General features: G+C 70.5%; 66 protein-coding genes (1 of these 66 cut by a window edge). 28 read left to right on the top strand and 38 right to left on the bottom strand.

The genetic code is table 11. The features are described 5' to 3' along the window. On the top strand, positions 1-489 hold the final stretch of the coding sequence (locus tag ACTVAJ_RS29940; RefSeq protein WP_470391666.1) for a DUF1173 family protein. Its footprint begins 870 nt before the window's first position; 489 of the gene's 1,359 nt are visible here — the last part of the coding sequence; the start codon falls outside the window, past its left edge; it ends in the stop codon at positions 487-489. Positions 490-554: 65 nt separating this feature from the next. On the opposite strand, the gene ACTVAJ_RS29935 is transcribed toward ACTVAJ_RS29940, so the two are convergent. From ACTVAJ_RS29935 to ACTVAJ_RS29840, 20 genes are all read right to left on the bottom strand, one after another. Then, positions 555-1,076, bottom strand: a complete 522-nt coding sequence (locus ACTVAJ_RS29935; RefSeq protein WP_470391665.1) for a hypothetical protein — start codon at positions 1,074-1,076, stop codon at positions 555-557. 117 nt (positions 1,077-1,193) lie between these two features. Next, positions 1,194-1,745, bottom strand: a complete 552-nt coding sequence (locus tag ACTVAJ_RS29930; RefSeq protein ID WP_470391664.1) for a hypothetical protein — start codon at positions 1,743-1,745, stop codon at positions 1,194-1,196. Positions 1,746-1,836: 91 nt separating this feature from the next. Beyond that, positions 1,837-2,319 (bottom strand): hypothetical protein, encoded by a 483-nt coding sequence (locus ACTVAJ_RS29925; RefSeq protein WP_470391663.1) that lies wholly within the window; start codon positions 2,317-2,319, stop codon positions 1,837-1,839. Between the two features lie 297 nt (positions 2,320-2,616). Continuing rightward, positions 2,617-2,871, bottom strand: a complete 255-nt coding sequence (locus ACTVAJ_RS29920; RefSeq protein WP_470391662.1) for a hypothetical protein — start codon at positions 2,869-2,871, stop codon at positions 2,617-2,619. 299 nt (positions 2,872-3,170) lie between these two features. Further along, positions 3,171-3,815: a hypothetical protein gene (locus ACTVAJ_RS29915; RefSeq protein ID WP_470391661.1), complete on the bottom strand. Its 645-nt coding sequence runs from the start codon at positions 3,813-3,815 to the stop codon at positions 3,171-3,173. 175 nt (positions 3,816-3,990) lie between these two features. Next, a complete protein-coding gene (locus ACTVAJ_RS29910) occupies positions 3,991-4,458 on the bottom strand; it encodes a hypothetical protein (RefSeq protein ID WP_470391660.1) in 468 nt (155 codons plus the stop codon). 238 nt (positions 4,459-4,696) lie between these two features. Next, positions 4,697-4,981 carry a hypothetical protein gene (locus tag ACTVAJ_RS29905; RefSeq protein ID WP_470391659.1) on the bottom strand — a complete coding sequence of 95 codons (285 nt, stop codon included), beginning with the start codon at positions 4,979-4,981 and terminating at the stop codon, positions 4,697-4,699. Positions 4,982-5,509: 528 nt separating this feature from the next. Continuing rightward, on the bottom strand, positions 5,510-6,967 hold the full coding sequence (locus tag ACTVAJ_RS29900; RefSeq protein ID WP_470391658.1) for a hypothetical protein: 1,458 nt from the start codon (positions 6,965-6,967) through the stop codon (positions 5,510-5,512). A gap of 222 nt (positions 6,968-7,189) precedes the next feature. Next, positions 7,190-7,738, bottom strand: a complete 549-nt coding sequence (locus tag ACTVAJ_RS29895) for a hypothetical protein (RefSeq protein WP_470391657.1) — start codon at positions 7,736-7,738, stop codon at positions 7,190-7,192. After that, positions 7,735-8,079 (bottom strand): hypothetical protein, encoded by a 345-nt coding sequence (locus tag ACTVAJ_RS29890; protein ID WP_470391656.1) that lies wholly within the window; start codon positions 8,077-8,079, stop codon positions 7,735-7,737. The genes ACTVAJ_RS29895 and ACTVAJ_RS29890 overlap by 4 nt, the downstream gene beginning before the upstream one ends. Positions 8,080-8,135: 56 nt before the next feature. After that, a complete protein-coding gene (locus tag ACTVAJ_RS29885) occupies positions 8,136-8,891 on the bottom strand; it encodes a hypothetical protein (RefSeq protein ID WP_470391655.1) in 756 nt (251 codons plus the stop codon). A 109-nt stretch (positions 8,892-9,000) separates the two neighbouring features. Next, positions 9,001-9,285 carry a hypothetical protein gene (locus tag ACTVAJ_RS29880; protein WP_470391654.1) on the bottom strand — a complete coding sequence of 95 codons (285 nt, stop codon included), beginning with the start codon at positions 9,283-9,285 and terminating at the stop codon, positions 9,001-9,003. Positions 9,286-9,715: 430 nt separating this feature from the next. Further along, a complete protein-coding gene (locus tag ACTVAJ_RS29875) occupies positions 9,716-10,759 on the bottom strand; it encodes a DUF4192 domain-containing protein (protein WP_470391653.1) in 1,044 nt (347 codons plus the stop codon). 431 nt (positions 10,760-11,190) lie between these two features. Next, complete coding sequence (locus ACTVAJ_RS29870) at positions 11,191-11,349, bottom strand: hypothetical protein (protein WP_470391652.1); 159 nt, start codon at positions 11,347-11,349, stop codon at positions 11,191-11,193. Positions 11,350-11,868: 519 nt separating this feature from the next. Beyond that, complete coding sequence (locus tag ACTVAJ_RS29865) at positions 11,869-12,393, bottom strand: hypothetical protein (protein ID WP_470391651.1); 525 nt, start codon at positions 12,391-12,393, stop codon at positions 11,869-11,871. A 5-nt stretch (positions 12,394-12,398) separates the two neighbouring features. Beyond that, the gene (locus ACTVAJ_RS29860) at positions 12,399-13,142 is read right to left on the bottom strand and encodes a hypothetical protein (RefSeq protein WP_470391650.1); all 744 of its coding nucleotides are present in this window, start codon (positions 13,140-13,142) and stop codon (positions 12,399-12,401) included. Further along, positions 13,139-13,393, bottom strand: coding sequence for a hypothetical protein (locus ACTVAJ_RS29855; RefSeq protein ID WP_470391649.1), 255 nt, complete (start codon positions 13,391-13,393; stop codon positions 13,139-13,141). Before ACTVAJ_RS29855 ends, ACTVAJ_RS29860 begins: the two co-directional genes overlap by 4 nt. A gap of 118 nt (positions 13,394-13,511) precedes the next feature. Then, positions 13,512-14,093 (bottom strand): hypothetical protein, encoded by a 582-nt coding sequence (locus ACTVAJ_RS29850; RefSeq protein ID WP_470391648.1) that lies wholly within the window; start codon positions 14,091-14,093, stop codon positions 13,512-13,514. 61 nt (positions 14,094-14,154) lie between these two features. Next, a complete protein-coding gene (locus tag ACTVAJ_RS29845; RefSeq protein ID WP_470391647.1) occupies positions 14,155-14,511 on the bottom strand; it encodes a hypothetical protein in 357 nt (118 codons plus the stop codon). Positions 14,512-14,539: 28 nt separating this feature from the next. After that, positions 14,540-15,046, bottom strand: a complete 507-nt coding sequence (locus ACTVAJ_RS29840; protein ID WP_470391646.1) for a hypothetical protein — start codon at positions 15,044-15,046, stop codon at positions 14,540-14,542. Positions 15,047-15,333: 287 nt separating this feature from the next. Here ACTVAJ_RS29840 and ACTVAJ_RS29835 point away from each other — a divergent pair, with 287 nt between their 5' ends. The 4 genes from ACTVAJ_RS29835 to ACTVAJ_RS29820 all read left to right on the top strand — a co-directional run bounded on the left by ACTVAJ_RS29835 (position 15,334) and on the right by ACTVAJ_RS29820 (position 18,636). After that, entirely contained in the window at positions 15,334-16,767 is a 1,434-nt protein-coding gene (locus tag ACTVAJ_RS29835) for a serine/threonine-protein kinase (RefSeq protein WP_470391645.1), read from the top strand. 7 nt (positions 16,768-16,774) lie between these two features. Continuing rightward, positions 16,775-17,158, top strand: coding sequence for a hypothetical protein (locus tag ACTVAJ_RS29830; protein WP_470391644.1), 384 nt, complete (start codon positions 16,775-16,777; stop codon positions 17,156-17,158). Positions 17,159-17,311: 153 nt separating this feature from the next. Then, positions 17,312-17,728 (top strand): hypothetical protein, encoded by a 417-nt coding sequence (locus ACTVAJ_RS29825; RefSeq protein WP_470391643.1) that lies wholly within the window; start codon positions 17,312-17,314, stop codon positions 17,726-17,728. Continuing rightward, a complete protein-coding gene (locus ACTVAJ_RS29820; protein ID WP_470391642.1) occupies positions 17,725-18,636 on the top strand; it encodes a hypothetical protein in 912 nt (303 codons plus the stop codon). Before ACTVAJ_RS29825 ends, ACTVAJ_RS29820 begins: the two co-directional genes overlap by 4 nt. 77 nt (positions 18,637-18,713) lie before the next feature. Here the strand turns inward: ACTVAJ_RS29820 and ACTVAJ_RS29815 are convergent, their stop codons facing one another. Beyond that, positions 18,714-19,586 carry a hypothetical protein gene (locus ACTVAJ_RS29815; protein WP_470391641.1) on the bottom strand — a complete coding sequence of 291 codons (873 nt, stop codon included), beginning with the start codon at positions 19,584-19,586 and terminating at the stop codon, positions 18,714-18,716. An 82-nt stretch (positions 19,587-19,668) separates the two neighbouring features. After that, entirely contained in the window at positions 19,669-20,085 is a 417-nt protein-coding gene (locus ACTVAJ_RS29810) for a hypothetical protein (RefSeq protein ID WP_470391640.1), read from the bottom strand. 199 nt (positions 20,086-20,284) lie between these two features. On the opposite strand from ACTVAJ_RS29810, the gene ACTVAJ_RS29805 reads away from it, so the two are divergent. Further along, entirely contained in the window at positions 20,285-21,292 is a 1,008-nt protein-coding gene (locus tag ACTVAJ_RS29805) for a hypothetical protein (protein WP_470391639.1), read from the top strand. A 158-nt stretch (positions 21,293-21,450) separates the two neighbouring features. Here the strand turns inward: ACTVAJ_RS29805 and ACTVAJ_RS29800 are convergent, their stop codons facing one another. The 3 genes from ACTVAJ_RS29800 to ACTVAJ_RS29790 all read right to left on the bottom strand — a co-directional run bounded on the left by ACTVAJ_RS29800 (position 21,451) and on the right by ACTVAJ_RS29790 (position 24,605). Beyond that, positions 21,451-21,831, bottom strand: coding sequence for a hypothetical protein (locus ACTVAJ_RS29800; RefSeq protein ID WP_470391638.1), 381 nt, complete (start codon positions 21,829-21,831; stop codon positions 21,451-21,453). 108 nt (positions 21,832-21,939) lie between these two features. Further along, complete coding sequence (locus ACTVAJ_RS29795; RefSeq protein WP_470391637.1) at positions 21,940-23,184, bottom strand: hypothetical protein; 1,245 nt, start codon at positions 23,182-23,184, stop codon at positions 21,940-21,942. Between the two features lie 356 nt (positions 23,185-23,540). Further along, a complete protein-coding gene (locus tag ACTVAJ_RS29790; protein ID WP_470391636.1) occupies positions 23,541-24,605 on the bottom strand; it encodes a hypothetical protein in 1,065 nt (354 codons plus the stop codon). Positions 24,606-24,870: 265 nt separating this feature from the next. On the opposite strand from ACTVAJ_RS29790, the gene ACTVAJ_RS29785 reads away from it, so the two are divergent. After that, on the top strand, positions 24,871-25,062 hold the full coding sequence (locus ACTVAJ_RS29785) for a hypothetical protein (RefSeq protein WP_470391635.1): 192 nt from the start codon (positions 24,871-24,873) through the stop codon (positions 25,060-25,062). A gap of 284 nt (positions 25,063-25,346) precedes the next feature. On the opposite strand, the gene ACTVAJ_RS29780 is transcribed toward ACTVAJ_RS29785, so the two are convergent. Then, entirely contained in the window at positions 25,347-27,077 is a 1,731-nt protein-coding gene (locus ACTVAJ_RS29780; protein WP_470391634.1) for a hypothetical protein, read from the bottom strand. A gap of 123 nt (positions 27,078-27,200) precedes the next feature. Beyond that, complete coding sequence (locus ACTVAJ_RS29775; protein ID WP_470391633.1) at positions 27,201-28,106, bottom strand: hypothetical protein; 906 nt, start codon at positions 28,104-28,106, stop codon at positions 27,201-27,203. 580 nt (positions 28,107-28,686) lie between these two features. Here ACTVAJ_RS29775 and ACTVAJ_RS29770 point away from each other — a divergent pair. The 3 genes from ACTVAJ_RS29770 (at position 28,687) to ACTVAJ_RS29760 (ending at position 30,363) form a co-directional block, all read left to right on the top strand. Further along, a complete protein-coding gene (locus ACTVAJ_RS29770) occupies positions 28,687-28,989 on the top strand; it encodes a hypothetical protein (RefSeq protein WP_470391632.1) in 303 nt (100 codons plus the stop codon). Between the two features lie 216 nt (positions 28,990-29,205). Then, positions 29,206-29,415: a hypothetical protein gene (locus ACTVAJ_RS29765; protein ID WP_470391631.1), complete on the top strand. Its 210-nt coding sequence runs from the start codon at positions 29,206-29,208 to the stop codon at positions 29,413-29,415. A gap of 372 nt (positions 29,416-29,787) precedes the next feature. Continuing rightward, entirely contained in the window at positions 29,788-30,363 is a 576-nt protein-coding gene (locus ACTVAJ_RS29760) for a DUF6199 family natural product biosynthesis protein (protein ID WP_470391630.1), read from the top strand. Between the two features lie 15 nt (positions 30,364-30,378). Here ACTVAJ_RS29760 and ACTVAJ_RS29755 read toward each other — a convergent pair whose 3' ends face one another. Then, complete coding sequence (locus ACTVAJ_RS29755) at positions 30,379-30,972, bottom strand: hypothetical protein (protein WP_470391629.1); 594 nt, start codon at positions 30,970-30,972, stop codon at positions 30,379-30,381. Positions 30,973-31,125: 153 nt separating this feature from the next. Continuing rightward, positions 31,126-31,425: a hypothetical protein gene (locus ACTVAJ_RS29750; RefSeq protein ID WP_470391628.1), complete on the bottom strand. Its 300-nt coding sequence runs from the start codon at positions 31,423-31,425 to the stop codon at positions 31,126-31,128. 343 nt (positions 31,426-31,768) lie between these two features. Here ACTVAJ_RS29750 and ACTVAJ_RS29745 point away from each other — a divergent pair, with 343 nt between their 5' ends. The 3 genes from ACTVAJ_RS29745 to ACTVAJ_RS29735 all read left to right on the top strand — a co-directional run bounded on the left by ACTVAJ_RS29745 (position 31,769) and on the right by ACTVAJ_RS29735 (position 33,392). Next, positions 31,769-32,290, top strand: a complete 522-nt coding sequence (locus ACTVAJ_RS29745; RefSeq protein WP_470391627.1) for a hypothetical protein — start codon at positions 31,769-31,771, stop codon at positions 32,288-32,290. Positions 32,291-32,475: 185 nt separating this feature from the next. Further along, complete coding sequence (locus tag ACTVAJ_RS29740) at positions 32,476-32,724, top strand: hypothetical protein (protein ID WP_470391626.1); 249 nt, start codon at positions 32,476-32,478, stop codon at positions 32,722-32,724. Positions 32,725-32,849: 125 nt separating this feature from the next. Next, positions 32,850-33,392 (top strand): hypothetical protein, encoded by a 543-nt coding sequence (locus tag ACTVAJ_RS29735; protein ID WP_470391625.1) that lies wholly within the window; start codon positions 32,850-32,852, stop codon positions 33,390-33,392. A 122-nt stretch (positions 33,393-33,514) separates the two neighbouring features. Here ACTVAJ_RS29735 and ACTVAJ_RS29730 read toward each other — a convergent pair whose 3' ends face one another. After that, complete coding sequence (locus tag ACTVAJ_RS29730; protein WP_470391624.1) at positions 33,515-34,906, bottom strand: hypothetical protein; 1,392 nt, start codon at positions 34,904-34,906, stop codon at positions 33,515-33,517. Between the two features lie 188 nt (positions 34,907-35,094). Here ACTVAJ_RS29730 and ACTVAJ_RS29725 point away from each other — a divergent pair, with 188 nt between their 5' ends. The 12 genes from ACTVAJ_RS29725 (at position 35,095) to ACTVAJ_RS29670 (ending at position 44,285) form a co-directional block, all read left to right on the top strand. Continuing rightward, positions 35,095-35,508 (top strand): 6-pyruvoyl trahydropterin synthase family protein, encoded by a 414-nt coding sequence (locus ACTVAJ_RS29725; protein ID WP_470391623.1) that lies wholly within the window; start codon positions 35,095-35,097, stop codon positions 35,506-35,508. Beyond that, positions 35,505-36,224: a 7-carboxy-7-deazaguanine synthase QueE gene (locus tag ACTVAJ_RS29720; protein ID WP_470391622.1), complete on the top strand. Its 720-nt coding sequence runs from the start codon at positions 35,505-35,507 to the stop codon at positions 36,222-36,224. Before ACTVAJ_RS29725 ends, ACTVAJ_RS29720 begins: the two co-directional genes overlap by 4 nt. A 44-nt stretch (positions 36,225-36,268) precedes the next feature. After that, on the top strand, positions 36,269-36,910 hold the full coding sequence (gene folE, locus ACTVAJ_RS29715) for a GTP cyclohydrolase I (RefSeq protein ID WP_470391621.1): 642 nt from the start codon (positions 36,269-36,271) through the stop codon (positions 36,908-36,910). Next, positions 36,907-37,434, top strand: coding sequence for a phosphoribosyltransferase (locus ACTVAJ_RS29710; RefSeq protein ID WP_470391620.1), 528 nt, complete (start codon positions 36,907-36,909; stop codon positions 37,432-37,434). The genes folE and ACTVAJ_RS29710 overlap by 4 nt, the downstream gene beginning before the upstream one ends. Before the next feature lie 66 nt (positions 37,435-37,500). Continuing rightward, positions 37,501-38,214, top strand: a complete 714-nt coding sequence (locus ACTVAJ_RS29705; RefSeq protein WP_470391619.1) for a thymidylate kinase — start codon at positions 37,501-37,503, stop codon at positions 38,212-38,214. Beyond that, on the top strand, positions 38,204-39,238 hold the full coding sequence (locus ACTVAJ_RS29700; RefSeq protein ID WP_470391618.1) for a radical SAM protein: 1,035 nt from the start codon (positions 38,204-38,206) through the stop codon (positions 39,236-39,238). Before ACTVAJ_RS29705 ends, ACTVAJ_RS29700 begins: the two co-directional genes overlap by 11 nt. Then, positions 39,235-40,395: a DegT/DnrJ/EryC1/StrS family aminotransferase gene (locus tag ACTVAJ_RS29695; protein WP_470391617.1), complete on the top strand. Its 1,161-nt coding sequence runs from the start codon at positions 39,235-39,237 to the stop codon at positions 40,393-40,395. Before ACTVAJ_RS29700 ends, ACTVAJ_RS29695 begins: the two co-directional genes overlap by 4 nt. Further along, positions 40,392-41,156 (top strand): nucleoside/nucleotide kinase family protein, encoded by a 765-nt coding sequence (locus ACTVAJ_RS29690; RefSeq protein ID WP_470391616.1) that lies wholly within the window; start codon positions 40,392-40,394, stop codon positions 41,154-41,156. The genes ACTVAJ_RS29695 and ACTVAJ_RS29690 overlap by 4 nt, the downstream gene beginning before the upstream one ends. Beyond that, entirely contained in the window at positions 41,153-41,899 is a 747-nt protein-coding gene (locus tag ACTVAJ_RS29685) for an HAD family hydrolase (protein ID WP_470391615.1), read from the top strand. The genes ACTVAJ_RS29690 and ACTVAJ_RS29685 overlap by 4 nt, the downstream gene beginning before the upstream one ends. 1 nt (position 41,900) lies before the next feature. Continuing rightward, positions 41,901-42,857, top strand: a complete 957-nt coding sequence (locus tag ACTVAJ_RS29680) for a phosphoribosylaminoimidazolesuccinocarboxamide synthase (protein WP_470391614.1) — start codon at positions 41,901-41,903, stop codon at positions 42,855-42,857. Between the two features lie 84 nt (positions 42,858-42,941). Further along, on the top strand, positions 42,942-43,601 hold the full coding sequence (locus ACTVAJ_RS29675; RefSeq protein ID WP_470391613.1) for a 3'-5' exonuclease: 660 nt from the start codon (positions 42,942-42,944) through the stop codon (positions 43,599-43,601). Positions 43,602-43,652: 51 nt separating this feature from the next. After that, on the top strand, positions 43,653-44,285 hold the full coding sequence (locus ACTVAJ_RS29670; RefSeq protein ID WP_470391612.1) for a mycothiol-dependent nitroreductase Rv2466c family protein: 633 nt from the start codon (positions 43,653-43,655) through the stop codon (positions 44,283-44,285). 64 nt (positions 44,286-44,349) lie between these two features. Here ACTVAJ_RS29670 and ACTVAJ_RS29665 read toward each other — a convergent pair whose 3' ends face one another. Next, positions 44,350-44,913, bottom strand: coding sequence for an NUDIX hydrolase (locus ACTVAJ_RS29665; RefSeq protein ID WP_470391611.1), 564 nt, complete (start codon positions 44,911-44,913; stop codon positions 44,350-44,352). A 202-nt stretch (positions 44,914-45,115) separates the two neighbouring features. Here ACTVAJ_RS29665 and ACTVAJ_RS29660 point away from each other — a divergent pair, with 202 nt between their 5' ends. Beyond that, the gene (locus ACTVAJ_RS29660; protein WP_470391610.1) at positions 45,116-45,955 is read left to right on the top strand and encodes a class I SAM-dependent methyltransferase; all 840 of its coding nucleotides are present in this window, start codon (positions 45,116-45,118) and stop codon (positions 45,953-45,955) included. A 174-nt stretch (positions 45,956-46,129) separates the two neighbouring features. Here ACTVAJ_RS29660 and ACTVAJ_RS29655 read toward each other — a convergent pair whose 3' ends face one another. After that, positions 46,130-46,621, bottom strand: coding sequence for a hypothetical protein (locus tag ACTVAJ_RS29655; RefSeq protein WP_470391609.1), 492 nt, complete (start codon positions 46,619-46,621; stop codon positions 46,130-46,132). Positions 46,622-46,866: 245 nt separating this feature from the next. Here ACTVAJ_RS29655 and ACTVAJ_RS29650 point away from each other — a divergent pair, with 245 nt between their 5' ends. Together ACTVAJ_RS29650 and ACTVAJ_RS29645 are read left to right on the top strand one after the other, a co-directional pair. After that, a complete protein-coding gene (locus ACTVAJ_RS29650) occupies positions 46,867-47,079 on the top strand; it encodes a hypothetical protein (protein ID WP_470391608.1) in 213 nt (70 codons plus the stop codon). 187 nt (positions 47,080-47,266) lie between these two features. Continuing rightward, the gene (locus ACTVAJ_RS29645) at positions 47,267-48,385 is read left to right on the top strand and encodes a hypothetical protein (RefSeq protein ID WP_470391607.1); all 1,119 of its coding nucleotides are present in this window, start codon (positions 47,267-47,269) and stop codon (positions 48,383-48,385) included. Between the two features lie 143 nt (positions 48,386-48,528). Here ACTVAJ_RS29645 and ACTVAJ_RS29640 read toward each other — a convergent pair whose 3' ends face one another. The 6 genes from ACTVAJ_RS29640 to ACTVAJ_RS29615 form a co-directional block, all read right to left on the bottom strand. Next, positions 48,529-49,524, bottom strand: a complete 996-nt coding sequence (locus tag ACTVAJ_RS29640) for a hypothetical protein (RefSeq protein WP_470391606.1) — start codon at positions 49,522-49,524, stop codon at positions 48,529-48,531. Between the two features lie 464 nt (positions 49,525-49,988). Further along, a complete protein-coding gene (locus ACTVAJ_RS29635; RefSeq protein WP_470391605.1) occupies positions 49,989-50,471 on the bottom strand; it encodes a hypothetical protein in 483 nt (160 codons plus the stop codon). An 87-nt stretch (positions 50,472-50,558) separates the two neighbouring features. After that, positions 50,559-51,263 (bottom strand): hypothetical protein, encoded by a 705-nt coding sequence (locus ACTVAJ_RS29630; RefSeq protein WP_470391604.1) that lies wholly within the window; start codon positions 51,261-51,263, stop codon positions 50,559-50,561. 105 nt (positions 51,264-51,368) lie between these two features. Further along, a complete protein-coding gene (locus ACTVAJ_RS29625; RefSeq protein WP_470391603.1) occupies positions 51,369-52,331 on the bottom strand; it encodes a hypothetical protein in 963 nt (320 codons plus the stop codon). A gap of 66 nt (positions 52,332-52,397) precedes the next feature. After that, a complete protein-coding gene (locus ACTVAJ_RS29620) occupies positions 52,398-53,132 on the bottom strand; it encodes a DUF2786 domain-containing protein (protein ID WP_470391602.1) in 735 nt (244 codons plus the stop codon). A gap of 85 nt (positions 53,133-53,217) precedes the next feature. Next, positions 53,218-54,075 (bottom strand): hypothetical protein, encoded by an 858-nt coding sequence (locus ACTVAJ_RS29615; protein WP_470391601.1) that lies wholly within the window; start codon positions 54,073-54,075, stop codon positions 53,218-53,220. Positions 54,076-54,166: the final 91 nt, after the last annotated feature.

The raw sequence follows: 54,166 nt of genomic DNA, 5'->3' as shown, positions 1-54,166 counted from the left end.
TTCGGGCAACAGATCCGGTTGCGCCACCTGGCCCGTGGGGTGTTCGTCCGCAACGAGCTGATGGCCCGGGTCCGGCGCTCCTACCGGTCGGCGTTCGCCGCCCCTGAATCGTGGGGGGCGCGGTGCGTGGTGCTGGCCGCAGTGGAGGTCACCCCGAAGGGCTACCTTCAGGCCTTGGATCTGGCTGTGATGTTGACCAACCGTGTCTATCTGCCGACCGACTCCACGCACGAGGTGCGCATGGCGGACGCGTTGGTGGGCGCGGGGCGGTCCTTCCGAAAACCGGTGCGCTACGACACCGCGCAGGGTGTGCTGCCGGATTTCGTGCTAGTCGACACCGATCCGCACACCTGTGTGGAGGTCTTGGGGATGCTCGACAATCCCGACTACGCCGCGCACCAACAGGACAAGATGGCGCACTACCAGGCCACGAACACGCCGGTGATCGGGTGGGACGTGCGGGGCCCTCTTCCTGACCTGCGGTCCTAGGCCTGGAACCGGCGCATGGGCGTGACGGGGCCACCCCTCACGGGGTGGCCCCGTTGGGGTCAAGGTCAGTCGTTGGCGGGGAAGAAGGTCACCCAGCCCCCGGCGCCATGCCAGACGGAGGCACGCACCGTACCAGCGGGCAGCTGAAGCCGACGCAGCTGACGCGGCTGGGGGTAGGTTCCCGCCCACGGCGCGTGGGTGAAGTAGGTGACTCCGAACTCGTTGTCGCTGTCGGTGATCAACACGGCGAACTTGCCGCGCTTCTTGTTGGCCCTACGAACCAAGTGTGCGATCTCCGCTTCGTCTGCGAGACGGTTGCACAGTGCCTCCTCGTCGGGGAATGGCTTGCCGTCGTGACCGCGCGCCTGGTCTCGCAGGGCGTCGAATGCCTTCCGGCCTTCCGGTGAGACCTGGTAGAACCATGCGCCGCCACCGGTTCCGTGATCCTCAACCGTGCCGACGGCCGTGCCGTTGATGTGCACGACCAGGTGGACGGCGGCACCGTCATGGGTGGGCATCGTGTTGAAGTCGCTCAGCCGGACCCGGACCGGGGCGCTCGTGTTGGTGTGGGGCATGACGAACGTCATGTCAGGCATTCCTCCTGCTGGGATGGCCACGCCGTGTTGGGGGCAGGGGCCGAAGAACTGTGGTCGGTGTGCTCTGCCCGGGGCGCGGTTCCGCCCCGGGCAGAGCGTGGTCTGTGATCAGAAGGGCGGTTCGTCGGTGAACGCGCCGGGGGACGGTGTTGGTTTGGCCTCGGAACGGGGGGCCGGTGTGGGCAGTGCCCACTGGCCGTCGGAGAGTTCACGCGCGGCTGCGGTGGGCTCGATGTCGCACGTCAAGTTCAGTGCGTGCAGGACTCCGAGCAGGATCAGGCCGAGTTCCTGGGCGGCGTCGTCGGCATCGCCGGGGGTACTCGGTCCCGTGGTGGTGTCCAACAGGTTCATGGCGTGATCCACGGTGGCCTGGTCGATGTGCACGTCGGTGATCTCTCCGGCCTGGTCCTGGTGGCCGGTGCCGTAGTCGGCGCTGTCCCACAGGTCGCTTGTGGCGTCCTTCCAGGCCTCCATGAGGAGCTCGTCGGGGTTCTCCAGTGCCAGCGGCTTCGCCTGGGCGAGGATCTGCCGTGCCAGGGTGGTGAGCCCGGCGCGGGTGTGTTCGTGGCCGCGCCGGTTCGCCAGTGCCAGGGCGTGGGCCGCTCGGGTGGACATCTCGGGTTCGTAGAAACCATCCATCGGGTTCTCCAGGGTCGTCATGGGGGCGGCGCACGGCAGGGAAGGGGCGCGCCGCCCCTGTGGTCATCGGTGTGCGGACTGGTGCGCCGGGCGGATCGCTCGCTCGGTGGGGTCAGCCCTCCTGGGGGAGGGCCAGTGTCACCGCCGCGCCACCGTCGTCACCGGGACCGATGGTCATGACCAGTTCGGCCAACGTCTCCTGGTCGCCACCGCGCGGCACCCGATACAGCTCGACGTGCCGGGTGGAACCACCGGAAGACCGGAGGGCGACGCTCGCCGCCGACCACAGCACGTCCCACCAACGCCCGTTCTCGTCCTGCGGGTGGGGTTCGGTGCCGGGCCACTCGACCATGTCCAGCCACGCCGCGCGAGTCAGTGCGATAGGTATGGCCCACCTGGCATCGGCCGCCATGTCGGCGGGCGGCTCGATGAGGTGACCGTCCTGGATCAGTCCGGCCCGGGTGACGCCCGACCGGTCGAGCGCGACACTGCGAGCCTGGGCGGCCTCGGTGACGGCACGCTCGTGGTCGGGTGCACTGGTGTCCGGCTCGGGGGTCCACCGCATCGCGTCAGGGGATGGGGAGTGCTCAACCACGTGGGTCTCCTTCGTGTGGGAGTCGAGATGGTCGCTGGCGGGAGTGCCACCCCCCACCAACACACCCTATTAAAACACAGAAACACCCTATTAAGCAACTCGCGTAGTGGGTGAAACTGGAGTACACAGCCTCAGGAAGGGTTTCGCCGAACCCAAGGCAAGTACGCGGTCCCATCCGTGGCCAGGGCGCGCGCTTCCGCCCGAACGGCGGTACGCACGGGATCCAAAGCCTCAGCGGAGACCAGCGGCACCCTCGGTGGGGGCGCCGGGGCCGGGCACCATGTAGCACTTGCGCGGCTATCCCAGTCGCACCATCGGGTCGGTGCTGGACAGTAGGTGAACGCGCGTTCGACGGGCACCCACCTGCCCGCCCCGGCGTCGGCCCCACACGCCTCCCACAGACGGCGGCGCTGACTGCCTGCCTCCGGCGACGGGCCCGAGGTAGGCCTGACGGATGGTGAGCACGCCTATGGCCGCGTCGATGTCCTCGCACACCGGGCTGCGCAGGCCGTGCCCCGGGTCGGTTCCGGCGACCAGTACCAGGTCGCGCACTCGGCCCTGCTCCTGGTAGGGCGCGGCAATGCAGCCGAGCCGGGGCCGGGGGCGAGCATGGCGTATCCGGCCTGGTCCACGCGACGGTGTCTGCGCACCATGAGCCCAGCCCGGCGCCCGGTCTGTCGCTCCAGCGGCCGGGCAGAGCCACAGCGCGCCCCTGCACGATCTCGCCGTGGCTGGTCTTCACCCACGGCCGATGTCGGGTTCGGCGGCGGGCCGGTTGGGCGTGAGCGTGGGCGATCACGCCGGTGGCGGCCCCGGTCCTCCTTCGGAGCCGCCACCATGGCCGGGAAGGGTCAGTGCTCGGTGAACAGGACCAACGCCGGATCGGCGCCCGAACCTTCGGCGGCCCAGTCCCCGACCACGCCTTCGCTGGTGTCGGGGTCCAAGCGGTAGGGGAGGACCTCGATGCCGGTGACCGTCAGGCCGTGTTGAGCGCCAGAGGCGGCCACGATGACCTTCGCGTGGCTGCTCAGGCACTCCTCCTGGGCCGCTCTGAGAGCCTCGATGAGATCGTTGACCGTCCTCGTCGGATCATCTCCCCGGTCGTAGTTGTGGTCGTTCCCAGGGCAGTGGTCACCGCTCTGCTCGCCGGTGATCACTTCGATGGCCTCGGCCGGAGTGAGGGCCTGCCAGTCCAACCGCCTGGTGTCCGGGTTGCGGCGGCGCAGGTGGAGCCTGTCCAGACTCTGGGTGCCCGTGTCGCTGATGCTCCAAGCGGCCAGCAACGAGCACAGGCCGCCAGGGTCGCCGGTCGGCCAGGTGACACGGACCACGATCAACCGGCCCTGGGCGATTCGGTCGCTGGTCAGGCGATAGGTCCGGCCATGGTGGTCCAACAACGCGGTGAACCGCTGTGGGGACCACGGGGCCGGGCACAGGGGTGCTTGGCTCTGACTCTGCCCGTCTGGGGTGTCCGTGAGCGGTGCGGGAGTGCGCATGAGCGTCCTTCTCCGTTGAATGTCGAGATGTCGCGGGTGGGAGTGCCACCCCCCACCAACACGCCCTATTAAAACACAGAGACACCCCATTAAACAACTGGCTTCGTGGGTGGCGCTGGAGTTCAGGCCACGCGGTGGGTCCGCGGCACCTGGCCGGGCGCCGCGGACCCGCTCGTCACACCCGCCCCACCGGGTATCGCTGGCGCAGCTCCCAGTGGGCATCGCCGCTGTCGTCGCCCTGGGCGTGGCATGCCAGCCACGCCAGGCCTGGGCGTGGCATGCCGAGCGTGGCCAGAAGGTCGGCCACCACATCGACCTCCGAGCACGTGAGCTTCTCACCCAGGTTCTCGGCCAGGTAGGGGTCACACCACACGCGCGCCCACTCCTGGGTGGGGTCGGACGCCGTCTCCAGCGCGGGCTGCAACTCCGCGCCGTCAGCGATCAGCGTGTGCGCCTTCGTGGTGCTGATGTCGTGCCACGGGCGCCCCTGCCAGCGGGCCAGAGTGGCGACCAGCCGGTAGGTGCCGGTGGCGCGGGTGTGCCAGGTCGCGCGGATCTCCACCGGGGCGGCCTGCCCGCGGCGCTGCCAGTGGATGCGCAGGGTGACGAAGGGGGCGCCTTCGTCGTCGGCGCCGTGTCGCACGGTGAACGATCGGCGAAAACGGGTTGCCTGCTCGATCAGCGCAGTGAGGGCTTCTGGCATGGCTAGGGGCCGCGGGTAGGTGACGTGGTTCATGAGCGTCCCTTTCGGGTCGGGGTGTCGAGATGTCGCCAGCGGGAGTGCCACCCCCCACCAACGCATCCTATTAAAACACAACTACACCCTATTAAACAACTCATGTGGTGCGAGAATAGAATCCTGAGCTGCGCATATCGCGACGTCAGCCAGTCTGCTTGTCCCTGCGTGCGCGGGCCCAGTAACGATCATCCACGGTCGATCGCTTCCAGTAACGGATACCGTCACGCACCCAGTCAGGCTCCCCCAGCACGTTGTTGCCCGCAGGGCTGGCGTCCGAGCGCACCGTGCCGTAGTCGAACCCGGTGTAGTCGGCGATCGCGTGTTGATCCAGCAATTGATTCGGGGGCACGTCGGAGTCTGCGGGCGGCAACCACACCCACTCACCCACGAGGGCCTCCGCCGCAGCGGCGTCGTAGAGCTTGGCCACACCCCTTTTACCCACACACGGCACCCGTTCACGCCATGCCTGGCTGTTCACCCACCGCTCACGGACATACCTGGGGGTGCGCCGGTAGCGGCGCGCGATGTCAGCGGTCGACATCGGTGGTCGCTCTTCCTGCCTGTGCTCTACCATGTGCATGCTCCTGTTGGGAAACCTCAGGGGAGTCGAGATGCGGGCGGTGGGCATGCCACCGACCCCCTTGGGGGTCGAACCCACCGCCCCTTTTTTGATCATCGGGCAACCTATCGGAACACAGTCCCCACCAGCGTTGACCGCCCGCGGTCCCGGCTCGCGTGGGTCCCGCAAACCGCAGCCACCCCAGACACGAACCCGCTCTTGGAGTGCGGCGTCCTCGGTCATGATCACGCCCATGGTCACCCCCACCATCTCCTCACCTGGCCCTAGGGAGCGGACAACGCACGGCACAATCGATGTGTCGGCGTACACGGTAGAGGTCCGAACACGCCTGGGGCGGGACCGCCCCGTGAGGGCCGGCCCCGCCGTTTCAGGACATCAGGCCCTCGGGCGCCGGTGCCAGAGCACCCGTGCGCCGAGCGGGGTCCGCCGGTACACGGTCCGGCCGGACTCTGCGAATCGGGTCGCCAGCTTCTTGGTCAGCAGCGCCTCCTTGGTGGCGGGGTGGCCGGTGATCTCGCCCCGCTCGTTGATGTCGGCGGTGGCTAGAGCGTTCAGGGCCGCGTTGCCGAGAGGGTCGGCGATCTCGCGGACCTCGGCGTCGGTATCCGTCGCAGGGGCGGCCCCCTGCGGGCGCGACGCGCGCAGGCACGCCGTGGGGGTGCGGGTGGCCCACCCGAGGTCGTCCAGCGTCACGCGGTAGGCGGTCAGCTCCTGCATCCACCACGTGAAGCCGTCTCCCATGAGGCGACCGTCGCGCAGGTGGTAGACGTGCACCTGCCCCTCACCGAGGGGGTGGACGAAGAAGCCCGTGGCGGTGCTGGTCTCCTCCTCGTAGGGGCCCTCGAGCGCGGCGGGGGTGTGCCCGGCCGCAATGAGGGCGTCGACGACGGCCCGCACGTCGGGGTCGCCGACCACGTCCGGCTCGCATCCCAGCGTGCTTGCGCCGTCCTCGCTTGGGGTGGTAACGGGCGGGGCCGGCCGCCAGGCGCGCACGCAGGAGGAGATCATGGGGTCGAACGCCCACCCGGTCTCGCGCAACGCCTGGGCGGCCTTGTGCAGCGCGGTGCGGGGGAAGCGGTCATTAGCGGGGTCGTGCACTTGGCCGTTGGTCAGGAAGTACACGTACACCCACCGGTCTCCAGCGATGTCGGCGCCGCGGGGGATGGTCATGTAGCCGTTGGCGGTGCTGGTCTCGGGGTCGTACTCTTCGTCCAGCTCCGCTAGGGGCAGCCCGGCGGCGGCCAGGGCCTCGAGTGCGGCGCGCGCGGTGGCGTCGTCGGCGTGCTGGGGTTCAAAACCGCGTCCGGCGCCCTGGTGGGCGATCACCCGCCCCTCGGCAGGGGGTGTGGGGTCGCAGGCGCGGTCGTGGTCGATCGCCTTGCGGCACACCTTCCCGGAGGCGAATCGGCGTCCGCACTCACCCGGGGCGGCTTCGGGGCGCGGCACGGCCGACCCAGAGTGCAGAGGGACGCACGCCCGGTCGTGGCCGGCAGGCTTGGCGCAGGCCTGCCCGAACAGGAACCGGCGGCCGCAGGTGTCCGTGTCCGTCGGGGCGTCAGCGAACGCGTGGGCGGCACGCCTCATGCGTACGTCCAGGGCGCGCCGCACGCCCTTGGCGGTCAACACGTGCACGCCCCGGGGCTGACCAGTGAAGCCGTGCCCCTGGTCGACGTACTCGGCCAGGCCGCGGTCCACCATCCCGCGCAGGGTGCGCTGGCCGATGTTCTTGCCCTTGTCGTTGACATGCAGCACCAGGGGCTGTTCGCCGGTGCGTTCGGCGTGCTCCAGGGCGAACACGGCGGCGGCGTCCATCAGGGTTGTGGGGGCGCGCATGGGCGTCCTTCCGTTCGGAGTGTCGAGATGTCGCTGGTGGGAGTGCCACCCCCCACCAACGCGCCTCATTAAACCACAGATACACCCTATTACACAACAACATACGGGGGTCGGCTCCGAACTGGGTTCATGCCCCTTTCGGCCGCATGGGCGAGCACTCGGTTCCGGGCGCCGCGCACCCCCTGCGGAGAGTGCGCGGCGCCCCTGTGGCGGCGCGGTGGTTCAGCTGGTCTCATCCCCGGTGGCGGGCCCGGCCTCCTCGCCGGCGCGCAGAACCAGGTAGGCGCCTTCCAGAGCACCGTGGTCCCGTACCACGTAGCCCTCGGCAGCCAGCAACTCCCGGGCGCGCTCAGCGGCCCGGGGCACGGCCGGGTCGGTGTAGACCTCCACGCCCTGGGCGCGCGCCCCGCCCGCCATGTCGGGGGTCACCTGGGTCACGGCGTTGCCGAGCGGGGCGAGCAGCGCCTGAACGGTGTCGACACGGCGCCGCCAGGCGTCGGGGATCGGTGGCCGGGTGGCGCGGTCGGCGTGCAGTGCCGCGCGCACCCGCTCCGGGACGGGCACCGGGGCAACAGCCTCGGCCAGGGCGTCCACGGACTCCAGAAGCCCCGTGTCAGGGGCGCCGGGCCCGGACACGTGGTAGCTCTCCGTCTCCTGGGCCCATCCCACCCTCCAGGGCATTTCGGGCAGCTCGTGGGTGCGCTCCGGTGGCATTGGGTCCGTGTCGGCGTCGACGCGACGCAGCTCCGCGGTGCGGCGGAAGGGGTTCACCGGGCGGCTCCCCGGGTGAGGGCAGCGGTGATGATCTCACGCACGGCCGTGCGGTGGTGGCCCGGGGCGGTCTCGTAGGCGGTCAGGTCGACGGCGGGCGGTCGGCCGCCGCGTCCACGGCGGTCGGCGAGAAAGCGCCGCAACGCGGACAGGTCGGCGCTGTTGTTCAGCCAGCGCAGGATGTGGGCGTCCTGGGCTCCGACGCGGTGGGCGGCGGTCCACAGGGCGGCCAGGACGTTGGCGGCGTCCACGGTGATGGGTTCGGCCTCGGCCTCGTTGGCCTGGGTGCGCAGCTCGTCCAGGGCCTGGCGGGCCCGGGGCGCGGTCGTGTCGTGATCCATGGTGATGCTCCAAAAGGTGTGGGCCAGGCCCCTGGGTCGGGGCCCGGCGTGAGTGGTTAGGGGGACAGGGGCGTGGGCCGCTCGCGGCGGACCGGGCGACGCTCGCGGGCGCGGCGCTCGGCGGTCGCGAGGTTCTCCCTCAGGTTTGGGTCACAGTGCAGCCAGTACTGCTTGTACTCGTGTGGCAGGGCGTCCAGCTCGGCGACGGACCTCGGCTGTGGTGCCTCCTTCTCGATCCGGCAGTACAGGCACAGTTCATCGCGTTCGCGCACGCCGGCGTTCTGCGCGCCGCAACCAGCGCAGTGCCCCAGCCACAAGCCGTGCGTGTCGCTCTCGGGCAGCTCGGCAATGGCCTGCGCCATCCGGGCCGCGGCGTCGACGGCTTGGAGCGGTTCCAGGAGGGTGGTGTCCTGGCAGCGGGTGAGTGTCGACTCATGCAAGATCTGCTTGACCTCCTCCGGCATTCTCAGCGGCTGGGTCACGGTCACTCCCGGACGGGAGGTGTACACCGCGTGGGTGAACCCGCTGGCCCATCCGATCTGGGCGAGCACCGAACGGCCCGCGGTGTGCATGCGGATCGTGTACGTGGCGCTGGTGCCGTATCCGACCCATGACAGGCGGATCCGGTCGGCCAGGTCGGTGATGACCGCGCGCATCAGGGTGCGGTCGGCCGGTTCGCTGGGCACGTACTCGCGGGTGAGGTCGCTGCTCTGGCGGCCGTAGGGGATCCCGATGGTCACCTTGTCGGGGATGCGGGCGGCCGTGTAGCCGTTCGGGTCCGGTCCCGTGGACGGGCGCGGATGCGTCATCATGGTGTGTGTCTCCTTCGTTCGGTTCCCTACTCGGTTCTGGTTCGGGGGAGGTGCCAGGGCCGCCCGATCTTTGCCGGTGGGGCGGCCCTGGTCGTGTGATGAGGCGGTCTCAGCCGCCGTCGGTGCTGCGGTGCAGGGTGTGGCCGTGTGGGCACACCAGAGTGGTCACATGCAGTTCCTGGAAGGGAGCGCGGTCCTCCAGGTGGTTCGTGCCGGTGGTGAACAGCTCCCCGCACGCCTCACCGTCGGGGGTGAGGGTCCGGCAGAACACGCCGTCCTCGGCGAGCCCGGTCAGTCGGGCGGGCGACATCTGGTCGCGATGGTGGCTGTAGGGGCGGTGGGCGCCGGTGTCGAGCCTGATGCGCGCCCGCTCGGGTACCACCACGCCTTGCACTTGTCGGACGGTACTGGGCGGCGCGGGCAGCTTCGGCGTCGGCCTGCATCGCCTCGCGGATGGCACGGCGCACGTCGGGGTGTTCCACTGCCATGGCACGGAGGTCTCCCATGTGGGTGTCGTCGCGCAGGGCCTCGGCGCGGGCGGTCCGTTCGGCCCTGCGGTCCTGGGCCCGAGTGGTGAGGGCGTGGCGTAGCTGGCGCACCAGTGCGGTGATCCTGCTCATGCGCACTCTCCGTTCGTGTTCGTAGTTGTGGTGGGATCGGCTTGGGTGAGCGCTTCTTCTGCTAAGGCGGCGATGCGGTCGTGGTGGGGGTGGCGGTCGTAGGCGTCCAAGACGCTGGCCCTTGGCCGGTAGACGTGCTCAGGGGCTTGCTGATAGGGCGGGCCGCCCGGCTTCGATGGGGGCGGCCCGCCTTGTGGGGTCAGATCAGGCAGAGCCTCGCTGGGGTGATCCTGATCCGGCAGCCTCGCGATCGAGCTGGTTGCGGAGGGCCTCGATCCACTTCTCAGGGGGGACGCCCACGGCCAAGGACCTCTGCAAGAGCCGGGCCATGGTGTAGTCGGCATCGACCGTCAACGCCGTGTTGATCGCTGCCTGCGCCATGGGCAGGTTGCCGTCCACCCATGCGGCGATGGCGACCAGGGTCGCGGGGGCGGCACGAAAGGCGGGGGGTGCCGTGCGCGTGACGCGCGACCACAGGTCCAGGTGGATTCGGGCGGTCTCGGGGAGGATCCTGAGCCCCACGGCGTCACGCACCTCCTTGGGGTGCAGGAACACCGCCAATCGCACCAGGTCAGCGACACTGTCCGGGCCTTGGTTCGTACGCTCGCCCTCGACGGCGGTGTACACCTCCGTTGTCCGGTAGGAGTTCAAGCCCCTCGCCCCCGACCGCAACAAGCGGACAACCTCCTTCTTCGCGGCGTCGACAGCGGCCCTGACCTCATCGGGCCGCACCGTGGCGGACGGCTCCAGGCTGCGGCGGGCCTCGGCGACCGGGTCCACCACGGGCCCCCTGTCGCGGGTCGCACCGCGCACGATGGCTTCGGCGGGCCCGGTGGAGCGGTCGGGGTCGATCGGGGTGCCCTCGGGCGGGCAGCAGCTGGAGTCTCGGCAGGTGTAGGACCAGTACCGGCCCTCGTTCACCCGCAGAGCGTCCCGAACGGTCAGCCCACGCCCCCACGCGGCGGTGACGATCTGGTCGACATGCGCGGTGACCTGGCCACCACTCCCGTAGCCGATGATGATGAGGTTGTCGCAGCCCTGTGCTGAGGCCGGGCCGACGACCGACTGGGCGTTGGCCCGTGTGTCACCGTCGCCGACCTGCTGGAAGTCCCGGAGCGCACACCAGCGCAGAGCGCCGCCGCACAGCCCGAGGGTGACCAGACCGACTTCGGGCGGCTCGCCTACCAGGTAGGGCACGGTCGCGATGAGGTCGTTGGGCGAGGACAACTTGATGGGGCTCTGAGTCATGCCCGTCTCTCCCTTGTTGGGTGTCGAGATGTCGCCAGTGGGAGTGCCACCCCCCACCAACACACCCTATTAAAACACAGAAACACCCCATTACACAACTTGAGATGGAGTGAGTCCGTCCCGGATGGGCCTTACACGCTCTCCCCCGCACGGCCCCCTTCCGCGCACAGCCACGAAGGACGTGCGACGGCCAGGAACATGACACCCGCGTGACCGCGACCACGCGCCCCTTCATCTCGGGCCCACACGTGGCGTCGGACCTTCGCCATGTCCGGAGCAAACCCCGGTCCGCTGGGCAGCGATATAGGGGATGATCACCACACCGCGGCAGCTGGCAGAGCAGTCCGCCCACGACGAAGGCAAGCGCTGTAGGGCGAGAGTCAGAGTCTGGGGATTGCCCCGACGTTGATGAGGGTGACGCCGGCGTCCGGTCAGTTGGCGCGCGCGACGTCCAGGGCCTCTGTTTCGGTGTCGGTCTTGATCGTGTTGGCGAGCACCACGCCGTCGGCCGATACGACTACAGCAGTGCCCTCAAAGGGTGGCGGGGCCACCTTTGTTCGGGTGGCCCCGCTCGACAGGATCAGGCGCAATGATCAGCGCGAACGAGTTTGCGTGCCGCTCAGACTCGTTCGCGGCGCAGGATGCACTTAGGCGTCAACACCGATGGCACGTCGTCGGGAGCCTGATCCCAGTTCAGCACCCGCCAGTGGGCATCCCAACGACGCGCGACATGCACGGCGGCACGAATGATCGTGTACGGGTCGTCGTACCAGTGGCAGGTGAGCACCAATCGGTACGGTCCACCAAGCCCGTGTGCGCCCTCCAGGTGGGGCGCTGGGGCGTCGTGGCCGCGCAGAGGACGGAACCCATGCCGTACCTCGATCGACCCAGCGGCCGCCGAGAATCCAGCGGGCCTCGACAGGCTGGGGCTGTTGGTAAGCCGGTGCTCCACGCGGGCGTCGCCGCCGATGCGCACGGTGACCGTCCACAGGGTGACCAGGACGCGGGCAGGCCCCACACGGGAGTGGGGCCCGGACAAGGGATCAGGAGATCAGGGCGTCCGGCGATATCGCGGGGGCGGGCGGGGCGTGCGGTGGTGGGCGGCGCCGTCACGGGACTCGATGGCGGCCAGGGCGGCGGTCAGCACCGGGGGCCTCCTCGACGTCGATCAGGGTGATGGTGGCGTCGGGCCAGTTGGCGCAGGCGGCGGCCAGGGCCTCGTGGGCGGTGTCGGCCTTGATCGTGTCGGCGAGTGTCTCGCCGTCGGCCCATGTCACGTGCACGTCGTGTTCGGGGCGGGGGTCGCTGTCGTAGTCGTAGGTCCAGGGGTCCAGGTGCAGGTCGCACCAGTGCGTGTGCGCCTGGCGCAGGTGGGCGTGGTAGGTATCCATGCCCAGGTCGTGGGTGGTCTCGGGATAGTCCTCGGCCAGCAGGAGATGCGACAGGGCCGAGCGGATCCGGCGGTTCACGGCGGCGGTGTCGGTGGAGGCGTCGATGACGGCGGTCAGGTCGTGCTGGGGGTCGGTGAGTAGGTGGCTGATGACCCGTGCGTCCACCGCCACGGGGACGGTGGCCAGGGCCTGGCGCACGCGCTCGATGCGGGCGCGGGCCGTACTCGTTGGCGAGATCTGCATGGTGTTCACTCCTTGGTGTTGTCGCTGCTGGGCGGGTCGTAGACGTCGATTCCAGCCAGGACCAGGGCGTTGAGGTCGCCCCGGGTGCCTGGGGGGAGGGTGGCGGCTGCGGTCAGAACTCGGTGGGCGGCCTCGGCCTCCTGGCGGGGTGCGGCGGTGAGTCCGTCGGTGGCCCCGACGAACGCGGTGTCTTCGGTCCAGGCGCGCAGGTCGGCGCCGGTGACCTGGTCGTGGGCGGCGGCCAGCAGCAGCGCGCCGAGCACGTCAGCGGCCTGGGTGGCCAGGTAGGGGCTGGTGGGTGCCCCGGCGGTGGCGGCCTCGACCAGTCGGCGGGCGTGCTTGGTGTGCGCGGCCAGGGTCGGCGCTGTGGGCAGCGCGGTGTCCGAAACGCCGAGCCGGGAGCGCAGTCGCCTCTGCCGTGTCTGGGTGCTGGCTCCGCTGGCGTGACCACGCAGGACGGCGATGTCGTCCCAGGAAACGCCGTCTCGGGCGTACTGGGCGGCGGTGATGATCACCTCGGCGTGCTCGATGCCGGTGTGGGCGTCGCTGATCAGCACGGTGGCGGCGTCCAACTCCAGGCGGGTCACGGGCACGGCGCCCTCTCCGGCGGTCCTGCGGCTGATGTCGGCGGCCACACGGGCCACGGCGAGCGCGGCGAGCGTGTGCGGGGCGCCGGTTCCGGCCTGCTCGCCCAGGTCGGGGTAGCGCGCGATAAGGATGCGTAGGGCCTCGGTGGTGCTCATCGTCATGGGTGTTCCTGGGTGTCGTGGGTGGTCGGGTCGAGCAGGGGGCCGCATCCGGGCGGGTAGGGGCCGCCGGTGAAGAAGTAGGCGGTGCCAGGCCGTCCGCACTGGGGGCCGAAGGGGTGCCAGGCCAGCGTGTCCTCCGCTGCCTGCATGTGGGTCTCGCACAACGGTGAGGTGCGCAGCGGCTCCGGTCGCCACGCCCGTGCCAGCGGGCCGGAGCGCCGCACGAGGTGCCGCACCCGATGTCGTGCCACAAGCAGTGCCGCGCTCCGATCGGTACCACGGGCCCGCGGGGAAAGGGGTTAAACACTGCTCTGTCCTGGAACCCGCGGTGGTGGCCGCCCCGTGGGCGTCCGTGGGGCGGCCGGGTGGTCAGTGGGCGTCGCGGGGGTCAGGAACGACAGGGTTCCCCTCGTCCTGGTCGTCGTGCCCGATGGTCTGGCCGCAGTGGTGGCACACATCGCGCTCGGCGCGCTCGACCTGGTCGCGGGCGGTCTCGATCAGCTCGGCCAGCCACGTCACGTGCCCCATGTCCAGGGGCACGCTGTGGCGGGTGTCGTCGGCCTCGCTAAGGCACAGCGTGCTGGTGGGCCCCTCGGCGGTGGGGTAGTTGGTGACCAGTTCCCCGATGGCGTCGGCGGTGCGCTCGGCCAGGCTCTGGCGGCTGTTGCCGGGCGGCCACGGGTCGGGGTGGCACCAGGCGCACACGCCCTGGAGGGGGTGGCCGTCGTGGGAGCGGTCGGCGTCGGCGCGGGCCGCCACGGCGGCCTCCATGATCCAGACCAGATGCAGCCAAGCCAGGTCCACGGGGACGCCCTCCTGCTGCCAGTGGGGGCTCAGGACGGTGCACGCGGCCCCGGTCGTCGGCTGCGCCGGGGTGATCGGGTGGTTGGTGGCCAGTTCGCCCACGGCGTTGACCAGGCGTGCGATGGCGGGTGCAGACTGCGTGCTCACGGTGGTGCTCCTGTTCTGGGTGTGGCGGGGCCGCCGCCCGGCGGCCCCGGGACGGGTGGTGTCAGCCCTTGAGCAGGGGACGCAGGGTGGTCAGGAGGTCGTGCAGGGTCGGCCAGTTGGCGGGGTCGCGTGTGACGTCTGGCGCCTGGTCCATGTCGGGGTCGACCCACATGCGGTTCTGGATCCGGTGGTCCAGGTAGCCGCCCGTGAAGGCATCGGGGTCGTAGTAGGCCGACAGGTGGGCGTTGGGGTCCTTGGGGTGGGGGGTGAGGGTGTAGCCCTGCACGCCGAACATGGGGTGTGTGGCGCGGAGTAGGACCATGGCGCGCGTGCCGTTCGCGCGGATGATCAGGCGGGTGGCGGTGTTGGGGTCGTCGGTGGGGGTGTCGCCGTCCAGGCGGGTGAGGTCCAGGTCCATGGGGGTGCTCTTCTTCGGTGGTGGGTGGTCATCCGGTGGCGATGGTGAGGCGGTCGCCGCCCGGGGTGCGGACGATGGCTTCAGGGTTCCAGTGGGTGGGGGCGATGGCCTCCACGATCAGCTGGGTCTCGACGGCGGCCAGGGCGCGCAGGATCTCCAGCAACAGGACATAGTCGCCGTCGGTGGGGTCGACGTGCGCGGCGACCTCGTCCAGGGACAGTGGCCGGTCCGCGCGGGGGGCGGTGTGCTCGGCGGGGGTGCGGGGGTAGTGGTCGTAGTCCTCGCTGATGGCGGTGATGGTCAGTTCCCGGTCGCGCTCGCCGATGCGGCCGCCGACGGCGACACTGGTGTGGGTGGGGGCCAGTGCCACGGTGATGTCGGCGCGCACACCGGCGGACTCCAGGGCGGGGAGGGTCTGGGCGAGCAGTTCGACGGCGGCGGGGATGTCCTCGGCCTCGGCGGCGAGTTCGGCCCGCACGTCCTCCGGGGACATGTACGGGTTCTGTCCGTGCCCGACCCGTCGGGTTGCCACCATGACGACCACTCCGTTTCTCGTCGTTTTGACGATTACTGATGCACCCATCATAGCGCGGATCTCGCGTGGTGTCGTCACTTTGACGAGAAATTTTGAGATCGGCATTTCGACATCTAGCGCATAAGGCCAGTTATGGGCGGGCGGGGGAAACCCCCGCATGTTCAGAGACGGGTCTCTCCTCCGTATAACACCTTGGGGTGAACTCCGCGATCAGGTGAAGATCACCGTGCTGGCCAGATACATGGAAATCCCACGGGTGCGGGCATGCGCGGTGTACGTTCGCCTGCATGAGCACGGAGCGAACCATCTGCACAACCCCCACAGACATGCCCCCCGGATCTTCTACCAACGGGCGCGGAACCGGGCAGACCAGTACGGGCAAACCCTCCTCCCGCCCGCCCAGCCCGGGAGACGCCCGGGGCCTGCTGGAGGCCGCCGAGGATCTGGCCGCCACCGGCGGCCGCGCTCCCGAGACGATGACCGATGCCGACCTGTCGCGTCTGCTGGACGGCATCGCCCCCGCCGAGGCCGCCCTCGACCGCGCGGCGCTGATGGCGCTCGGGGCCGCGCGCGGCCGCGGCTGGGCCTGGCCCCGCATCGGCAAGGCGCTGGGCATGACCGCCGACGGCGCCCGGGACCGGTTCGACCGGGCCGCCGCCCGCCACCCCGACTACACCGCGCCGCTGCCCCCCACCCTGGGCGCGCACATCTCCCGCGCCGGCGACCTCATCGCCGCCATCGCCGACCCGCCCGGCCCCTACCTCGCGCACTCGGCCGCCCGGCTGCTGGGCGCGGTGCTGCTCACCGCCACTCTGGAGGAGACGCCCGAACTGGTGGGCCACTGGCTCACCGACTCGGAACTGTCCGCGGCCACGGCGGCCGCCGCCCGCCACCCCAAGAATGACGGGGCGTACAAGGCCCTGGTCGAGTTCGCCGGGGTGCGACCCGGCACCCGAGCCGACCTGCTGGACATCCTGCGCGAGGCGGTCCAGGGCAGCCCGTGGGTGGTGGCCCCCGCCCGCACCGGCGCCGCCCCCCTGCCCTCCTCGGGAGCCGTTGAGGTGGGCGGGGCCATGGCGGACCTGGTGATCGCCGCCGGTCTCCCCCCAGCGCTAGCCGAGCCGCTGGCCGAGCTGCACACGGGCGCCGCCCCGCACCTGGCCCGACCTGCCGAAGCCGACCACACCGCGGTCCTGAACGCACTGGCCGCCCTGGACCGGGCCGTCACCGGCGCCGACCCGCGCGCGCTGGCCGCCGCAGTCCACGGACTGGCCGCCGAGGGAGTGGACCGGGCCGACTTCGACGCCCTGGCCGGGGTCGGCAACCCGCTGGGGCGGGTGCTGCTGACCTTGGACGGCCACCCGTCGGCCATGGAAGAGAGCACCCCCGAGGACGGTGTGGGGTTCGACCCGGGCGACACAGCGCAGGACTGGCAGGACCGGGCCGCCGCAGTGCTGCCCTCAACCCCGAACCTGGCGGCCGCGACCGGCCGACTGCTCACCGCCGCCGCCCCCCGCCTGGGGGCGGGCGACCTCGGCCACGCCTCCACCTACGACTCCCTCCACCACCTGCGACAAGCCGTGATGCTCAGCAACCGCGCCACCATCGGCGCCGCCCTGGACCGGGCGGTCGCCCTCAACCCGGCACAGGCCCCGCTGAACCGGTACCCGCAGGTCGCCGACGCCCTGCGCGCCCTCATCCACGCCTACGACAACCAGTAAGGACACAATGGTGCGCTCTGCGCTGTGGGAGATCTGGACGCCTCTCCTCGCCGCGGCGGTGATCGCGGCCGGCCTGGTCGCGTTCGTCGCCCTGGTCTGGCTGGCGGTCACCGACCCCGGCCGTGCCGATGCGTGGGTGTGGGGGTTGGCCGCCGTGTCGGTGGCGGGTGATCTGGTGGCGGCCGTGCGCAAGGACACCCACCGGTTGCGCCGCCCCCGTCTGGCGGGACTGGTGTGGCTCGCGACCGCGGCTGTGGGCGCCCTGCTGGTCCTGGGCGCTGGCGGGGCCATCATCGGCTATGTGCTCGCGGCAAGTGCTGCCCTGAACCTGCCCGACGCCGCAGGACTGTGGCCGGGGCAGGCCGGCCGCGAACCCTCCGCCCCGCGCTGACCACCCGTCCCCCTCGAACATCAGAAAGCGAGACCCGTGCACTTCGTTGATCCCCATGATGAATCCCGGGGCCCCCACCTGGTGGAGATCCCGCGCCCAGGCGATCCGTACGCGGAGGAGTGGCTGGTGGTACCCTCCGTGCGCCTCCAATGCGTGGGCCGCACCCAAGCCGGACGCCGATGCCGCAACCACGTGATGGACGCCCGCCGCGACCGCATCACCGGCGGCCTGGCCCTGCGCTGGTCCACCACCGGTGTGCTGGGCGTATACCAGATGGGCGGCAGCAAGAACGCGCTGCGGGCCTGGCGTGAGCAGCGGTGCGTCACGCACGACACCCCCGAAGCGGTGGATGCGTGCGCGGTGGAGTGGCGGCCCTACTCGGCCGAGCACGACGCCGCCCACTTCACGCAGGCGATCCCGCCGCTGCCCCGGCTGCCCGAGCCCGGCCAGGACTGGAGCGAGGTGCCCGACTGGCTCGTGCACCTGTGGCACCAGGGCCGTTTCCAGCGCGAACACCTCGGCCTGCCCGTGGGCGCCACCTACACCCCGGGGCGGGGGTGGACCGCATGACAGCGACCCCGGCAGGGGAGCGCTCGCCTGCGGCCGCGCTCGCGGCCGTGACCCTGCGGGTGAAACCGCTGTGCCGCTGGTGCTCTCGCAAGCCCAGGGTCCGCGCGAACGGCACCGCGACCAAGCACCCCGCCCGCGGTGATCCGTGCCCGGGGAGCGGTATGGGCCTGTACCTGGCCTCCTCCTGCGGCTGCGATGAGGGCGACCTCATCGGCGCCTGGACCTACCCGGCGGGGCGCCCCTACCGGCGCGCCCCGGTGTCGGCGGCGGTGTGCTCGCGCGCCGACCACCAGGTGGCGGTACACCAGTGGGTCCAGGATCGGGCTGGCGCGCGGGTCACTGAGATCGGATTCACCCCCGCCCCACAGACGGAGGAGAGGGCGCTCCTGCTGGGCGAGGTGGACGTCCACGCCCAGCGGGCGCTGGTGGCCACGATCGCCGAACTCGCTCGGATCCCACCCGAACCGGGGGAGTGGTACGGCCTCGCGCAGGCCCTGGTCCTGGAACAAGGGCGGGCGTGGGCGCCGGTGGGGCTTCCCGCCGACCTGGAGCTGTACCGAGGCGAACCGGGGTTCTGCTACGAGTTCGCCGCGCGGATGGCCGATGCCGTGCCGGGGCTGGTGTACGTGGAGGGCTACGCCACGCCCTTCGCGGGGAGTACCTGGGCGATCCCGCACGCCTGGGTCGGACGCCTGACCGACGGGGCGGCGCTGGATCCGACCTGGCCCACCCTCGGGACGGCCTACTACGGGATCCCGCTCACCACCGCCTACCGGCGCGATGCGCCGCGCGTCCCGGGCACGCAGGCGTTGCTGGTGGAGTCCCTGCCCAGCCCGGTGCGCGCGGGCGGGCTCCCGCCCGGGGCCGTGGCCGGTACTGGGGTGGTCGACGAACCCGCCCCGGGGTGAGTCCTGGCGGGGGCTCGGCGGCTGCGCGTCGGGCCTGCCGTGTGATGCGCTTGCGGGCGGCCACGCCCGCAAGCCGGTCAGGTGAGTGTGCAGGCCGGTGCGAGTATCAGGGCGTCGAACACCTCGTCCCGCTCACGGGTGCGTGGGTGGGACCAGGTGGCGCCGGGGTTCAGCACGCTGGTGCCGACGGTCACGGTGACGATCCGGTCAGGGTGGCGCACCAAGAACCCCGGGGTGGGGAGTTCCTCGCCCAGGTGCAGCCGCTGACCGCCGGAGGTATCGGTGTCATCAAGTGGGCGGGCATCACCCGTGGGCCCGCCCGTGGGGGTGGGTCCCCAGGTGAACAGGCGTTCCAGCTTGGCGATCGCGCGGGCGACCCGCTTGCGGCACTCTTCCTCGAATTCCAGGAACGCCGTCTCCTGCGGGGTGGCTGGGCGGACGGTGTGCGTGTACAGGTCCCCCTCGTCGGTGCCCAGGCCCAGGCTGCGCCCGTCGGCGTCGATGTGGCGCTGCTCGATGCGCACCACGGTGACCGGGCGCCGGCGGGCGTCGCGTAGGACGGTGCCGACCCGGTGGCGGCACGCGCACTCGCCCAGGGTCCGTGTGGGGGCGTCGGGGGCGGTGTCCAGGGCCCACCGGCCGGGCCCCAGGTGGTAGGCGTCGTGGGCGCCCGCCACGGCGTCGGCCTCCGCCTCGGTCAGGCCGATGGGTACACCGAACTGGCCCGGTGGTGTGCGCAGGTCGGCGAGCCCGCCGGGTGGTAGGGGGATCTCGAACACGTGCGGGGTGTCGGGCAGGTCCACGGCGTCGCGGTGCACGCGGGTGTGGAACCCGCGGCTGGTGGCGGTGCCGTCGAGTTCGGCGGTGTACCCGTGGGGGCCGTAGGACAGCACCAGGCGCATGCCGTTGCGCAACCGCTTGTCCAGCACGACGGTGGGTGGGCGAAACACCAGGGGCCTCCACGAGGGGTCGGCGGTGGGCCGACCGCGCGGCGCGGCCGGGGACGACACCCCTCGCAGGGACGATGAGCTTTCAGTGTAGGGGCGGGGTCGGACGTTGCGCGGCCTGCCGGTGTGGGGGCGGTTGGCCTCGGCTGTGACCGGCTCCGCCGAGGTCGAACAACACGCTCAGTCCTTGTAGGAGCCCGGGGGCTCGCGCGTCCCACTGGGCCAACGCCGCCCGGAGTTCGCGTGCCACCTCGGCCTCGACCCCCGCCCGGTGGGCGGTGTAGCGCAGGTACTCCACGGCGCCTTGCTCCAGAGCGGACAAGGGATGGGTGGCCACGGCGGACACGAGCGTGTGCTCCGGCCCGATGTTGCTCCAGGAGTCCATACACGGGGGAGCGCCGGGCCTGGTGACCGGGATGTGCCCGTCGACGTAGCGCCCAGGCGGGTCCTCGCACCTCCACTCCCTGCGCAGAGCACACCGGCAGGCGAGGATCCCGACCATGGCCGGGTAATCGAGTGGTCGGTATTCATCGCCCTCCCACTGTCGGGTCGTGGAACGTCCGCAGTGTCACACCCGTAGCGCACCATGAATCCAAGAACCACAAGATGTTGCGGTGGGCGAGTTCGTGATGGTGCTTCGTGGGTTCGATGAGCGCAGCGGGGTCACCGTCACCGTCCCCACGCCTCACAGAAGGAGATAGGTGCACTTGGTTGACCGCCGCCGCGTGCAGACGGCCGTCATGGGTGAGACGGCCGATTCCGACAGGGCCGTCTTCCTGCCCATGGATCGCCAGGAGGCCGAGGAATATCGCCGGCAGAACGCCGGTGCCAAGTACTGGTGTGGCACATACCAGCTCGGTTGCGGGCGGCCTCTGGGCATCCGGACCCCTGAGGACAAGGTGGCGCACTTCTACCACCTCAGTTCGAGCCCCAAGCAGCGTCCCTGTCAGCGCTTCGCGCACACCCGGGGCAGGCGGGACAACGACCCGGTGATCGCCTTGGCCGCGCTTCGGCCATGGCGCCAGAGCCGTGGCCTGCCCGAGGAAACGGTGGAGGTCTTCGACAGCCGCAGGGGCACCGATGCGCGCTACCTGCTCATCGTCGGCCCGCGTGGGTCGCGGCACACGTGTGTGGTGGTGGGAGACGTCTCCTCCGAGGAACTGTCCCACAAAGCCAGGTCTTCGCAGGCTCGAGACTGGGACTGGTTCGTTCACTACAAGAACAACGTGGTGCGCTTCCAGCTGGAGAAGAACGGTATCTCCTACGGGGTGATCCGGTTCGTGGACCACGGCGACACCGTCGTGATGCAGGTCGACACCGCACACGGTTGGGCCCCTGTCGAGTACTACGTGCCCGCTCCGAACGGCCCCAGACCCGAACCGCCGAAACCACCGGCACCGCGCACGCCCAGGCCCACCGTTGTCTCGCCGGAGCCACGGGCTCCCAGAACTCGTCACCGGCTCGTGCTAGAGCCCGCTCAACTTCCGGCCCCGCCACCCCAGCCCGCACCGGAGAAGGATCCCCACGAGGAACAGTTGGAGCAAGCGCAGTGGCGTCTCGAAGACGCCTTGATCCTTGGGGGGCACAAGGACGTTCAGAGCGCCGCTCGTGACCTCCGACGCCTGTGGGCCGCTTGTGAGGGAAAGCTGGCTCCCATGAAGGAACACCGAGTCAAGGACTTGCTCGGGCAGGCTGGTCTGAAATGGTGACCACCGTCTGAGCCGAGCCCAGGTCTTTGGGACGTCTCCATGGTGAGGCGTGGGGTCTCGCACGCGTAGGTACAGAGCCAGAGATCACGCGAACTCGCACCATTGCCCCGGTCGGGACCACCTGCTCCCGGCCGGGGCTGCGTGTGTTCGTACCCTCCTCACCAGTGTGCGAGCAGTTCGTCCAATGTCTCGGGCATCAGCTCGTGCCGTACCCGCAGCGCCGCCTCGGTGAGTTGTTGGACCCACACCCGGCCGACGTTGGGGTGGTGTCCGTCGCCGCGGCCCACGATCGCGTTGCCGATGGCGGTCACCACGTCCTCGTCCAGGTCGGCGAACGCGGTGAGTACCTCGGTGGCCAGGGACCGGGCCGCCGGGCGCGACCCTTCCAGGGTGCGCTCTGCCAGGGGGCGCAGGAACTGGGCGAGGTCGTGCTGGGAGTGGCGCATACTGATCGCCACCCAGGCCTCGGCGTGGGCCTTGCGGTTGAGCATGAGCAGCAGCGCGAGCATGGTGCGCACGTCGGGGTGCAGGTCGGTCATGACTCCTGCCTACCGTCCCCACGCCCGGTGGGGGAGGCGATGGCCGCATCCGGTCACCCCACCGTCCACGCACACCACGGGTCCCAAGGTTGGTACCTCTGGTGTGCCTCATCCGTGCGTGCGGTCGTGGAAGACGAAGTCGACACCGCGCACGCGCGCGACGCTGCGCTGGTCGTACAGGCTCACCAGGTCGTGCACGTCCGCAGGCCACAGGTGCGCGTAGGCGCGAGAGTGCGCCACCTGGCGCAGGTGCTCCAGGAGCCCGTAGTGCAGGCCGGGGGCGACCAGGTCCCACCCCCCGCCGCTCCGGCGGGCTACGTGCAACGCCTGACGGTCCAGGGCCGGGTACTCGCCGGTGAGCGCGCGCACCACCATGTCCAGGGCGGTCAGGTCATCAGCCCGGGCGGGCGTGCGCCGGGGCGGCCGGTGAGGGCCGTGGTCGGGCACCCGCGCGGGGTGTGAGGACGTCTCCAGGGGGTTGTGGCGCAGCAGCAGCTGGTTGCCGTGTTCGGCGTAGATGCGCACCCACGGCACGTCCAGACCGTGGACGCGGGTGCGCACACGCAGCGCCTCGGGAAGAGCAACGGGTGAACGGGCGTCGGTCAGCAGTTCGGCCAGGCGCGGGGAGGTGGGGCGGCTGCCCCACTCCAGGTTGACCAGGCGCGCCCCGGCGTGGGTGCGGGCGACGGCGTTGGCCCACACGTCGTAGAAGGTGTGACACCCGGGCACCGGGGCGCCGTGCATCAGGTGCAGGCGGCGCAACAGCGCCGACATCATCTGTGCGGCCTCGGCGGTGGCGGCGCCGGGAGCTGACTCCGTCCGCCAGGCCAACGAGTCCTCCTCCGCGGGCAGCAACTCGCGCGGGTGCTCAGCCCAGGCCACCACCGTCCCGGCGGGCAGACCGGTGAGTAGCAAGGACCGGGAGCGGACCCACTGGCGGTGGGTGAGGGGGATGCGGATGCGGCCGGCCAGGCGCAGGTGCTCCAGCACCAGGAACCCGCGGTGGTGGCGGGCCCGCAGCCCGGGGACGCCGCGCACGTCCTGGCCGGGGACCAGGTGCGGCAGGGTCTCGTTCAGGACCGCGCTCACGTGTGGCCGGGCGATGTGGACGATGATGTCGTGGCCGATGGGTGTGCACCCACGAATCGCGAACGGCGGGTCGGCGGGGTGGGTGACCGTGTCCAGGTTGTTGAGGTTGGCCAGGAACAGGCTCTCCAGCCGGGCCTGCCCGTCGCTGGCCTGGCCGATGAGCGGGGCGAGCGGGGACAGGGCCCTGACCGCCGACAGGGCGGTCTGTGGGGCTTCGCCGGTGGCGGTGGCGCGCAGCTTGGCCAGTGCCAGGGTTCGGGACATGATCGCTCCAGCGCCCCGGCTACGCGTGAAGGGTCAAGTCCGCTCGAACTGGTCGCTGAACACCAGGTGAGGATGGGCGGTTCCGCCGTTTCGGGCTCAGGCCCCGCGCGCCGGGTGCTGTCGGGGGAGCCGCCGGTGCCCTCCGACACCGCGCCTGGATCATCACACACAGCGACTGCCTGGTGCAAGTCCGTGCTGGTGTAGTGGCGGCGGGAGAGCGGTTCCTCGCGCACCCGAATGCGTGCCCGGCCCCCGTGGGTGCGGTGTTCGTCGTGTGCCCGGGTGCTGCGTGTCGGGGCTCGCCGACCGGTTTACGTGAGGCGGGCGTTGCGCGCCCCGACGTGAGGGGAGCTGGGTCAGCGGCGTCGTCGCTGCTCGTGTGCGGCGAGCTGTCGTTCCTTCTTCTTGTCCTCGATGCGGTCGTTGAGGGTGTCGCGGACCACGGTGACGCCGTCGTCGGACAGGCGGTCGTCGGTGAACTTGAACCGGTTGGGCTTGTAGGGGCCCTCGTGGGTGGCGTCCCCAGTCAGGTCGGCGAAGGCGAGGTTCAGCGTCGGTGCCAGGTCGAACGGGACGGTGTCAGGGGTGTCCTCCCGCGGTTCGGGGGCGTCGGTGACGTCCTCCAGCAGCCCCAGGTGGACCAGCATCCGGCAGGAGTCCTGGTAGGCGTCCTTCTTCAAGCCGAATCGCTTCTGTCGGTCCTGTGCGTAGAGGAAGACGCCCCGCTTGTTGTGGCTGTCGGGCATGAGTGCTTTGAGGGTGCGCAGCGCCAGCCAGGTGGCGATCTCCGAGGGGGTCAGGGCGTTGATCCACCCCGAGGTGAAGAACTCCTTGGGGATGTTGATGCCGTGGGCAGGCACCTTGTATCGGCGGGGCGACTGGTAGTCGCCGCGCCCCAGCTCGCTCATGAGCGTGAAGTTCAGGTAGTCGTGGTGGCCTCCCGCGCGGGTGGGGACCTCGACCAGATCGTGGGTGTGCAGGGAGCCCAACGCGGCGGTGATCTGGCGTTTGTAGGCGGAGATGGTGGTGCGTTCGCTGCGCGTGGGGGGCTCGTAGGTGTTGGTACCACGGTGGTAGCCCACGTCCAGGGCGATCAGGTCCACCCACCCGGGCCTGGTGGCCTCCACGTCCCGGGTGTAAGGCAGCCCCGGGCAGTCGGGGGAGCCGTTGGCGGGCAGGCACTGGGCGGCGAACAACGCCAGCAGGTAGAACCGCAGGGCGATCCCGCGCGGCGCAAGAAGCTCGGGCAGCAGCGGCGGCACAGAGTCTTCGTGTTTGGAGGGGCGCCAACGGTGCGTGAATTCGGGGCGGACCTTGATCAGGTCGGGGTGCCCTGATGCCTTCGTCCTCCACAGGTCGGTCAGGGCCGTGGCCGCGCTCGTGTGACGCCCCTTGGCGATCACCTCGTCGAGTCGGCGCACCCGCCGATCCCACTGCTTCTCCTGCTGCGTTGGCTCCCCAACACTTTTTGATGCGTCTTTCATAGTGGCGTTTTGATCCTCTCTAGAGTCTTGCTGCATCGTTACTAGTTACAGTTCCTGAGCGGATCATAACCACATCAACAATCGAGGGCATTTTATCAGATCCCTGGGAGAATGGGAACCAATCGGGCGGAAACGTGCCGCCCAACCCGTTCCCGGGGCCGGTGCAACACCGGTACGACCTGGGAGGACACCAAGGAGAGACATGCTCAACAAGAACACGAAGAACACGCCTGATGCCGGTTCCGCGCCCGAGCGGCTCCCGCACCGCTGGGCGATCATCCTGATCGGCGCCGGCGGCGTGGTCGGCGCCGCCCTGCTGCTGGGGGCCGCCCCCTACATCGCCCTGGGCGCCGGGGTTCCCACCCTCCTGGCGCTGCACCAGATCCTGGCCTGAGCGGCGGGCACGGACGCTTCCGGGCCTCCGTGCGGCGCCATCATCGCGAGGTGGCACCGCACGGACGCCCGGCGCACGCAACCGCACCGACCCATGACGGCGAGTGTCGACCGCGGTTGCTCGCTGTGTCCCGCCGTTCCTGGGGTTCGGCGTCACCACTGCCGGCCCCCCTGTGGGCACGACACACCGCTGGTGCCCCGCGGCCATGGCGGTGGGGCACCAGCGGTGTGTCGTGCTCTGTAGAGCGCTCACAGCACCGTCAGGGCAGGCGCCGTGGTGAGGGTTCACCCGCCCTCAGGGGTTGACGGCCGCGGAGCGGCTCGCAGTTGCTCGAGCAGGTGCCTGCTGCGCTCGTCGATGCGGGCGTTGGCCAACAGGCCCGTGTCCGCACCGTCCGCCGGCGCGGGGGACCGCCGGGACCTCGACCTGGGCTTGCCGCCGCGCCGCTGTCGCTTCGCCCCCTGCGGTTGCTTCGGGGGCGGGGCCGGGGCGGGCACCTGTGGGGTGAGCAGGCCTTCGGGGTAGAAGGACAGCTGCTGTCGGATGGTGTCCTTGACCGTCGCGGGGGTGCCGGTCCCGCCGAGCACCCCCAACAGGCGGGTGCGGGTGTCGTCGTAGGTTTGCGGCATCTTGCCCTCGTGGGCCCACCGCAGGGTGTCGAGCAGTTCGTCGGTCTTGGCGTGGATCCGTCGTTCCTTGCGCTGGGCGGCGTCCCTCGTGCGGCCGCGACCTTCCGATGCCGCGGGGGCGGGGCGCGGCTTCTGGGCGGGTGGGGCGTTTGAGGGAGGGTCGAACTGGCCCTTGGGGGATACGCGCAGCTGGTGCTTGATCCGGTCCACCACGTCCTTGGGGGCATCGGGCCGGTTGAGCAGGCGCACCAGGGCGGCGCGGTTGTCGTTGTAGGCGCGGCTCAGTCGGCGTTCCTGGGCCCACAGGAGCTTACCGATGTGCTTGTCCACGGCTTGGCGGATGTGGTCGTGCGCGAAGGCGGTGCGCCGCCGGTCCTCGCGGACACGGGCCGACACCACCGGCGTGCGTCGGGGCGCGGTGTGCGTCTGTCGCACGGGCAGAGCCGCACTGGCCTGCTCCAACAGGGTGCGGGCTTCCTCGCTCAGGTGAGGGGCCAGTCCCCGGGTGCGGGTCTGGCGCAGGCGCATCTGCACCTGCTGGGCCATGGCGCGCACGTTCGCCACATCCTGCTGGCCGAGCGCGTGACGCAGCCCACCCAGCGCCTGCTCCAACGGATCCGCCGCCGCAGCGGTCTCGCGCGGCTCAGGGCGGGGCCGGGCGGGCGCGGGAGCGGCCTCGGTGCGGGCCTTGACGAGGGTGTCGCCCTGAAGGACGCACGCGGCCAGCGGCGTCCAGGACACCTCACCCGCGCTGTCGCGGATGCCGACCTGCACGGTGCGGGTGTGGTCGGCCCCGGCCGCCAGGCGGAACAGACGGTAGGGGACATGGTTGGCGACCAGGGCCCGGGTGACGGCCTCGTTGGCGCGCACCAACCACACATAGTCGTGCGCCCGGCGGGACTTGGCCAGGGCCACCAGGTCGTGGTCCAGGTCGTGGGTGAAGACCAGGCGCAGGGGTTTGTGGGAGGTGGGGATGATCAGTTCGGTACAGGCCCGCCCCCGCCCCAGCCCCTTGTAGGTGGGTGGGGTGTCCACGGCACGCTTGTGCCCGTCCAGCCAGCTGCGCAGGTGGCGGTGGGCGTACAGGTGGTCGGCGCTCTGCCCGCCGAGCGTGGCCTCTGCACCTTTGGCCATCCGGGCGCACAGGTTGGACCCGGCCCGGTGGGCGAAGTGGGGAACGGTCTGGCGTTCATGGATGATCTTCAGGGACAACTGGCCTCCGCACCCGCCGAGCAGGACGCCGCACCAGTGCGACTCATCGCGTGCACGGGCCTGGTCGCGAAATTCCTCGGCCTCGTCGGGGTCGAGGGGCATATAGGCGGGTTCGGCGGATTCGGCGTGGCCGGTCACGGCCGTCTGGACGAGTCGGCGATCCTCGATGGGCATGTGCGCACCAATAACACACGGTGACGACACTGGTGGGGTGTTCGGGGAACCTGGCCGACTGCGGCCACCCGGCCTCCCCAGCCCGCACCGGGCGGGGGAGGCCTACGGGCGCGTGTCGGTGCCCTACGACTCCTGGGGGTCGGCCTCCTGCTCCTCGGGCGGGGGCCGGTACCCCTCCACGACCTCCCAGTGGCCGGGGTTGAGGGCGCGGGCGACCTGGGCCAGCTCACGGACCGTGTTGCGGGCGTACTCGCCCTTGAACAGGTAGACGGTCCCCATGGCCAGGGCCCTGTAGCTGGTGCCACCGATCTGGCGCATGAGCGCGTACCAGGCGCCCAGGGGACCGTCGACCGCCCCCGCTGTGTGGTGCTTTTCGTCGTCGCCGACCTCCAGGGTCAGGAAGTACCCCCCGCGCTCGGCGTGGTAGGCCTCGATCTCCTCGGGGGTGTGGGTGGAAAACATCCGAAACTCGTCCAAGGACTCGTCCATGGCCTGGCGCGTTTCGGGGTCCATCTCGTGCGGGGCCTCGTCACCGGCCTGCCACATCAACGACACCTCCTCCAGCACCTGGCGCCCACGCCCGTCGGCGACCGCCTCGCCGTTGATCAGCAGGTCCAACACGGTGGTCTCGGTGTCGAACAGGCCGCGCCCGCCCAGGTGCTCGGCGTAGACCTCGCGGTCCACCGGCCCCAACCCCAGGTCTTGGGCTGGGCGCCACAGCGGCCCGTCCTCACCCAGTTCGAGAGCGGAGACCACCCCCACCCGTTCGCGGACCACCCGCAGCGCCGAGAGCACGCCGCGGGCCGGGTGGGCATCACGGGCCGTGGTGTAGGGGGCGCCCTCCAGGTGTTCCCATGCCTGGTCGAACTCGATCGTCCAGTGCACCATGTTCGCGGCCAGGGTCAGCGCCTGGGGCGGTGGGGCGGTGAGCATGGCCAGCCCGGCGGTCATGCGGGCGTGCTGCCATGAGCCGTAAGCGGTGATGAAACGTCCTTCGGGGGTGGACACGTCAGGCATCGGCACGCTCATACGCGACTCCGTTCCAGGAGGATGGGCCCGGAATTGTCGCAGATCAACCCGCACGTGCAGAAGACCTTATGTGGTGGTGCGCACCGGAGTAGGCGACAGCGTCGGGCGCGCGGGCCACTCGAGAATTGGAACCAGCACCTCCAGGACGTGCATGGGGCCGGGGCCGTAGGCGCCCGAATCCAGCCCGACCACCCCCAACCCGAAGGTAACGATATGGATACTTGGACAGGTCGGCCCTTTGTTGTTAACTCCCCCTGGACAGGGAAAACGCGATCAGTTAAGATCGACCCACAACCCGGGCATTTTATTGTCTAAGTGCCCTCCCATTAGCGTTTATGCTGGTCAGAGACATAGCGATCTCACCAGCTGACTTAGCGACCCCGAAAACCTTCGGGGTCGTTCGTGTACCCGGAACAAGGAGCAGCGCACCACCCCGCCAAGGGCGGCGGACTCGTCAACACGCGCACCACCACGTACAGGCCGACCCACGCCCCTGGGCCGTCCTGCGGTGCTTGGCAGAGGCGGTCGACCTGTGCGACCGACCGCCTCTTTTCGTCATGCCCACGATGAGAGGACAACCGTGACCACCCCGAAACCCCCTGTCACCCGTTCCGCGCTCTCCCGGATCAAAGCCCTGCTGGCCCTGGCCACGATCCTGGGCGGCCTCACAGCCGCCGTCCGTGGCCTGGTCGGCTCCCTGGCCTGGTCGGCGTTTCCCCCACAGGTGTGGGTTCTGCTCGCGCTGGCGCTGGTCCTGGTCGTGCTGCCCACGATCGCGCTGGCCGCCTTGCGCACCTGCTGGCCGTCGCAGTCCGGGCACCGCAAGGAGCTGCTGGAGATCGTGCTGCGCCGCATCACGGAGCGACGCCGCCCCTCCACGTGAGGGACCAGCCCTCGCGCTGAGGGCGGCAAACAACCGAACACGCGCACCCACCGACCGGGGCCGATTCGTGACACGGATCGGCCCTTGGTCTTCGCACGCCGGGGGCGGCCCAGGAGTTCACGGGCCGCCCCCGGCCCCATGCCCGACACCCAGCGCCCACCACATCGGCGGTGGGCGCCCACGCCCTTACCTACCTCACAGAAGCGGAGATGTCCCATGTCTGACCAGCCTCGCAAGCGCATCGCCGGCTACTACCGAAAAGACGGCACCTACGTGCGCGGCCACCACCGCCGCCGCCCCGACTTCACCGCTCCCGCACCGGCCCGGACCAGTAGCTCCACCGGTGAGACCGACCTCGGCGCCGTGTTCGGCGCGGTCCTCGTGTGCTTGTTCGTGTTGGGCGTGCTCGCACGCCTGGTGGGCTGACCACTGGTGGGGTCCGCACCTGCCCAGTGGTGCGGACCCCACCGCGGTGACTGCGACCAGGGAGCGCGCCAGGCTCCGCTCCGGTTCAGAACACCTCCGCCACCCCTGGCCCGTACAGCGCCCGCACGTGGGTGGCGTCCACGGTGGCCAGCGCTCCGGCAGCGGCCCGCGGGCAAAGAGGATCCCTCCAGCCAGCACCAAGGGCCACCGACTTGCGTCGGGCGGCGGGACCATACCCAGGTCAGCGGTCATTTCCAGGGCGCCCCGAACCAGGGGGGCACCGGCATCGGTAGCCTCACCTGCGGTCAGGGCCCGCAACCAACGGTGCCCCGGCCGCCCCCATCCCCTCCCCCTATCGGAAAGGCATCGCTGATGGCCCTACTCCTGCTGTTCCTGACCGCGCTCAGCGCCTGGTGGGTCCTCGTGCTCATCAAACCGCAGGTCATGTGGTACCTGCGGGCCTGGGCCTACCGTGACCCGGAGGCCAACTACCCCAGCGACACCTGGTTCACCGTCCAGCGCCTCATGGCGGGCGTGATGCTGGTGGTCGTGCTGGTGGCCTGGGGATGGGCCTGGGACGGAGAAGGAGGAGGGTCTTCAGAGCAGGACTCCGCGGCACCGCCCGAGCTGACCGCCTCCCACGCCGTCTACGGGCGCATCAGCCACTACGCCGTACGGGCCAGGGGGTACACCTCCGAGCTGGAGGTGTACGTCATCGTCGCCGACTGCGCACGACTGGTCCCCGACGAGGAGGTGGCTCTGTCGGTGAGTGAGGACGAGGAGACCGTCACGGTGGCCTCGGACGCCGTCATCGAGACCGACCAGTGCGTTGGCGAGGCGGCCGGGGAGACGACCGACACCTTCAGTCAGCTCCTGGAGCTGGAGGATGTGCTGGGGGAGCGCAGGGTCGTGGACGTCAACGGCCGCGAGATCACCACGTGCTGCTGACCGCGGGGTCAACGGTTAGCGCACCGTGACCTCACGGCGCGCCAGGGTCCAGGGCTGGTGTCCGGCGCGGTGGCACACCAACTCGACCGGCACCGGATCAGCGGCCCGCTCCTGTTCCCACCCCAGGTGGTCGCCGGCCCAGTGCGGGGCCGGGGTGGACTCCATCGCCAGATACACGGGGGCGCCCGCCCGCACCCGACTCAGTCGGGCGGTGCGGTGGTCGATGACGTGCGCGGTGGAGGTGACGAACCGGTAGGGACCCCACACCTGGGCGTCCCGCTCCTGCTGGGTGGGCCCTCCCGCGATGACCGGGGGCCGGTCGGCGCGCGGATCGGCCAGGATCACCTCGATGCCGTCCAGCCCTTGGAGGCCCACCGGACCGGTCAGGGTCAGGGTGAGCACCGCGCGGCGCTCGCCCTGGGGGCGGCAGGTCAACTCGACGGTGGGGGTGAGTTCATCGCGGCGGCGCTCGGCGTCGGTGGCGGCCAGCGTGGCGGCGTTGTCGGCCGAACGGTGGGCCGCGCGCGCCGCGGACCACGCGGCGCCGGCGCTGACAAGGGCGACGGTCATGGCAGCCAGGGGAATGACCACGGTGGTGAAGGTATCCACGCCCCCACCGTAGAGGCGGCACACGCGCCATGGATCCCGGCGGAAGTCGCTGAGCCGGATCAAAAATCTAGCTGCATTGTGCACTCTCCCCATTTACTACGTCGATGTGCGGCCGGGGGGGAGGCGAGCCATCTCGGCTCGCCTCCCCAGGGTTCAGCGGCGTCGCCGCTGACGCCACCGCGCCACAGCTACGGCCCCTACAACCAGGGCAAGGGTCAGGGTCAGGGCCCCGATGCTCACGTACGCCTCCGGGGGGATCGTCGCCGTCACGTCGGCGACGAATTCGATCAGGGACTGGGTCAGTTCCCAGCGTTCGATCTGCTCGAAGTCAAGGTGCGGCTGGGGGAGGTCCCGCCGGTGTTCGTTGGCCAGCCTCACCCTGGCTCCCAGCGTCTTGAGCCTGGATAGTCGGGAGGGACTATCGTCTCCCTTCTGCGTGTACTTCTCTGACATGCGTTTATCCTTTCTATATTATAGATCGTTGAGTTGCTGAACTGCGGAAACATGAATGTTCCTTTCCTTCGATTCAGGCGTTCAGCCAGTGAGTAACAGCGGATCCAGACGGCCTCGATGTTGCGCATCGCCGACCCGCAAAGAATCCCCTCGAACTCTTGAGAGGATTACTTCCATTATACCAATAGAGAAAATGAAAGTAGCACCCCTCCAACCTTTCTGCGCCCCCGGAATAAATGACCCAGCAACGGCCTGATTCGAGGGAACGGGTAGATTTCGCGTGCGATTATCCGCGTGATGGTGCACAATCAAGCTAGATTGTTTGACCGGAAGGAGTGTGTGGGTGGACCAGCCTGCCGCTGGAGTCGTGCCGTTCCTGGTGACCGTGCCGCCGGGCACCCTGGAGGACCTGGACGAACGGGTCGACACTGAACGAAAGCGCCACATGGGCTGGTGGAACGGTGAACTGGCCCGGGCGCGCGCCGCGGGCACCTACCGGGCCCGGCGCGCCGCCCACGCCTGGGCACTGGCCGAGCGTGGGCGCAGGCGTGCCCAGGGGAGGATGCTCGACACCCGGGACGCCCTCCTGGCCTGGTACGTGCGGGAGCACCTGCGTGCGCGGGGGTGGGACCGGCCGTGGGATCCGGTGCCTGAGGGGGTGTCCTCGGTGCCGGGGCGCCCGCCGGGAACGCAGCTGCATCAGAACCCGGAGCGGTTGCCGGTGAAGTTGCCCGCGCCTCTGGCTGAGCGGGTGCGCGCGGCCGCGTACTGGTGCAGCAAGGACGCGGTGGAGCGGGGTGAGGCGCCGCCGGTGAGCGCGGCGGGCATCATCCGGTCCGCGGCGCTGGCCGCGGTGGAGCCCTGACCGGGCCGGCGCCACCAGTTCGGCTGTGGTGGGGTGTCAGCCGTCGCCGGTCTGGGACCTGCGGAGCGCGGCCAGGGCCTGGGTGAGGAGAGCTTCGGCCTCGTGCACCAACACCTGGAAGCCTGTCGCGGGGGCGTGACAGGCGTGGGCGCCGATGAGGGCCTGGGCGGTGATGAGGCGGAGGCATGGGCCAATTCGTGGGGCAGGGCAGCACCACCGAGCACGCGGACCTGTTGGACCAGCTCGCCGAGTGGGCGCAGAACCTGCCCGCTCTGGGGGTGGCCACCGTGCAGGTGGTCGAGAGCCGCGCGTCCACCCCCAACCCCGACCACCATCTGACCGTGGTGGTCACCGCCCCACCACAGGATCTGGAGCGGGTAGTGGACCACCTGGCCATCCATCGGCACGATGCCACCTCGAGCCGCGCGGGGTGAGAGTGGTGACCCACACCGGCCACCAGCTGTTGATCAACGCCTCCTGACGCAGTGTGGCCAGGGTCGGCCAACGCCCCCCAACCCAGGTGCGCTCCCCCCCCCAACGCGCCTCTACGGTGACACCCATGGACTCCACGACCCTGCCCACCGGTGTCGCACCTCAGCCCTGGTACGCCGACATCGCGGCCATGACCGCGGGCACACCCGATGCCGACACCGCGCGGGCACGCCGACAGGCCCTCCAACAGGCACGCCAGGTGCTCGACGCCCAGGGCCCCCACCAGGTGCCGACGATGGTGATCGCCGCGGCGCTGGGGTTCTGGCAGGCCCGCTTCAACGAGGCCGACACACGTCTGCTGCGCGCGGGCGAGGCCGCGGAGCAGAGCCGGTGGCAGATCGCCAGGGTGAGCGCGTTGACCGCGAGCAACGCGCTCCAGTACCTGGCGCGGGCCCGAGGAATGACGGTGAGGGAGTCCACGGCGCGGCGGGAGGCGCGAGGGCGACAGGTCACCGGCCGTGGTGTGCTGGCGGCGACCCTATGTGTCGTGGTGGTGTTGGTCGGGCTGGCGACCGGCCTCACGGGGGACACCACGGTGGGGTTCGTGGTCGGCTGGCTGGGCGCGGTCGGGCTGGCGGTGTGCGCGGGCCGCGCACTGTCCTACCCCTGAGCGCGCGTCACAAAGGGCCTCACAACACTCGCTCCCGCCCGCGTCGGCGGCGAACACCTACGTGCGGGCGCGCGTGCGTGACCGTTCTGGGACAGGCCGGGCCAGGACCTGGTGGTGGCGGGTCAGCGGGTCGCGTCGATCAGGTCGCGTGCGGCGCCCACGTGCCGGTAGTCGACCAGACGGTCACGGAACGCGGCGAGAGCGTCGCTGGGGCGGGCGGAGTCCACCGCAGCGCTGTGCTCCAGAGCGGCGCGGGCGATGTGGCACGCCTGTTCGACCTCACCCAGGTCCAGGTAGGCGTCGGCCTCCCGAGCGAAGAACAGGGCCACGTCGCGGGCGCTGAACGCAGCCGCGTCCCCCGCCTCGATGCTGGCGTAGTCGGCGTCGCGCGCGGCGGTGAAACAGTCGATGGCGCCAGCGGGGTCGGTCAGATCCCGCGCGCAGGACCCGGCAAGCATCTCCAGCTCACCGGCGGTGAACCAGTAGATCCACTCCGGGTCGTCCTCACGGGTGCCGTGAGTGAACTCGGTCCGGGCCTGGTCCAGGTGGCGCGCGCACGCGGCTTCGCCGCCGGAGACCTTGGAGTGGGCGCGGGCCAAGCGGGCGTGCAGCATCGCGCGTACCCGCGGTGTGGCGTGCTGGCGGGTGGTGTCCAGGGCGGTGTCCATCAGCGCGGCCGCATCGCGGGGGTCTCCGGCGTTGTAGGTCTGGATGGCCAGGAAGGACAGGGTGTGGGCTCCGGCGAGCGGGTCGCCGGCATCGGCGGAGGCGCGCAGTGAGGTGACGAAGAACTTCTGGGCGGCGGCGTGGAGTCCGGCGTCGAAGTGCTGCCAGGCGCAGATGCGGGCGGCTTCGCTGATCAGGGTGTAGAGGCGTTGGCCGGTGGTGGTGTCGTAGCGGGTGTGGTCCATCAGGTGGGTCAGGAGCCGGTACTCGGCGTGGGCGGCTTGGCGCAGGGCGGATCCGCCGAGGGTGTCGTCCAGGTGGCGCAGGTCGGTCAGGCGGCGGTCCAGCTGGGTGAGGACGTCCTGGCCCAGTTGACGGCGGCCACCGGAGGTGGGGGCGGCGGCGTGTTCCAGGGCGTGGTTCCAGGAGGTGGTCAGGCCCGTCAGGGCTGTTCCGGAGGCGATGAGGAATCCGCGTCGGTCCATGGACTCTCCCTGTTCCTGCGCGCAGGCAGCCAGTGCTTTGACGGTACCCCGCGGTGTCCAGGGTGATTCCAAGACGGTGCGGTCCGCGGTGTCGGCGACCACGGTCAGCAGCCAGTGGGGCCACCCTGCTCTGGCGACGGTGGCGGCGTCGACGCCGTGGAGGGCGGCCATGGCGGCTTGGGCGCTGGGTTCGGGGGTGGTGCCGGATTCCCAGCGGGTGACCTTCTCGCGGCGGGTGGCCATGTGCCCGTACCCCAGGTCGGCGTGGCGTTGGGCGAGTAGGCGCAGGTACTGGCTGGCGGAGACGCCCATCTGGGCGCGTATGGCGGCGAGGGGGTGCCGGTGCAGGTCCTGGTCGGGCATCAAGCTCCTCCCGAGGGGTCGGGAGTGCTCACGCTAGCCGCAGTGGCGGGGAGCTTCCAGGGGTAGGCAACACCAAGGCAACGCCGCGGGTCTGGCGCCGACGGCGGGGCGGTGGTGCCATGGGGTCTCGGCGCCACCACCGAGTGGTGGCCTCTGAACACTCTCCGCGCAGACCCGAAGGGTGATGCATGCTCGACGAGGACGTGGTTCCGCTCCCCGAAGGAACGTTCACCATCGGCAAGATCTTCGACTTCGAGGCCGGGCATCGCCTGGCGGGTCTTGCTCCCGGCCACAAGTGCGCACGCCAGCACGGGCACAGCTACCAGGTCGAGGTCATCCTCACCGCCCCGACCCTGGTCGGGCCGGGGTTCGTCACCGACTTCGGCGACCTGGCGCCGTTCAAGGCGTTCCTGGACACCGAACTGGACCACCACAACCTGCACGAGATCCTGTCCTTCGAGCCGACCTCGGAGCACCTGGCGCGGTTCCTGGCCGGGTGGTTCATCGGCCACGTCGAACCGCAGCTGCCCGGCCGTCTGGTCGCGGTCCGTGTGCGGGAGACCGCCCGTAGCTGGGCGCGCTTCGATGTGGAGCCCCGATGAGTCCGGCGGCCGCGGTCGAGCCTCGGCTGCTCATCGCCGAGTACTTCGGTGTCGCACAGCCCACGTTCCAGGGCGAGGGACCCAGTAGCGGCGTCCCGGCCCTGTTCATCCGCACCTCGCGGTGCAACCTCACCTGCACCTGGTGCGACACCCCCTACACCTGGGACTGGTCCCGATTCGATCCGCGCGCAGAAGCCTCGTGGCAGACCGTGGCCGAGCTGTTGGCGTGGGCGCGCGGGTCGGCCGTGGAACTGGTCGTCCTGACCGGTGGTGAGCCGCTGATCCAACAGCGGTCCCTGGTGGCGCTGGTGCGCGGGTTGTTGGAGGCGGGCAAACGGGTGGAGGTGGAGACCAACGGCACGCTGGCCCCCGACCCGGCCCTGCTGGTGGAGGGGGTGCGGTTCAACGTCAGCCCCAAGCTCGCCCACTCCGGTGTCCCCGAGATCAAGCGGATCGCGCCCGAGGCCCTGGAGGCGTTCGCGGCCGGCGGGCGAGCGGTGTTCAAGTTCGTCGCCCGCACCCCGGGGGACCTGGAGGAGATCGGCGCCCTGGTCGACCGGCATGGCCTGGATCCGGTCTGGGTGATGCCCGAGGGCACCACTCCGGAGGAGGTGGTGGCGACCACCCGTGTGCTCGCCGACCTCGTGGCGGCCCGCCGCTGGAACCTGGCCCAACGCCTGCACGTGATGGCGTTCGCCCACACGCGCGGACGCTGACCCCCTACCCCCTTTCTGCCCGCACCACCTGGAAGCGAGGCCGTATGACGCACACCCTGAGCCCCACCCACGAGACCAGCACACCACCACCGGTTGAGCCCGGCCCTGACGTGCGGCCGGTGGTCGACGTCGACCGCGTCACCGACCTGGTCGGCCAGCTCCTGGCCGCGCTCGGGGAGGACCCCGAGCGGGAGGGCCTGGCCGACACCCCGGGCCGGGTCGCGGCCTGGTACCACGACTTCCTGTCACCGGAGGCGACCACCACGGCGACGTGCTTCCCCGAGAACCACGTGAGCGGCCAGCTCGTCGTGGTCTCCGGCATGAGCGTGTGGTCGCTGTGCGAGCACCACCTGCTGCCCATGCACCTGGAGGTGACGGCCGGCTACCTGCCCGGCGACCGGGTGTTGGGCCTGTCCAAGTTCGGGCGGATCGCCCACCGGTGCGCGGGCCGTCTCCAGGTGCAGGAGCGGTTCACGCGCCAGGTCGCCGACCAGGTCACCGACGCCTTGGACAGCAAGGACGTGGCTGTGGCCGTGCGCGGCACGCACCTGTGCATGAGCATGCGGGGCGTGCGGATGGAGACGGCCCGCACCACCACGCTGGAGCGTTCCGGCCGCCTGGCGGACGACCCGGTACTCGCCCAGCACTTCCTCACCCTGGCCACCGGACCGTGGGGGGCCGTGTGAGGACCCACGACACCGAGAGCACGAGCAACGAGGACCGTCCGGTGGTCTCGTTGGCCTGGCCACGGATGGCCGAGCTGGTCGAGCGGATCGCCCAACGGGCTGGGCGCGACGGCGCCCCCCAGACTCTGGTGGCCGTGCTGCGCGGCGGCGCGATCCCGGCCGTGTGGCTCTCCCACCGCCTCCAGGTGCGCGACGTGCGCGCCCTCGAGGTCACCCACACCGCCCACGACGGTGTCCACGCCGCCAAAACCGCGGATCCGGTGGCGGTCAACCCGGCCTCGGTGGGTGACCTGGCCGGGCGGGACGTGCTGGTCGTGGACGACGTCGCCGGTACCGGGCACACCCTGGACGCCGCTGCGCGCCTGGTCGCCCAGGCGGGCGCCGTCCGGGTGCGGACCGCGGTGTGCGTGGTCAACGCCGACAACTGGACCGGCCTCCGGCCCGCGGAGGCGACGATCAGCTACGTCGGACAGACCACCCGCGGGTGGGTGGTCTTCCCCTGGGAGAACGCCGATGAGACCTGAACCCCTGAACCGGCGCCGCCGCACCCCGGCACCGACCGGACGGCCGTCTACCCGTCGGAGGATTCCATGACCACCCCCGCCACCCCCCGCACCGGCCCCACACCCTCGGGGCCGCTGTGGGTGAGCGTCGAGGGCATCAACGGCGTCGGTAAGACCACCGCCGCCCGCGCCGCGGCCGCCGCCCTGGGCGGCCGGTGCCTGCTGCTGGACGAACTCACTGATCAGACCGCGGACTCCCTGCCCGGACACGTGATCGGCGCGCTGGCCTCCGACGGCGACGCATGCCTGCGCACCGGCCACCCGGTCGCCGAGACCCTGGCGCTGCTCGCGCTCAAGGTCCGCGAGCGCGAACGCCTGGCCGCCCTGGACCCGGGCGGGGCCGAGGTGATCGTGGAGGACCGGGGCCTGGACTCGGTCGCCGTGTGCCAGGCCGCCATCCTGGCCGCCCACTACAGCCAGACGGACCCCGCACGGTTGGCCCGGTACGTGCTGTCCTCGGCGCGCGCCTGGTGCCACCTGCCCGACGCCACCCTGCTGCTCACCGGTGACCGCGCGGTGTGCACCGACCGGTTCGCCGCGCGGATCGGCCGCACGCTCACCCCCGACGAGTTGGGGGTGATCCACCAGGCCGGGGACCTCTACCACGTGCTGGCCGACGTGGACCCCGACCGGTACACCATCCTGGACACCACCGGATGGTCACCGGCCCAGACCGCCGTCGCCGTCGAACAGAGCGTGCGGTCCCTGCTCGCCGAGCGGGAGGTGGCCCGTGTCGCGTGAGGTCACCCTGCTGTGGGGGCTGCGCTCCCCGTGCGCGTTCGCCTGCCCGCACTGCTACTTCGGCACCATCGAAGAACACAAGGTCAACCCTCCGGACCAGCTGGGGGTGTTGTCGCACCTGTCGCGCACCGACCTGCCCGCCCAGGAGCTGATGGCCTTCGCCCGCACCCTGCCCGGCTCACCGGTCGAACGGGTGGTCATCGCCGGCGGCGAGCCGTTGGACTGGCCCGGCGCCTTGGAGGTGATCGCCCTGATCAAGCAGGCGGGCTGCCAGGTCGTCATCGCCACCAACGGCATCCCGCTCACCCGCCCCCACGTGGTTCAGCGCCTCATCGACCTGGGCGTGGACGGGGTGTCGGTGTCCCTGGACAGCGCCAATGCCCAGACCAACGACCGGCTGCGGCCCTCACGGTCGGGGCGGTTCGGCTACGACCAGGTCCTGGACGGCATCCGCGCCCTGCTGGACGCCCGGGGCACCCAGCCCTGGCCGCGGGTGGGCATCTACACCGTCATCATGCGCCCCCGCCCTCAGGAGATCACCGACATGGCCGCCCTGGCTGCCGAGGTGGGTGTGGACTACTACGTCCCCCAACCGATCTCCCTGGCCAGCGACCACGCCCTGTTCGAGGAGCTGGCCCACCGGTCCCAAGACGCGGCGGCCGTGGCCGAGCAACTGAATCGCCTCTATGCCGACCCGGCTGGTCTGGCGCTGCCAGACCCGTCCTACGCGCGGCGGTTCGTGGAGGCGATCTCCACCCACGACAGCGGCCACGTGCCCGACTGCTTCGGCGGGGCCCGCCTGGGCTTCATCCAGCCCGACGGCACGCTGTGGGACTGCCCCTCCGACCGGCGTATCGCCGCCACCCCACCCGAGCGGCGGCGCACCATCCGCGGCGCCGATGCGCGCACCCTGTTCGCCGACCGGCCCGCATGCACCGACTGCTCCCTGTTCAGCCGGGACTGCGTGAACATGTGGCCCCTGATGGACCTGCCGAGGATGCTGGACGAAGAGGACGTCGGATGAGCCTCCCGCACATGCCCGACCCCGCCCAGGCCATCACCGGCCGGCTCGGCCGGGTGGTGGGGCAGATGCCCGACCCGACCGGCGGCGGGGCTGTGGCGGAGTTGGAGCACGCACTGGCCGACGTGTTGGGGGTGGCCCAGGTGGTGGCGGTCTCCTCCGGCACCGCGGCCCTGCACGCCGCCCTGTCGGCGTGCGGCATCGGGCCGGGGGATGAGGTGCTAGTGCCCGCGCTGAGCGTCGTCATGACCGTGGCCCCCTTGGCGGCGCTGGGGGCGCGGCCGGTGTTCATCGACTCCGCCCCGGCCACCCTGGATCTGGACTACGACGACGCGGCCCGCAAGATCACCGCACGCACCCGAGCGATCATGCCGGTGCACCTGTGGGGGCGGATGGGCAATCCGGCCGCCCTGCTCAGGTTCGCCTCCGAGCACGGGCTCGCCGTCGTGGAGGACGCCGCCCAAGCCATCGGTACCGTCCGCGACGGCCGGCGGGCGGGCACGGTCGGCACCGTCGGCTGCACCAGCATGAAGGACGGCAAGATCCTGTGGAGCGGCGAGGGCGGATTCCTGGCCACCGACCGCGCCGAGATCGCCGAGCACGCCCGCGCGTTCCGCAGCCACTGGCAACCGCCCCCGCCCGGCCAGGTGCCGCAGAGCCGGTTGGCCACCAACACCCGCCTGGCCGCCCCCTTGGCCGCGATCGCCTCGGCCAACCTCGACCGCCTGGAGGAGCTGGTGGAGCTGCGCCGCGCCCAGACCGGGCACCTGCTGGGCGCCCTGGAAGACGTACCCGGCCTGCGCCCGGTGGCCCCGGCGCCGGGTGAGCAGTGGAACGGCTACACCCCGCTGCTGCACTTGGACCTGCCCCACCCCCGGGGGTTCGCCGCCCGCCTCGCCCAGAAGGGGGTGCCCAACTCCACCGGCACCTTCCACCTCGTGCCCTGCGATACCCGGCCCATGTTCGCCGCCCCGGGCCGGGCGCCGTGCGCGGGTGCCGCCCACATCCTCGACCACACCCTCGCCGTGATCCTCACCGAACACGACACCGCACCGGTTCTGGACCGCTACGCCGCCGTCATCGCCCGCGAGGCCACCACATGGGCCACACACGCCCCACGTCGTCCCACCGTCGTTGACCCAGGGAACGGACCCCGATGACCACGACTGTGCACGCCACCTGTACCCGCGGCCCGCTGATCTCCATCGAGGGCATCACCGGCGTGGGCAAGGACTACCTGACCGACCACGCCCTGGCCCCCCTCCCCGACCCGGAGCGGCCGGTGCAGGTCGCGGAGTTCTCCGCCCGCACACGCGGCGCCCTCGGCGGCCACCTCCTGCACGCGCTACGCGAAGCCAGTGCTCCGGACCCGTTCCTGCGCACCGGTACCCCCTTGGCCGAGGCTCTGCTGTTGTTGGCCATCAAACGCCACGACCTGGACACCGTCCTTCCCGCTCTATCTCAGGGGCGTGCTGTCCTGGAAGGGCGCAGTGTCGACTCCACGGCCGTGTGCCAGGCCCTGCTCCTGCACCTCCACGATGCGGACGCTGCGTTGGACACGGCCAGGGCCCTGCTCGACCTGGGCGGCTCCTACCGGCCCCTGCCCGATGTGACGATCCTGGTCACCGACGACCCCGAGCGGGCCATCGACCGCGCTCAACAACGCGACGCACGCGTCTTCACCCCCGAACAGGCGGAGTTCCTGCGTGCGGCGGGTGCGCTCTTCGACCGCCTGGCCACCACCGATCCGGTCCGCTACCGGGTCCTGGACCGGCGCCGCGTCGACACCGGCGCGGCGGCCGAGCTTGTCCGCTCCTGGATTCGCGACGCCGGAACCGGCCTGGGGTGTGTGCGCGAACCCTTCCAGGGGCCGCAAGCACCGTGCCTGTGCTGCGGCCGACACGGCGAGGCCGCGGCATGACCGCGCCGGACCGTCCCGGGACCTGTTCGGGTCCGGCCTCAACCGACAGGTGCGCCCCCCAGGTCCCCGACGGCATCAGCGCCCTGGTCCTGGACTTCGACGGCACCCTCGCCGACACCACCCCCGGACACGAGCACGCGCTGCGGGCGGCCCTGCGCCCGCACGGCGTGGACCTGGACGCGGGGTGGTACCGCCGCCACGTCGGCCTTCCCATCCACGACCTGCTGGCCGCCCTCCCGAACGGGGAGCGGCTGCCCCACCAGGAGATCATCCAGGCCAGCCGCACCCACCTGCTGGCCCGCGTGCACACCCTGACCCCCATCGCGTGCGTCCTGGCGCTCCTGCACGCCGCGCGCCGCGCCCACCTGCCCTGCGCCGTCGCCTCCACTGCCAGCCGCGTCCTGGTCCGGCCCGGCATCGACGCCCTGGGGGTGATGCACGCGTTCGCGGCCGTCGTTGCGCGCGAGGACGCCCCGCGCGGCAAACCGGCCCCTGACCTGTATCTGGAGGCAGCCCGGCGGCTCGGCGTCCCTGCGGGCGCGTGTCTGGCCGTCGATGACGCCCCCGAGGGCATCGCTTCGGCCCGCGCCGCCGGTATGCGGGTGCTCACCGTCGTGGACGGCCACCTGGCCCCCACCGGCGACCCTGCTCCGGGCACCGGTCACCAGACCGCGGCCGCACCCGCGACGACCGACCGAGCGCACCCGATGACGGCCCTCGACCGCTACCTCCCAGGAGCGTGACATGCCTGTCCTGCACTCCACCAAGAACCTGCGCGTCATCGAACCGCCCACGCCCACCCGCACCGGCATCGGCGTCTTCACCTACACCGACCACTACACCGTGTTCCACTACGGGCGGATGCCCGATCAGATCCCCGGCAAGGGCGAGGCGTGTGCCCGCATGGCCGCCTGCAACTTCGCCCTGCTGGAGAAGGCTGGGGTCCCCACGCACTTTCGCCGGTTCCTTCCCCCGAACCGGATCGAGTTCGACCTCGCCCGCGTCCCCCACCCCGACACCCACCTCCGCGGCACCAGCCGCCTCATCCCGGTGCAGGTGCTGTTTCGCAACCAACTCCCCCAGGGCAGTTCCGTGCATCGCCGCCTGGCCTCCGGTGCGCTGACCCCGGCCGACGTCGGCCTGGACGCCGTCCCCACGATCGGTGAGAAACTCCCGCACCCGATCATCGAATATGCGACGATGCTCGACGACGCCAACCGGTTCCTCACCAGGCGCCAGGCCCAGCACCTGGCCGGGTTGGACGATGACCAGTTCCACACGATGGTCCAGAGCGCCCTCAAGGTCAACGAGGTGCTGACCGCGCACGCGCGCGAGCGCGGCCTGGACCACTGCGACGGCAAGGCCGAGTTCCTCCTCTCCAGCGATGGAAGCCTGGTGGTCGCCGACAGCCCCGGCACCCCGGACGAGAGCCGCCTGCTGCTGGACGGCGTGCACTGCGGCAAACAGGTCCTGCGGAACTGGTACGTCAACAACGGGCTGGAGGTGCCCACCGGCAGGCTGATCGCCGACGGTGTGCCCCGCAGCCAGTGGCCACAACCGGCGCCGCTGCCGCCCGAGTTCTCACCGGTGATGTCGGACCTGTACCGGTCGCTGAGCCAAACCTGGACGGGCGAACACCTGGCAGGCGCCCCGGACCTGACCTCGGCCACACAGGCCGTGGCCCGGGTCATCGGACGGTAACTCACCACCACGACCGGATCGACGCTTTCGGTGCGAGGGTGTTGTCCGGCCACACCCGGGAACCGACGACAGAATGGTGCACGCATGGGTCTGACCAGTGACCCCGCCTTCCAGGCGACGACGTTCGTGGTCATCGACTTCGAGGCCACGACCCCCGCCGGCCATCCGGCCCAGCCGATCGAGGTCGCCGCCCTGGCGCTGCGCCACACCCATGGCGGGTGGGAAGAGGCCGGTCGGAGCACCTCCCTGATCCGGCCGCCGGACTTCGCGCCGGTCACGGCCGCCAACACCGCACAGAGCGGACTGAGGCCGGAGCACTTCGCGGCGGCACCCACTCCCGCCGAGGTGTTGGGGGCGCTGGACCGGCGGTTCGCCGCAGGTAACCGGTACCTGCTGGTGGCCCAACACGCCGCCACCGAGGCCAACCTCATCCACCACCAGCGCGAGCACTGCCCGAGGCTGGCCCGCATCGACCTGGTCGACACCATCCCGCTCGCCAAGCACCTCCTCCCGGGCCTGGCGAACTACAAGCTCGACACGCTGCTGGCGCACTACGCCATCCCGCTCCCGGCGGACCGCCACCGCGCCTACGCCGACGTCGACGTCACCGCGCAGGTGTTCACGCGGCTCATCGACGCCGCCGACCGTACGGGCGATCTCCACGACCTCGAGGCGTTGGTGAAGGTCGCCGGGCGCACGGCCAAAGCCAACCTGCCCACCCAAGCCGAACTGTTCGACCTTTGACCGCCCACCGTGCCGCCCGAGCCGCGACACCCGCCCGAGGGGAAACCGCCCATGCCGACGACCGACACACCACCCGTCACGGTTCCGTTCTGGTTCGACCCGCTGTGCCCCTGGGCGTGGATCACCTCACGCTGGCTCCTGGAGGTGGAACGGGTCCGGCCGGTACGCGCCGACTGGCGGATCATGTCGCTGTCCTACCTCAACCTCGACCAGCGCCACGGCGCAGGGCTCAACGACGACTACCGGGCACTGATGAAGCGGGCGTGGGGGCCGGTGCGAGTGTGCGCGGCCGCCGCCGAGCACCACGGCAGCGGCGTCCTCGGACCCTTGTACACCGCCATCGGCACCCGGCTGCACCATCAGCGCCGCCGCGATGACCCCACCGTCATCACCGACGCCCTCGCCGAGGTCAACCTGCCCCAGACGCTGGCCGAGGCCGCCACGAGCACGGAGTTCGACCAACGGATCAAGACCTCGCACCACGAGGCGTTCGACGATGTCGGCCTCGACGTCGGAACACCGGTACTGCGCGTGGCGGGCACCACCCTGTTCGGCCCCGTGGTCACCCCGACCCCGCGCGGTGAGGCCGCCGGACGGCTGTGGGACGGCCTGGTCCTCATCGCAGGGACGGACGGGTTCTTTGAGCTCAAGCGGACCCGGGACCGCAAACCCAGCTTCGAGTGAAGCGGGCCGGTCCGCGGCGCCGCGCGCGTGTCCCGATCGCCGCGCGGCGCCCACCAGGGGGCGGTCAGCCGATGCTGGCCGATCCCCTGACCGCGCGGGTGATGCGGTGCCCCACCACTCGCTCGGCCTCAGCGAGCGGGTACCAGGCGGCGCCCGTCACCTCCGACTCCTGGATACGGCCCACCTCCACATGCGCCGAGGCGACGAAGGAGTACCCGATGTCCAGGTGAAAGTGCGCCGGTTCGTCCTTGGCCGGGCGCGCGGGCACGGCACCGTACTCGACGTAGACCGGGGTGTGCGACGCCAGCGATATCTGGTCGGGGTCCACGTCGGCCTCCTCGACCAGCTCGCGCACCGCCGCGCCGACCAACGTCACGTCGTCCGGCTCCACGTGCCCGCCGGGCTGCAACAGGATGTCGCCGTAGGCGCGGTGGTTGATCAACAAGATCTCCGCGTCGCGGACCAGCAGCGCACCGACGGTCACGTGCATCGGGAAGGTACGACGCAAGGCGAAACCCGACCCCGCGGACAGCTGCCGCACCGGCTCGGCCAGCAACTCCGCGTCCTGCGGGTAGCGCTCGAGGTAGTCGTCCACCGCGGCCCGGATCTGGGCGTCACTGATCGCCACGGCACACCCCCGCCCCACCCGGAGAGACCGACTCTCCCTGACTCGATCGGAAGACAACGATGCGAAGCGACACGACCAACTCCATAGCGCACGGCAGCGAAGGGGTTCGTAGCCTACTAGCGGGACCAAGGCGGTATGGGGCCAACGCGCCAGTCCACCGGCGCCTCCCACGTCCCTCCCACCACGAGGCGGGGTGTGCGCGTTGACACCGGACGCCCTCACCGGCTGGGACGAGGACGCCACCGCCCAGGCCTACGCCGCGTTCGCCCGCGACTTCCCCATGTACACCACCACCAGCCGCGACCTGGCCGGTCGCGCCCACCTGGCCCACAGCCGCCTGATCGTGGACCTGTGCGGCGGCACCGGCGTGACCGCACAGGCGATCCTCGACCTGGCCCCCGCCCACGCCCGGGCCATCTCCCTCGACAACGCCGCCGCCATGCAACGCATCGGCCAACGCACCCTGCGCGACCCACGACTGTCCTGGGTCACCGCACCCGCCGAGGACCTGGCCGAGCACGCCCCGGCCCACCAGGTCGACGCCGTGGTGTGCAACTCGGCCCTGTGGAAGACCGACGTCCCAGCCGTGGCCGCGGCGGTCCGCCATGTCCTGCGGCCCGGTGGCCGGTTCGTGTTCAACATCGGTGCAGGCTTCGCCGGACTCACCCGCCCTGACGCGCGCGCTGGACGCAGCCGCCCTTCGCTGGATTCGTTGATCGGCCAGATCGCCGCCCGGGACTACGGCCACACCTCGCCACCGGTGCCCGACGCCGGCCCGAAGCTGCCCTTGGAGGTCGTGACCCGCCATCTGGCCGACGCCGGGCTGACCGTGGTGGACACCGACGTGACGACCCAGCACACCACCATGGCGGAGAGGAAGGCGTGGCTGTCCATCCCAACCTTCGCCCGCCCCGGCGGTGCTCTCACCTACGAACAGAAGATGAAGATCCTGGAGAAGGCTTACGCCCAGGTCAGACCCGATGAGACGACGGTGACAAACTGGCTCGTCGTCGTTTCCCAACGGGATGAGAATCAGCCATGACGACCCCAGGCGGCTACAAGGGGAAGGGCGCCCACTCCCGACCCGGCGGAGCTATCCAGGTTCGGGGACCGACCAGGGACGACGCTCGGCGATGGTCGTGCGTCGTGGCGGCGCCCCGGCCCCGGTGGGGGGTCGGGGCCGGGGCGCTGTCGTTGGTGACGACGCTTTGGTGGGTCAGTGGTGGGACAGGATTCGGCGGTGAGGGTCGGAGGGGCCCGGGTTGTTGTGCTCTTCATCGCCGCCACCGCCTCGGCGGCACCACGGGCACCAGGGCTGGAGGCGCTGGTGCAGGTCGATGGAGAGGATGAGCCACGCTGTAGCGCCACCGCACAGCAGACCACCCACCCACGGAACGCCGATGACGATCACGAAGATCAGGGCCGTTCCCGCTGCCAGCAGGCCCATGAGCTGCCAGGTGGGGCGATCGCTCAGCAGGTGGGGGAGGTAGAGCGTCCAGCGGTGGCGCTCAGCCTTTTCGGCCGGGCGTAGCGGCATTGCGGCGAAGCAACGGTGGCAGAGCCTCCTGTGCCGCTGCGCGTAGATCCAGAGAAAGGTGATGGCGGCGATCCAGGGCACGAAGGCCACCAGAGCAGGGGCGAGGGTGAAGGCGATGAAGGCGCACCCCGCGGCCAGGGGCGCGGAGTGATGGGTGAGCCAGGGCGTCAACAGGTCTCCCGGAGGTCGTATCGGTCGGGTGGGGAGAGGCCAATCCCCCCAATCTGACAGTCACCATGATAACACATATTGGGAATTATTCTGGCGCAAAAACCATCCCGCAGGCCACGAATCCACCATGCACACAGGATCGACGAAAGAGTCAATGTGTGTTACCATAGTGATTGTTGGCGCGGAGGATTGGCCTCTTCCGCTCAACACTGATACGACCATCTCCACCTGAAAGGCCCTTGGGAATGACCTCCCTTTACAAGCAAGTCCGTGACAGCCTCGACGGCCAGCACGAGACCTTCAACGTGAGCGCCATCGTCCGCGAACTCACCGCCACCTACGGCGCCGACGTCGATCTGAACAACCTCGACCCCAACACCTATGGGGACATCGTGATGCGCCACGACCGCACGGGCGCGGACTGGACCGTCATCGACACCTCGCGCGACAACGCCTAGCCCACGAAGCAGGCCGTGGTCAGGTCGCCCGCGCGGGTGTGGTCTGCACAGCCAGCGCCATAACGGGCGGGGCGCCCCCAAAAGCGCTCCGCCCTCGGGGAACACCTTTCTTGTCGCCCCGCCATTCTTCTTTCCTAGTTCTCTTGCGCTGCCCAGTGCGCGCAATTACTCGAGGATTTCCCATATCATGCTTGACGTATTGACTGATGCCCAGTGGCAGGCCGTCGAATCCCAGCACCCCCAGGACCACTTCACCCTCGCCAGCGCCGAGAACGTGGAAAGGCTATGGGGTGAGGTGCGGGTTGTCCTGGCCCATCGTGATGACGACCTGGAGCTGTCCCAGCTGCGAGACACGTGCCTGTGGGACACCTCCGACCCCGACAACGACGACTTCCTGATGACCGTGGACATGGCGGCGGGCCTGCGGGTGGCCTCGGAGACGGTCAAGCCCTCGTCCCTGTACCCGGCGGGACCGGACGGTGTTCCGCGCGGCTCCACGGTGGCGCGGCACGTGGTCCGTGAGCTGCTGGCTCTGCGCGCCCGGCTGGTGCGCGACCTGGAAGAACACGTCCGTCGCAGCCACGCTCCACAGGAAGTGACGGTCGTGCGGCGCCAGAGTCGCCACGGGGAAACGGTGGACGTGTACGCCTCCCCAGCGGCGGCTGCGCATGATCTGGCCTACGACCTGCGCACCAGCTGGGACAACATCAGCGATGCGGACCACATCCCCAACACACCCCCGGACGACGACCAGGCCGTGGTGGACCTGTACCGCTCAACGCAGTCTTCCACCGATGAGGACTACATCGACGTGTACGAGGAACGCGTGGGCGGCGCACGCACGGCCCCGACGCCGCCACCAACGCTGACGCTGCTGCGGTGGGGCAGTACCGGACACCACTGGTTCAGCGCCCACTGCGACGCGCGGTCGGCGCGGCGGGACCTGGCACGCCAGGTGCGGCAGGCGTGGGGGGACATGGCCCGGCGCGTGGGCCTGGCCCCTCATGCCCCATCCGACGACGCGGCCGTGCTGCGGGTGTTCTTCGGGCTTGGCGGCCGAACCGGGCACGACACCTATGACCTGATGACGTTGGAGGTCAACGGGGACATCGACCGGAACCAGTACGCTCCAGGCCAGGTACTGGGGGAGTTGATGGACGCGGCGCACCACATGCATGAGGACACGGTGCTGCGCACTCTGGCGTGCCGGGCGGGTCTGCTGTGGGAGTGCTCGTGCCGGTGGTTCAACGTCGCCGCCGACCATGTGTGTGACTCGTGTGGGATGCCGCGTGCAACGGTCGAATGAGTGATCGGGGGTGGGTATCACGTGGTGCCCACCCCCCTGGGGGTGGGGGATGGGGCTGGGCCTTGGTGTTGTCGGGGCCTGGCCCTTCGCGTGCGGGGATCGGCCGCGGTGCGCGGTCCGCATTCTGGTGTTGGTGTAGGGCGTCACCGCGGCAGCTCCGTGTCCTCGAGTTCGGTCTGTGTTCCTTCACCGGTCAAGCGGGTGAACCACCGGTTCAGTTCCTCGAACCGGTAGCGGGCCCGTTCGCCCTTGGCGACCTGCTCGGGTCGGCGCCCGTCGATGGTGTCGGGCATCGTGTCCGGGTACTGCTGGCGGTACCAGTGCACGCGCCCGGCGTCCACGCCGAGCTGTGTGGCGAAGCCGGTCACCGTCACACCCTCCGCCGCGGTTGGCTGGCCGCGGCGGACACGTCCCTTAGCGCCGGAGCGGGCCCGATGGCCGGCACGGCTTCCGGGCCGTGCGTTCCACCATCTGCGCAGGTCCTCGAACTTGAAGCGCACCTGTTCGCCTGGGGCCAGGTCCTGTACGCGTCGACCATCAATGGTGGTCGGCATCGTCTCGGGGTACAGGCGCCGGTACTGGCCCACGTTGCCGCGGTCGGCGCCGATGAGGGTCGCGAAGCGGCTCAACGTGACCTCCGCGGCCGGATCCACGCCCAGCTCTCGCGTTGAGGGCAAGGGCGGATGGCCCTGGGGGGCGAACGGAGCCAGCTGGTCGGCGGCGTAGAGCCGTACCCGGGTGGTGGTGGCCGGGCGGGCGTTCCACCACTGCACCAAGTCCCACAGCCGGTGGCGCCCGTGCGGGGCGTGCTCGGCACCGCGGGGGACGTCGACTGCTGCGGGCAGCGGTTGGGGGTGGGTGGTGACCACGTGGTGAGCCTGTGCGGGGGCGGTGCCGATCAGGTTGGCGAACTCGTCCAGGGTGACGAGGTGCTCGGGGTCGACGCCGTCGGGCAAGGACGTGGCTGGGCGACGTTTGGGTACCTCGCGGTACACCGCGGGCACGGGTGCGGGGAAGCCTTCCTGTTGTGAGAGCAGGTTGGCGTGCTTGTAGGTGTAGCCGCACCGTTCGGCCCACTCGGCGAGAGTGAGCAGCTCCGGTTCGTCGCTGGCCGCCGACGCGGGTCTGTTGTGGTCCATGGTGTGCGCTCCTCGGTTACTATGTGCCCAGTCGTTTCCGGCGGTGTGGCCCCATTGTGTGGCCCCGCTGGCCTGGAGACGGTCGTATCGCAGACCGGCCCGGATAAGGCCAACTCACCCTCGGGTGGGCCCCGCAAGGGGATCCGGGCCGGTCTCTTGTTGTTTCAGCGCCTGGTGCAGCTCTAGTGGATTCATGGGGTCCGGATTGGTCCGGCTCTCCGATCAGGCCGTTGACGGGACCCGATTCGGTGAGAGCGGTTCCAGCCTGGCCCTGGAATGCGGTAGCCCCAACGGGCGGCCGCACGGGTGAGCAAGACGGTGCTGGTTCCGCTCACACGCCACGAAGGTGTCTGTCGTGCGGGCATGTGTATGTGCCCCCACCCGTGCGGCTGGGGGCACATAGCGACGCGCCGGGACCGCCCCCTGTGGGGGGCAAGTTCCGGCGCTGCGGCGTGTGGGGCAGCTTAGGCGTCATGGCCCGCGTCTGGGGGAGCGCCGAGCGTCTGCGTGAACTCACGGACCCAGTGAGACACCTTGATGTCGGCTTCCTCCTGGGCCTGGGTGTGCATCACGTTCATCAGAGCGCTCACGGCGTCGACCAGGACATGGAACTCCTCGTCATCGGGGGTAAGCGCGTGCTCGCATCGGCTGAGCCACTCCAGGACCTCCAGATGCTCGGGGGAGGGGCGCACCTCAACTCGGGTGCACACGGTTGGTGAGTTGACCACGCCCTCGGCGAAAGCGCGTTGGATGGACGCCAACTCCTGGTTCATCTGGTCGTGGGCGTTGTCGAGCAGCACACGGACGGTGTCGGAACCGGACGTGCTGCGCACACGGTCGAGTACCTGCTCAGCGGCGAGCCGGGCAGAGGTGACGGGAGCCCCGAGGTACTGGTGAGCGCCGTCGAGAGCGGCGGCGAGCCGGGCGTAGAGCGGACCGTGACACATGGGATGTCCTTTCCGGTGACGGCTGGGCCGCGCTGGGGGTCGGGGCGGGGCCGCTCTCATATGAGAGCGGCCCCGGTGGGGGCGAACCTAGAAGGGCGCGCGCTCGCGCAGAGCACGACGGCGGGCCTCGTAGGCTTCCGGCATCTGGGCGCGGTCGGCGAGGTCGAAGGCGGCCTCATCGTCACCGGCGTCGATGACGGCCTGTCGCACCATCGCGGTGGCGGCGTCGTCGTATCCGCCCTGGGTCAGGGGGGATCCCTCGGCACGGTTGTTGATCACCTCGCACAGCACGGACTGAGCGATGCGGGTGAACAACCAGTACTCCGCGTCGTTGCCGGGGTGGAACAGGTTGAGCTGGTGCATGGTGCGGTAGAGCATCACGCCGAGCGTGGAGGTGGGGATACGGCGCATCTCGGCCGCGAGGTTGTCGTGGTGCTCGGTCAGGGTCTCGCGCAGGTCGACGGCGTCGGCGGGCATGTGCCGGTCGCTGTCGGGCTGGGCGTTCAGGGCCACCATCCACCCCAGGTGGGTGAGCCAGTGGTGATCGCGCGGGTAGGTGCCGGTGTTCATGCGCAGCGAGAAAACGCACCCGGAGGCGGCCAGGACCGGGCTGATGGGGCGGGGGGTGCTGGGCTGGTCGCCTGCGTCGGTGGCGACCAGCTCACCCAGGAAGGGGGAGCGGGCGGCCTCGACCATCATCGTCAGGTCGGTGTCGGACAGGGCCTGCGTGGCCTGGTCGATCTGCGCGCGCTCAAGCCCAAGGCTCTGGAGCCAGCGGTCGGTGATCTGCATGTCGGGAGTACTCCCTCGGATCGGAAACGGTCGTATCGGTGTTGATGGGAGAGGCCAATCTCCCGAATCAACAATCCTTATGTTACCACATTTTTGGATTGGGGGTCACTGTCCATGCCGGAACTGGTGATCCGCCTGGAACATCTCCGCCGCCTGCATGTCGGTGGCCGCGCTCACGGTGTCGGTGCACACCACCCCCGCATGCCCCTCCCAGTCGTCGTACTCGCTGAGCACGAACGACCGCGTCACCATGACCACCATCGGCTCATCCTCCGCCGTGCCGTCGCACACGCCGTAGACGTTGTACTCCCGCCTCGGCGCGGACGGCTCCTGCATCAGGCGCGCCACCTCGCTGTAGCTCGAGGCGCCCGCCAACGCCGCTCCGTAGCTGGCCATCGCCTCGGCCCGTTCCAGTTCCACACGCTCCTGGGCGATCCGCTCGCGGACACGCTCGGCTTCGGCCACCGCGTCGTGGTAGCGGCGCGCGGCCAGGGCGTGGGCGGCGGCCGCGCGCAGCTCGGCCGCTTCGGGCAGGGCGTCCCAGTGCCGCACCAGGGCGTGCACCAGCGCGCGCAACGTGGCCGTGGTCTTGTCCGGCGCCTGTTCGGTGTCGTACGCGCCTCGGGGGCGGTAGGCGATGAAGTAGGCGGGCGCTGGCCCGGCCGGGTCCATGGACGTGCGCCCTGCCAGCGGTACCCGGTTGATCACCGGCAGGTCCTGGCGCTGGTTCTGAGGGGTGTACTGGGGGCCGCGCCCGTAGCGGACCGACACGTGTCGGCACGGGCGGGGGCGGCCGTGCTCGTCGTGCCCGCATGCGGGGCATGCGACGATGCTGGAAAGCTCGAACGCACCCACCTTCTCGACCTGGTAGGTGGTGCGTCCCCCGCGCTCCCAGTCGGTGGTATAGGTGGCCCGGTAGGTCCTGCCCCGTGCGGTAAGCGTGGCCGTTCCCCAGCCGGCGTTCTCGGGGGCTGGCAGCGGCTCGCACCGCTCGGGCACGGCCGGGGCGTTGTAGGCGTTGACGGCGCTGGAACGGTGGCCGCTGGTCGCCTCGTCGTAGTCCCGCACTGCTGGTCTTCCTTCCTGATCGGTGGTGTGGGGCCCACCACAGGGCCCCACACCTTGGGGTTAGCTTCAGGTTCGGGTTCGACTGCGGGGGTTGGTGGTGCGTCCGTCGCGCCGCCCAGCCTCGGCGGCCTCGGCGTGGCGTACCCCCTGGGCGGGCACGGTGCGCACGCGGGTGCCGTACCGGCGCTGGTAGGCGCGCTGGACCCGTTCGCGGTCGCGGTTGAGCACCACGGCCGCCGCGCGCCCGGCCTCGCCTTCGGCCTTGATCTGCCGGTTCCCGGCGTGGATGCGTTCGGCGAGTCCGAACCCGAAGGTGCGGATGTAGTCGTCGCGCCAGTGCTTGGCCTCGGTGTTGCTGACATCGCCCGGCTGTTCGGCGCGCCAGAGCGTGCACGCGGCCAGGGAGCGCTGGTGCATCTGGTCCAGCACCACCGGCGTCAACTCCTGGATCAGGTCCATGGCGGAGGCGGTGGCCACCACGGTCATGCGGTAGCCGTTCGCGCTGCGCTGCTTGCCGCGCACCGACATGCCTGCGCAGGCGTCGATGACGTAGGCCAGGGCGGCCGCGCACGCCTTGCCGCGCCCGCCGGTGTCGGCAACGTGCACCTCCCACCAGCGGATACCGGCCTCCTCGGTCCCCGGCCGGGCCTCTGCGGACTCATCGTCGCGGGTGAGGTTGTAGCGGGTGCATAGCTCGGCGACCTTGGCCAGGCACGCCTGTGCCTCCTCGTGGTCGGTGTTGTGGTGTTGGGCCTTGGCCAGGAGGGCGTTGATCCGGCGGCGGACCTTGGCGGTGTCCACGGGTGTGCTCCTGTTCGTGTCGATGCGGTGGGTGGTGGGGCGGGGGCACGATCGGCATGCCCCCGCCCGGGAGTGTGGTGGTCCGCTACGCTCCGTCGCCCTCGGTCTCGCCCTCGATCTGCCGGATGACCTGGTTGACGGCCTCCTCAGGGCTCGTGGCGGTCACTGCCATCCCCTGGGGCTGCCAGTCGTGGGTTCCCTCGTTGTTGTCCACCTTGGTCCTGGCCACGTCCACGACCGCGCTGAGCAGGAACTCATCACTGAAGTAGTTGCGGTTGCCATACACCGCGTACTCGCTCCAGATCGGTGCCTCGGGACCGATCAGGTGCGCCGCCCGCGTCAGGTCACCGGTGTCGGCCATCTCCTGCTGGTGGTTCTCGTCGGCGATCGCCTGCGCCAGTTCCTGTGCGGCCTTGTCGAACCGTCGGCGCACCTTCCCGGTCACGGTTCGGGCCTTGCGCAGGAGTCGGGGCGCCTGGGCGCGGGCGTAGGCGGCCTTGATGTGCTCGACGTCCTGGCGTGCACTCCAGTGGGCGGCCACGGCGTTGACGATCCGTCCGGCTTCCTCCTTGTTGGGCAGGGTCTGCCACGACAGGTACACCCGCCGACTTCCGGCCTCCAGTCCTGGCGGACCGTGCTTGGCGCGCGCCAGCACCGGGCCCGCGAGTGCGTGGCCGTAGACCACGGGGACGTCCTTGCGGTTCTCGGGGCGGGTGTGGGGGCCTCCGGTGCCCATGTACACCGCGACGTGGTTGCAGGGCACGGCACGCCCGTGCGGGTCGCTCCAGCCCTCGGGGCAGTCCAGGACCGGGATCAGGGTGAAGGTGCCGACGTTCTTCACGGTGCACTGCGTGTGGCCGCTGTCCCAGTCGATGCACACGTGCACCTTCCGGCCGAACGCGGGTTCGGGCAGCATCTCGGGGCCGTCGTAGGGCTCAAACATGGTTACTCCAAGTAGTCAATGGGGGCCGCGCGTGGGCACGGCGAACGCCAAAGGAGGGGGTCGGGAGCGCACGCGCGAAGCCCTGCGCTCC

Source organism: Nocardiopsis sp. KDC1DS13DA1 (assembly GCF_055632325.1).
This window is presented reverse-complemented; position numbering and strand designations above follow the sequence as displayed.

Bases quoted from the DNA above. Each gene is read 5' to 3' on its own strand.
- ACTVAJ_RS29915 (WP_470391661.1), bottom strand. From the start codon at position 3,815: ATGCGCACTCCCGCACCGCTCACGGACACCCCAGACGGGCAGAGTCAG.
- ACTVAJ_RS29685 (WP_470391615.1), top strand. From the start codon at position 41,153: ATGACCGCGCCGGACCGTCCCGGGACCTGTTCGGGTCCGGCCTCAACC.
- ACTVAJ_RS29765 (WP_470391631.1), top strand. From the start codon at position 29,206: ATGTCTGACCAGCCTCGCAAGCGCATCGCCGGCTACTACCGAAAAGAC.
- ACTVAJ_RS29640 (WP_470391606.1), bottom strand. From the start codon at position 49,524: ATGGACCACAACAGACCCGCGTCGGCGGCCAGCGACGAACCGGAGCTG.
- ACTVAJ_RS29780 (WP_470391634.1), bottom strand. From the start codon at position 27,077: ATGCCCATCGAGGATCGCCGACTCGTCCAGACGGCCGTGACCGGCCAC.
- ACTVAJ_RS29930 (WP_470391664.1), bottom strand. From the start codon at position 1,745: ATGACGACCCTGGAGAACCCGATGGATGGTTTCTACGAACCCGAGATG.
- ACTVAJ_RS29705 (WP_470391619.1), top strand. From the start codon at position 37,501: ATGACCACCCCCGCCACCCCCCGCACCGGCCCCACACCCTCGGGGCCG.
- ACTVAJ_RS29720 (WP_470391622.1), top strand. From the start codon at position 35,505: ATGAGTCCGGCGGCCGCGGTCGAGCCTCGGCTGCTCATCGCCGAGTAC.
- ACTVAJ_RS29900 (WP_470391658.1), bottom strand. From the start codon at position 6,967: ATGCGCGCCCCCACAACCCTGATGGACGCCGCCGCCGTGTTCGCCCTG.
- ACTVAJ_RS29725 (WP_470391623.1), top strand. From the start codon at position 35,095: ATGCTCGACGAGGACGTGGTTCCGCTCCCCGAAGGAACGTTCACCATC.
- ACTVAJ_RS29645 (WP_470391607.1), top strand. From the start codon at position 47,267: ATGCTTGACGTATTGACTGATGCCCAGTGGCAGGCCGTCGAATCCCAG.
- ACTVAJ_RS29890 (WP_470391656.1), bottom strand. From the start codon at position 8,079: ATGGATCACGACACGACCGCGCCCCGGGCCCGCCAGGCCCTGGACGAG.
- ACTVAJ_RS29810 (WP_470391640.1), bottom strand. From the start codon at position 20,085: ATGGTCGGGATCCTCGCCTGCCGGTGTGCTCTGCGCAGGGAGTGGAGG.
- ACTVAJ_RS29735 (WP_470391625.1), top strand. From the start codon at position 32,850: ATGGACTCCACGACCCTGCCCACCGGTGTCGCACCTCAGCCCTGGTAC.
- ACTVAJ_RS29750 (WP_470391628.1), bottom strand. From the start codon at position 31,425: ATGTCAGAGAAGTACACGCAGAAGGGAGACGATAGTCCCTCCCGACTA.
- ACTVAJ_RS29695 (WP_470391617.1), top strand. From the start codon at position 39,235: ATGAGCCTCCCGCACATGCCCGACCCCGCCCAGGCCATCACCGGCCGG.
- ACTVAJ_RS29875 (WP_470391653.1), bottom strand. From the start codon at position 10,759: ATGACTCAGAGCCCCATCAAGTTGTCCTCGCCCAACGACCTCATCGCG.
- ACTVAJ_RS29840 (WP_470391646.1), bottom strand. From the start codon at position 15,046: ATGGTGGCAACCCGACGGGTCGGGCACGGACAGAACCCGTACATGTCC.
- ACTVAJ_RS29820 (WP_470391642.1), top strand. From the start codon at position 17,725: ATGACAGCGACCCCGGCAGGGGAGCGCTCGCCTGCGGCCGCGCTCGCG.
- ACTVAJ_RS29935 (WP_470391665.1), bottom strand. From the start codon at position 1,076: ATGACGTTCGTCATGCCCCACACCAACACGAGCGCCCCGGTCCGGGTC.
- ACTVAJ_RS29845 (WP_470391647.1), bottom strand. From the start codon at position 14,511: ATGGACCTGGACCTCACCCGCCTGGACGGCGACACCCCCACCGACGAC.
- ACTVAJ_RS29860 (WP_470391650.1), bottom strand. From the start codon at position 13,142: ATGACGATGAGCACCACCGAGGCCCTACGCATCCTTATCGCGCGCTAC.
- ACTVAJ_RS29760 (WP_470391630.1), top strand. From the start codon at position 29,788: ATGGCCCTACTCCTGCTGTTCCTGACCGCGCTCAGCGCCTGGTGGGTC.
- ACTVAJ_RS29670 (WP_470391612.1), top strand. From the start codon at position 43,653: ATGCCGACGACCGACACACCACCCGTCACGGTTCCGTTCTGGTTCGAC.
- ACTVAJ_RS29650 (WP_470391608.1), top strand. From the start codon at position 46,867: ATGACCTCCCTTTACAAGCAAGTCCGTGACAGCCTCGACGGCCAGCAC.
- ACTVAJ_RS29785 (WP_470391635.1), top strand. From the start codon at position 24,871: ATGCTCAACAAGAACACGAAGAACACGCCTGATGCCGGTTCCGCGCCC.
- ACTVAJ_RS29830 (WP_470391644.1), top strand. From the start codon at position 16,775: ATGGTGCGCTCTGCGCTGTGGGAGATCTGGACGCCTCTCCTCGCCGCG.
- ACTVAJ_RS29885 (WP_470391655.1), bottom strand. From the start codon at position 8,891: ATGATGACGCATCCGCGCCCGTCCACGGGACCGGACCCGAACGGCTAC.
- ACTVAJ_RS29865 (WP_470391651.1), bottom strand. From the start codon at position 12,393: ATGCAGATCTCGCCAACGAGTACGGCCCGCGCCCGCATCGAGCGCGTG.
- ACTVAJ_RS29730 (WP_470391624.1), bottom strand. From the start codon at position 34,906: ATGCCCGACCAGGACCTGCACCGGCACCCCCTCGCCGCCATACGCGCC.
- ACTVAJ_RS29630 (WP_470391604.1), bottom strand. From the start codon at position 51,263: ATGCAGATCACCGACCGCTGGCTCCAGAGCCTTGGGCTTGAGCGCGCG.
- folE (WP_470391621.1), top strand. From the start codon at position 36,269: ATGACGCACACCCTGAGCCCCACCCACGAGACCAGCACACCACCACCG.
- ACTVAJ_RS29615 (WP_470391601.1), bottom strand. From the start codon at position 54,075: ATGTTTGAGCCCTACGACGGCCCCGAGATGCTGCCCGAACCCGCGTTC.
- ACTVAJ_RS29635 (WP_470391605.1), bottom strand. From the start codon at position 50,471: ATGTGTCACGGTCCGCTCTACGCCCGGCTCGCCGCCGCTCTCGACGGC.
- ACTVAJ_RS29690 (WP_470391616.1), top strand. From the start codon at position 40,392: ATGACCACGACTGTGCACGCCACCTGTACCCGCGGCCCGCTGATCTCC.
- ACTVAJ_RS29675 (WP_470391613.1), top strand. From the start codon at position 42,942: ATGGGTCTGACCAGTGACCCCGCCTTCCAGGCGACGACGTTCGTGGTC.
- ACTVAJ_RS29775 (WP_470391633.1), bottom strand. From the start codon at position 28,106: ATGAGCGTGCCGATGCCTGACGTGTCCACCCCCGAAGGACGTTTCATC.
- ACTVAJ_RS29800 (WP_470391638.1), bottom strand. From the start codon at position 21,831: ATGACCGACCTGCACCCCGACGTGCGCACCATGCTCGCGCTGCTGCTC.
- ACTVAJ_RS29740 (WP_470391626.1), top strand. From the start codon at position 32,476: ATGGGCCAATTCGTGGGGCAGGGCAGCACCACCGAGCACGCGGACCTG.
- ACTVAJ_RS29795 (WP_470391637.1), bottom strand. From the start codon at position 23,184: ATGTCCCGAACCCTGGCACTGGCCAAGCTGCGCGCCACCGCCACCGGC.
- ACTVAJ_RS29680 (WP_470391614.1), top strand. From the start codon at position 41,901: ATGCCTGTCCTGCACTCCACCAAGAACCTGCGCGTCATCGAACCGCCC.
- ACTVAJ_RS29835 (WP_470391645.1), top strand. From the start codon at position 15,334: ATGAGCACGGAGCGAACCATCTGCACAACCCCCACAGACATGCCCCCC.